54 protein-coding genes, 1 tRNA gene and 1 pseudogene (1 of these 56 only partly in view) are annotated in these 52,985 nt (G+C 71.6%); 25 read left to right on the top strand and 31 right to left on the bottom strand.

Going from position 1 to position 52,985, the window contains the following annotated elements:
• Positions 1–202 precede the first annotated feature (202 nt).
• Complete coding sequence (locus DEJ30_RS02670; RefSeq protein ID WP_110858912.1) at positions 203–2,626, top strand: excinuclease ABC subunit UvrA; 2,424 nt, start codon at positions 203–205, stop codon at positions 2,624–2,626.
• 64 nt (positions 2,627–2,690) lie between these two features.
• Here the strand turns inward: DEJ30_RS02670 and DEJ30_RS18030 are convergent, their stop codons facing one another.
• The 3 genes from DEJ30_RS18030 to DEJ30_RS02660 all read right to left on the bottom strand — a co-directional run bounded on the left by DEJ30_RS18030 (position 2,691) and on the right by DEJ30_RS02660 (position 4,746).
• Entirely contained in the window at positions 2,691–2,846 is a 156-nt protein-coding gene (locus tag DEJ30_RS18030; protein ID WP_181419963.1) for a hypothetical protein, read from the bottom strand.
• Between the two features lie 214 nt (positions 2,847–3,060).
• Positions 3,061–3,768, bottom strand: coding sequence for a 5'-methylthioadenosine/S-adenosylhomocysteine nucleosidase (gene mtnN, locus DEJ30_RS02665; RefSeq protein WP_110858911.1), 708 nt, complete (start codon positions 3,766–3,768; stop codon positions 3,061–3,063).
• Between the two features lie 57 nt (positions 3,769–3,825).
• The gene (locus DEJ30_RS02660; RefSeq protein ID WP_110858910.1) at positions 3,826–4,746 is read right to left on the bottom strand and encodes a serine hydrolase; all 921 of its coding nucleotides are present in this window, start codon (positions 4,744–4,746) and stop codon (positions 3,826–3,828) included.
• A 65-nt stretch (positions 4,747–4,811) separates the two neighbouring features.
• On the opposite strand from DEJ30_RS02660, the gene DEJ30_RS02655 reads away from it, so the two are divergent.
• Positions 4,812–5,144: a hypothetical protein gene (locus DEJ30_RS02655; RefSeq protein WP_110858909.1), complete on the top strand. Its 333-nt coding sequence runs from the start codon at positions 4,812–4,814 to the stop codon at positions 5,142–5,144.
• 144 nt (positions 5,145–5,288) lie between these two features.
• On the opposite strand, the gene DEJ30_RS02650 is transcribed toward DEJ30_RS02655, so the two are convergent.
• Both DEJ30_RS02650 and DEJ30_RS02645 read right to left on the bottom strand, forming a co-directional pair.
• The gene (locus tag DEJ30_RS02650; RefSeq protein WP_110858908.1) at positions 5,289–6,263 is read right to left on the bottom strand and encodes a hypothetical protein; all 975 of its coding nucleotides are present in this window, start codon (positions 6,261–6,263) and stop codon (positions 5,289–5,291) included.
• An 8-nt stretch (positions 6,264–6,271) separates the two neighbouring features.
• Positions 6,272–8,053: a molybdopterin-dependent oxidoreductase gene (locus tag DEJ30_RS02645; protein WP_110858907.1), complete on the bottom strand. Its 1,782-nt coding sequence runs from the start codon at positions 8,051–8,053 to the stop codon at positions 6,272–6,274.
• Between the two features lie 191 nt (positions 8,054–8,244).
• On the opposite strand from DEJ30_RS02645, the gene bsh reads away from it, so the two are divergent.
• Positions 8,245–9,216 carry a choloylglycine hydrolase gene (gene bsh / locus DEJ30_RS02640; RefSeq protein WP_110858906.1) on the top strand — a complete coding sequence of 324 codons (972 nt, stop codon included), beginning with the start codon at positions 8,245–8,247 and terminating at the stop codon, positions 9,214–9,216.
• 49 nt (positions 9,217–9,265) lie between these two features.
• Here the strand turns inward: bsh and DEJ30_RS02635 are convergent, their stop codons facing one another.
• Together DEJ30_RS02635 and DEJ30_RS02630 are read right to left on the bottom strand one after the other, a co-directional pair.
• Positions 9,266–9,559 carry a hypothetical protein gene (locus DEJ30_RS02635; protein WP_111091487.1) on the bottom strand — a complete coding sequence of 98 codons (294 nt, stop codon included), beginning with the start codon at positions 9,557–9,559 and terminating at the stop codon, positions 9,266–9,268.
• A gap of 154 nt (positions 9,560–9,713) precedes the next feature.
• The gene (locus DEJ30_RS02630; RefSeq protein WP_110858904.1) at positions 9,714–10,316 is read right to left on the bottom strand and encodes a TetR/AcrR family transcriptional regulator; all 603 of its coding nucleotides are present in this window, start codon (positions 10,314–10,316) and stop codon (positions 9,714–9,716) included.
• 154 nt (positions 10,317–10,470) lie between these two features.
• Between DEJ30_RS02630 and DEJ30_RS02625 the strand changes: the two genes are divergently transcribed.
• The 4 genes from DEJ30_RS02625 (at position 10,471) to DEJ30_RS02610 (ending at position 14,409) form a co-directional block, all read left to right on the top strand.
• Entirely contained in the window at positions 10,471–11,421 is a 951-nt protein-coding gene (locus tag DEJ30_RS02625; RefSeq protein ID WP_110858903.1) for a chlorophyllase, read from the top strand.
• Entirely contained in the window at positions 11,418–12,395 is a 978-nt protein-coding gene (locus tag DEJ30_RS02620; RefSeq protein WP_110858902.1) for an SDR family NAD(P)-dependent oxidoreductase, read from the top strand. Before DEJ30_RS02625 ends, DEJ30_RS02620 begins: the two co-directional genes overlap by 4 nt.
• A 61-nt stretch (positions 12,396–12,456) precedes the next feature.
• Positions 12,457–12,912: a GNAT family N-acetyltransferase gene (locus tag DEJ30_RS02615; RefSeq protein ID WP_258369779.1), complete on the top strand. Its 456-nt coding sequence runs from the start codon at positions 12,457–12,459 to the stop codon at positions 12,910–12,912.
• Positions 12,913–12,942: 30 nt separating this feature from the next.
• The gene (locus tag DEJ30_RS02610) at positions 12,943–14,409 is read left to right on the top strand and encodes an SDR family oxidoreductase (protein ID WP_110858900.1); all 1,467 of its coding nucleotides are present in this window, start codon (positions 12,943–12,945) and stop codon (positions 14,407–14,409) included.
• A 238-nt stretch (positions 14,410–14,647) separates the two neighbouring features.
• Here the strand turns inward: DEJ30_RS02610 and DEJ30_RS02605 are convergent, their stop codons facing one another.
• The 4 genes from DEJ30_RS02605 to DEJ30_RS02590 form a co-directional block, all read right to left on the bottom strand.
• A complete protein-coding gene (locus DEJ30_RS02605; RefSeq protein WP_110858899.1) occupies positions 14,648–15,484 on the bottom strand; it encodes an alpha/beta fold hydrolase in 837 nt (278 codons plus the stop codon).
• Positions 15,485–15,530: 46 nt separating this feature from the next.
• Positions 15,531–16,247: an alpha/beta fold hydrolase gene (locus DEJ30_RS02600; protein ID WP_110858898.1), complete on the bottom strand. Its 717-nt coding sequence runs from the start codon at positions 16,245–16,247 to the stop codon at positions 15,531–15,533.
• 159 nt (positions 16,248–16,406) lie between these two features.
• Positions 16,407–19,202 carry a LuxR family transcriptional regulator gene (locus DEJ30_RS02595; protein ID WP_258369787.1) on the bottom strand — a complete coding sequence of 932 codons (2,796 nt, stop codon included), beginning with the start codon at positions 19,200–19,202 and terminating at the stop codon, positions 16,407–16,409.
• 94 nt (positions 19,203–19,296) lie between these two features.
• Positions 19,297–19,368: transfer RNA gene (locus tag DEJ30_RS02590), tRNA-Gln, on the bottom strand.
• A gap of 79 nt (positions 19,369–19,447) precedes the next feature.
• On the opposite strand from DEJ30_RS02590, the gene DEJ30_RS02585 reads away from it, so the two are divergent.
• A complete protein-coding gene (locus DEJ30_RS02585; protein WP_110858896.1) occupies positions 19,448–19,942 on the top strand; it encodes a MarR family winged helix-turn-helix transcriptional regulator in 495 nt (164 codons plus the stop codon).
• A gap of 47 nt (positions 19,943–19,989) precedes the next feature.
• Complete coding sequence (locus DEJ30_RS02580; protein WP_146238484.1) at positions 19,990–20,466, top strand: VOC family protein; 477 nt, start codon at positions 19,990–19,992, stop codon at positions 20,464–20,466.
• Between the two features lie 6 nt (positions 20,467–20,472).
• Here DEJ30_RS02580 and DEJ30_RS02575 read toward each other — a convergent pair whose 3' ends face one another.
• From DEJ30_RS02575 to glp, 6 genes are all read right to left on the bottom strand, one after another.
• Positions 20,473–22,320 (bottom strand): ABC-F family ATP-binding cassette domain-containing protein, encoded by a 1,848-nt coding sequence (locus DEJ30_RS02575; protein ID WP_110858894.1) that lies wholly within the window; start codon positions 22,318–22,320, stop codon positions 20,473–20,475.
• A 167-nt stretch (positions 22,321–22,487) separates the two neighbouring features.
• A complete protein-coding gene (locus DEJ30_RS02570; protein WP_110858893.1) occupies positions 22,488–22,886 on the bottom strand; it encodes a PLDc N-terminal domain-containing protein in 399 nt (132 codons plus the stop codon).
• A 154-nt stretch (positions 22,887–23,040) separates the two neighbouring features.
• Positions 23,041–23,481 (bottom strand): molybdenum cofactor biosynthesis protein MoaE, encoded by a 441-nt coding sequence (locus DEJ30_RS02565; RefSeq protein ID WP_181419962.1) that lies wholly within the window; start codon positions 23,479–23,481, stop codon positions 23,041–23,043.
• Positions 23,478–23,993 carry a molybdenum cofactor biosynthesis protein B gene (locus tag DEJ30_RS02560; protein WP_110858892.1) on the bottom strand — a complete coding sequence of 172 codons (516 nt, stop codon included), beginning with the start codon at positions 23,991–23,993 and terminating at the stop codon, positions 23,478–23,480. The genes DEJ30_RS02565 and DEJ30_RS02560 overlap by 4 nt, the downstream gene beginning before the upstream one ends.
• Complete coding sequence (gene moaC, locus DEJ30_RS02555) at positions 23,990–24,508, bottom strand: cyclic pyranopterin monophosphate synthase MoaC (protein WP_110858891.1); 519 nt, start codon at positions 24,506–24,508, stop codon at positions 23,990–23,992. Before moaC ends, DEJ30_RS02560 begins: the two co-directional genes overlap by 4 nt.
• Complete coding sequence (gene glp, locus DEJ30_RS02550; RefSeq protein ID WP_258369778.1) at positions 24,505–25,749, bottom strand: gephyrin-like molybdotransferase Glp; 1,245 nt, start codon at positions 25,747–25,749, stop codon at positions 24,505–24,507. The genes moaC and glp overlap by 4 nt, the downstream gene beginning before the upstream one ends.
• A 106-nt stretch (positions 25,750–25,855) precedes the next feature.
• On the opposite strand from glp, the gene DEJ30_RS02545 reads away from it, so the two are divergent.
• The 8 genes from DEJ30_RS02545 to DEJ30_RS02510 all read left to right on the top strand — a co-directional run bounded on the left by DEJ30_RS02545 (position 25,856) and on the right by DEJ30_RS02510 (position 35,135).
• Complete coding sequence (locus DEJ30_RS02545; protein WP_110858890.1) at positions 25,856–26,752, top strand: MTAP family purine nucleoside phosphorylase; 897 nt, start codon at positions 25,856–25,858, stop codon at positions 26,750–26,752.
• Positions 26,749–27,819, top strand: a complete 1,071-nt coding sequence (locus tag DEJ30_RS02540; RefSeq protein WP_110858889.1) for an NAD(P)-dependent oxidoreductase — start codon at positions 26,749–26,751, stop codon at positions 27,817–27,819. The genes DEJ30_RS02545 and DEJ30_RS02540 overlap by 4 nt, the downstream gene beginning before the upstream one ends.
• A 386-nt stretch (positions 27,820–28,205) precedes the next feature.
• On the top strand, positions 28,206–28,955 hold the full coding sequence (locus DEJ30_RS02535; protein ID WP_110858888.1) for a glycosyltransferase family 2 protein: 750 nt from the start codon (positions 28,206–28,208) through the stop codon (positions 28,953–28,955).
• On the top strand, positions 28,952–29,629 hold the full coding sequence (locus DEJ30_RS02530) for a DUF2064 domain-containing protein (RefSeq protein ID WP_258369777.1): 678 nt from the start codon (positions 28,952–28,954) through the stop codon (positions 29,627–29,629). Before DEJ30_RS02535 ends, DEJ30_RS02530 begins: the two co-directional genes overlap by 4 nt.
• Positions 29,626–30,288 (top strand): bifunctional 2-polyprenyl-6-hydroxyphenol methylase/3-demethylubiquinol 3-O-methyltransferase UbiG, encoded by a 663-nt coding sequence (locus DEJ30_RS02525; RefSeq protein WP_110858887.1) that lies wholly within the window; start codon positions 29,626–29,628, stop codon positions 30,286–30,288. Before DEJ30_RS02530 ends, DEJ30_RS02525 begins: the two co-directional genes overlap by 4 nt.
• Positions 30,289–30,414: 126 nt before the next feature.
• Complete coding sequence (locus tag DEJ30_RS02520) at positions 30,415–30,660, top strand: hypothetical protein (RefSeq protein ID WP_110858886.1); 246 nt, start codon at positions 30,415–30,417, stop codon at positions 30,658–30,660.
• A 145-nt stretch (positions 30,661–30,805) separates the two neighbouring features.
• Positions 30,806–32,425, top strand: a complete 1,620-nt coding sequence (gene pgm / locus DEJ30_RS02515; protein ID WP_110858885.1) for a phosphoglucomutase (alpha-D-glucose-1,6-bisphosphate-dependent) — start codon at positions 30,806–30,808, stop codon at positions 32,423–32,425.
• Between the two features lie 223 nt (positions 32,426–32,648).
• The gene (locus tag DEJ30_RS02510) at positions 32,649–35,135 is read left to right on the top strand and encodes an MDR family MFS transporter (protein ID WP_110858884.1); all 2,487 of its coding nucleotides are present in this window, start codon (positions 32,649–32,651) and stop codon (positions 35,133–35,135) included.
• A 116-nt stretch (positions 35,136–35,251) separates the two neighbouring features.
• Here the strand turns inward: DEJ30_RS02510 and DEJ30_RS02505 are convergent, their stop codons facing one another.
• From DEJ30_RS02505 to DEJ30_RS02495, 3 genes are all read right to left on the bottom strand, one after another.
• Complete coding sequence (locus tag DEJ30_RS02505) at positions 35,252–35,758, bottom strand: hypothetical protein (protein WP_071248253.1); 507 nt, start codon at positions 35,756–35,758, stop codon at positions 35,252–35,254.
• Positions 35,759–35,798: 40 nt separating this feature from the next.
• Complete coding sequence (locus DEJ30_RS02500) at positions 35,799–37,607, bottom strand: alpha/beta hydrolase (RefSeq protein ID WP_110858883.1); 1,809 nt, start codon at positions 37,605–37,607, stop codon at positions 35,799–35,801.
• 101 nt (positions 37,608–37,708) lie between these two features.
• Positions 37,709–38,599 (bottom strand): site-specific DNA-methyltransferase, encoded by an 891-nt coding sequence (locus DEJ30_RS02495; protein ID WP_110858951.1) that lies wholly within the window; start codon positions 38,597–38,599, stop codon positions 37,709–37,711.
• Between the two features lie 127 nt (positions 38,600–38,726).
• On the opposite strand from DEJ30_RS02495, the gene DEJ30_RS02490 reads away from it, so the two are divergent.
• Positions 38,727–39,017, top strand: a complete 291-nt coding sequence (locus DEJ30_RS02490) for a GNAT family N-acetyltransferase (RefSeq protein WP_027465074.1) — start codon at positions 38,727–38,729, stop codon at positions 39,015–39,017.
• Positions 39,018–39,045: 28 nt separating this feature from the next.
• On the opposite strand, the gene DEJ30_RS02485 is transcribed toward DEJ30_RS02490, so the two are convergent.
• The 4 genes from DEJ30_RS02485 to DEJ30_RS18455 form a co-directional block, all read right to left on the bottom strand.
• Positions 39,046–39,375, bottom strand: a complete 330-nt coding sequence (locus DEJ30_RS02485) for a hypothetical protein (RefSeq protein ID WP_110858882.1) — start codon at positions 39,373–39,375, stop codon at positions 39,046–39,048.
• A 166-nt stretch (positions 39,376–39,541) separates the two neighbouring features.
• Positions 39,542–40,591 carry a biotin/lipoate A/B protein ligase family protein gene (locus tag DEJ30_RS02480; RefSeq protein ID WP_110858881.1) on the bottom strand — a complete coding sequence of 350 codons (1,050 nt, stop codon included), beginning with the start codon at positions 40,589–40,591 and terminating at the stop codon, positions 39,542–39,544.
• A 131-nt stretch (positions 40,592–40,722) separates the two neighbouring features.
• The gene (locus tag DEJ30_RS02475; RefSeq protein ID WP_110858950.1) at positions 40,723–41,592 is read right to left on the bottom strand and encodes an alpha/beta hydrolase; all 870 of its coding nucleotides are present in this window, start codon (positions 41,590–41,592) and stop codon (positions 40,723–40,725) included.
• Between the two features lie 38 nt (positions 41,593–41,630).
• Positions 41,631–41,786, bottom strand: a complete 156-nt coding sequence (locus tag DEJ30_RS18455) for a hypothetical protein (RefSeq protein WP_258369788.1) — start codon at positions 41,784–41,786, stop codon at positions 41,631–41,633.
• Between DEJ30_RS18455 and DEJ30_RS02470 the strand changes: the two are divergent.
• The 3 genes and pseudogenes from DEJ30_RS02470 (at position 41,716) to DEJ30_RS02460 (ending at position 44,210) form a co-directional block, all read left to right on the top strand.
• Positions 41,716–42,836 (top strand): annotated as a pseudogene (locus tag DEJ30_RS02470) (anion permease). The gene DEJ30_RS18455 and the pseudogene DEJ30_RS02470 sit on opposite strands and share 71 nt — an antisense overlap.
• An 11-nt stretch (positions 42,837–42,847) precedes the next feature.
• The gene (locus DEJ30_RS02465; protein WP_110858880.1) at positions 42,848–43,117 is read left to right on the top strand and encodes a hypothetical protein; all 270 of its coding nucleotides are present in this window, start codon (positions 42,848–42,850) and stop codon (positions 43,115–43,117) included.
• 130 nt (positions 43,118–43,247) lie between these two features.
• A complete protein-coding gene (locus DEJ30_RS02460) occupies positions 43,248–44,210 on the top strand; it encodes an acetamidase/formamidase family protein (RefSeq protein WP_110858949.1) in 963 nt (320 codons plus the stop codon).
• A gap of 178 nt (positions 44,211–44,388) precedes the next feature.
• Here DEJ30_RS02460 and DEJ30_RS02455 read toward each other — a convergent pair whose 3' ends face one another.
• Complete coding sequence (locus DEJ30_RS02455; protein ID WP_071406021.1) at positions 44,389–45,141, bottom strand: SDR family NAD(P)-dependent oxidoreductase; 753 nt, start codon at positions 45,139–45,141, stop codon at positions 44,389–44,391.
• A gap of 95 nt (positions 45,142–45,236) precedes the next feature.
• On the opposite strand from DEJ30_RS02455, the gene DEJ30_RS02450 reads away from it, so the two are divergent.
• Together DEJ30_RS02450 and DEJ30_RS02445 are read left to right on the top strand one after the other, a co-directional pair.
• Entirely contained in the window at positions 45,237–45,647 is a 411-nt protein-coding gene (locus tag DEJ30_RS02450; RefSeq protein WP_110858879.1) for a MarR family winged helix-turn-helix transcriptional regulator, read from the top strand.
• Positions 45,644–46,981 carry an MFS transporter gene (locus DEJ30_RS02445; RefSeq protein WP_181419961.1) on the top strand — a complete coding sequence of 446 codons (1,338 nt, stop codon included), beginning with the start codon at positions 45,644–45,646 and terminating at the stop codon, positions 46,979–46,981. Before DEJ30_RS02450 ends, DEJ30_RS02445 begins: the two co-directional genes overlap by 4 nt.
• A 168-nt stretch (positions 46,982–47,149) precedes the next feature.
• Here DEJ30_RS02445 and DEJ30_RS02440 read toward each other — a convergent pair whose 3' ends face one another.
• Complete coding sequence (locus DEJ30_RS02440) at positions 47,150–48,043, bottom strand: alpha-E domain-containing protein (protein WP_110858878.1); 894 nt, start codon at positions 48,041–48,043, stop codon at positions 47,150–47,152.
• A gap of 130 nt (positions 48,044–48,173) precedes the next feature.
• On the opposite strand from DEJ30_RS02440, the gene DEJ30_RS02435 reads away from it, so the two are divergent.
• Together DEJ30_RS02435 and DEJ30_RS02430 are read left to right on the top strand one after the other, a co-directional pair.
• Complete coding sequence (locus tag DEJ30_RS02435; protein ID WP_110858877.1) at positions 48,174–48,692, top strand: MarR family winged helix-turn-helix transcriptional regulator; 519 nt, start codon at positions 48,174–48,176, stop codon at positions 48,690–48,692.
• 10 nt (positions 48,693–48,702) lie between these two features.
• The gene (locus DEJ30_RS02430; protein WP_110858876.1) at positions 48,703–48,906 is read left to right on the top strand and encodes a hypothetical protein; all 204 of its coding nucleotides are present in this window, start codon (positions 48,703–48,705) and stop codon (positions 48,904–48,906) included.
• Between the two features lie 9 nt (positions 48,907–48,915).
• On the opposite strand, the gene DEJ30_RS02425 is transcribed toward DEJ30_RS02430, so the two are convergent.
• The 5 genes from DEJ30_RS02425 to recQ all read right to left on the bottom strand — a co-directional run.
• Positions 48,916–49,752: an NAD(P)-dependent oxidoreductase gene (locus DEJ30_RS02425; RefSeq protein WP_258369785.1), complete on the bottom strand. Its 837-nt coding sequence runs from the start codon at positions 49,750–49,752 to the stop codon at positions 48,916–48,918.
• Positions 49,753–49,825: 73 nt separating this feature from the next.
• Positions 49,826–50,440 (bottom strand): M23 family metallopeptidase, encoded by a 615-nt coding sequence (locus tag DEJ30_RS02420; RefSeq protein ID WP_220032914.1) that lies wholly within the window; start codon positions 50,438–50,440, stop codon positions 49,826–49,828.
• Between the two features lie 352 nt (positions 50,441–50,792).
• Entirely contained in the window at positions 50,793–51,137 is a 345-nt protein-coding gene (locus DEJ30_RS02415; protein WP_110858874.1) for a hypothetical protein, read from the bottom strand.
• 135 nt (positions 51,138–51,272) lie between these two features.
• Complete coding sequence (locus DEJ30_RS02410; protein WP_027465061.1) at positions 51,273–52,019, bottom strand: 1-acyl-sn-glycerol-3-phosphate acyltransferase; 747 nt, start codon at positions 52,017–52,019, stop codon at positions 51,273–51,275.
• 87 nt (positions 52,020–52,106) lie between these two features.
• Positions 52,107–52,985: the final stretch of a DNA helicase RecQ gene (gene recQ, locus DEJ30_RS02405; RefSeq protein ID WP_110858873.1), read on the bottom strand. It continues 990 nt past the right edge of the window; only the last 879 of its 1,869 coding nucleotides appear in the window; its start codon lies off the right edge, out of view; its stop codon occupies positions 52,107–52,109.

The following is a 52,985-nucleotide window of genomic DNA, read 5'->3' as shown; positions in this document are numbered from 1 at the left end:
ACCGACGCCGTCAAGCGCGGCCTCCTCGTCGGCACCGCCACCATCACCGCCCAGATCAAGTAACACCCCGCACCACCGCAACACGAGCACCACCGCACGACGCGAAGAGTCGCTCCGCCGATCAGGGCGGAGCGGCTCTTCGTCGTTCGCGGTTCCGCCGGCGGTCCTGCTCCTCCCAGTGGCCGAGCCTACGATCGAGCGAATGCCCGCTCCTCGCTCGACCCCCACCGACGACCGACCCGGGCCGGAGGACTTCATCCGCGTCCGAGGCGCCCGCGAGAACAACCTGCGTGACGTCGACGTGGACATCCCCCGCGACCGGATCGTCGCGTTCACCGGCGTCTCCGGCTCCGGCAAGTCCTCGCTCGCCTTCGGCACCGTCTTCGCCGAGGCCCAGCGCCGGTTCCTCGAGTCCGTCGCCCCGTACGCGCGGCGGCTGATCGCGCAGGGGTCCACCCCACACGTCGACTCGATCACCGGACTGCCGCCCGCCGTCGCCCTGCAGCAGCGTCGCGGCGCCCCGAGCTCCCGCTCCACCGTCGGCACCATGACCACGCTGTCGAACTCGATGCGCATGCTCTACTCGCGCGCCGGCACCTACCCGTCCGGCGCCGACCGGCTCGAGTCGGACTCCTTCTCTCCGAACACCGTCGCCGGCGCCTGCCCCCGGTGCCACGGCATCGGGACCGCGCACGAGGTCACCGAAGCATCGGCCGTGCACGATCCGTCGCTGAGCATCCGCGACGGCGCGATCACCGCCTGGCCCGGTGCGTGGCAGGGGAAGAACCTGCGCGACGTCACCGCCGTGCTCGGCTACGACATCGACCGCCCGTGGCGCGAGCTGTCGCGCAAGGACCGCGACTGGCTGCTCTTCACCGAGGAACAGCCCGTCGTGCAGGTGCAGCCGAAGCGTGACCGCGTGGCGAAGCCCTACAAGGGACGCTTCTGGAGCGCGCGCCAGTTCGTGCTGCACACCCTCGCCGACTCGCAGAGCGAGACCCAGCGCAAGAAGGTGCTGCAGTTCGTCGAGTCCGGCCCGTGCGGGCTCTGCGGCGGCACCGGCCTGACCCGAGCGGCACTCGCCGTCACGATCGGCGGTCACTCGATCGCCGAGCTGAACGCCCTGCCGCTGACCGGCCTGGCCGACGTCCTGCGCCCGATCGCGGCGATCACCGACGCGGCAGCGGCGACGTCGCGAGCATCGTCCGGTGAGCACACCGAGGTCGCCGTGGCGATCTCACGCGACCTGCTCACCCGCGTCGAGATCCTGGTCGGTCTGGGCCTCGGCTACCTCGCGCTCGACCGCGCCACCCCGACGCTCTCCCCCGGCGAGAGCCAGCGGCTGCGGATCGCGACGCAGCTGCGCTCCGGCCTGTTCGGCGTCGTCTACGTGCTCGACGAACCGAGCGCCGGGCTGCACCCCGCCGATGCCGAGTCACTCGTCGACGTCCTCGACGACCTGCGCGCCGGCGGCAACAGCGTCTTCGTCGTCGAGCACGACATGAGCATCGTGCGCCGAGCCGACTGGATCGTCGACGTCGGCCCCCGCGCGGGCACCGGCGGCGGCACCGTCCTGTACAGCGGCCCGGTCGCCGGCCTGGCCGAGGTCGAGGCCTCGGTCACCCGGCGCTTCCTGGAGCCCCGGCAGCCGACCGCCGACCGCGCGGTCCGGACCCCGATCGGCACGCTCGAGCTCCGCGACCTCACCCTGCACAACCTGCGGGGGCTCGACGTCGACCTGCCGCTCGGTGTCCTCACCGCGGTCACCGGAGTGAGCGGCTCCGGCAAGTCGTCGCTCGTCGGCGGCGTCCTGCCCGGGGTCGCCACGTCGCACCCGCTCATCGACCGCGTCGTGCAGGTCGACCAGAAGCCGATCGGCCGGACACCCCGCTCGAACCTCGCCACCTACACCGGCCTGTTCGACGCGGTCCGGGCCGCCTTCGCCCAGACCGACGACGCGAAGGCCCGGGGCTGGACCGCCGGACGGTTCTCGTTCAACGTCGCCGGCGGACGGTGCGAGGTCTGCCAGGGCGAGGGGTCGGTGTCCGTCGAACTCCTCTTCCTGCCGGGCAGCTGGGCTCCGTGCCCCGAGTGCCACGGCTCCCGCTACACGGCCGAGACGCTCGAGGTCCGCTGGAACGGGGCGTCCATCGCCGACGTCCTCGGCATGACCGTCGACGAAGCGGCGCCGTTCCTGGCGTCCCTGCCCGCGGCCGGGCGGGGACTCGAGACCCTCCGCGAGGTCGGCCTCGGCTACCTGCGGCTCGGTCAGCCCGCCCCGGAGCTGTCCGGCGGCGAGGCGCAGCGCATCAAGCTCGCGACCGAGCTGCAGCGCGCGCGGACCGGCCACACCCTGTACCTGCTCGACGAGCCCACCACCGGCCTGCACCCGGCCGACGTCGAGCTGCTGACCGCCCAGCTCGCCCGTCTGACCGACGCCGGCAACACCGTCGTCGTGGTCGAGCACGCGATGGACGTCGTCGCGAGCGCCGACCACGTCATCGACATGGGTCCCTCGGGCGGTGACGACGGCGGTCGGATCGTCGCCGCCGGTAGGCCCGCCGACGTCGCCGCCTCGACGACCAGCCGGACCGCGCCCTACCTGCGAGACCAGCTCGGAGGCTGAGCGCCACGAACGCAGAAGTGCCCGCCAGGATCACTCCTGACGGGCACTTCGTGGCTGCCGCTGGTTACCGCTGGACCGCTTCCGGGGCGTCGTCGCGGAAGAAGTCGCTGCCACTGTGCGTGTAGCCGACCTCACCCGTCCGGCGCCACTGCTTGCGGACGCGCTTGAAGGTGGTGATGCGTGCAGGTTCGACGTTGTCGTCGCTCGTGTAGGCGCTCATGGCTGATCTCCCTGTGTGATTGGCCGTGTTCCTTGGCCCCCCGAAATGGAGGCTAGCGAGAGGCTCCGTGCCGGGTTCGCGAATCGTCCCGGAACGTCCGTGGAACGCAATTCCGGCTCGCGCGTGACCAAGCAGGGACGGACGGGAGGCCCGGATCACCGCCGCCGGACCGGCGGCGGCGAGTCGCGCCTCCAAGCCGGTGCACGGGGCGGACTCAGGAACGCAGGCCGAGCACCAGGTCGTGGACCACGCGCGCTGCGCGCGCCGCGGCGTCGTCCAGGTGCTCGCGGAACTCGGCGCCGTCCGGCGCGCAGAGGTCGCTGATGCACCGGACCGAGACGAACGGCATGTCGTGCACGTGGGCGAACTGCGCGATCGCGGCCGACTCCATGTCGACCGCGGCCACGTCGGGGAACGCGACCCGGAGCGCACGAGCGCGGCCCTCGGTGACGAAGACCTCGCTCGAGCCGATCGTCGCCGACCGCAGGGGCCACGCGATGTCGGCCCCCATCGCGAGCTCGACGAGCCGGGCGTCCGGCGCGTAGCCGGTCGGCATACCGGGCACCTGGCCCAGGGCGTAGCCGAACGCCGTGGCGTCGGCGTTGAGGTTGACGTACCGGTCGCCGACCACGACGTCACCGATCGCGATGCCGTGCATGAGGCCACCGGCGGTCCCGACGCTGATGACAGGGATGCCCGGGCCGAAGTCGTGGAAGCCGTGGGCGACGGCGGCCGTGGCGTTCGTGAAGCCGATGCCGCTGCGGCGCACGACGACCGTGGCGCCGCCGATGTCGAGCAGCTGGTGCGGGTCGTGCCCACCGACGGGGCCGTCGAGGACGGGGACACCGCCGAAGAGGTCGGCGAAGGCCGAGACCTCTTCGCTCATGGCCGCGATGATGATCGCGACGGGTTGCTGCTGCACTGATCGATCCTCCCACGCCGGGCGCGCGCGGACGTGCAGGCCGGGTCGTCGCAGGTGCTACCGGCGGGGGTCCTGGCGGGCCAGCTCGTCGGCGACGAAGGCGGCGAGCGCGTCGGCGCCGAAGTGGTCGTCGGCGGTGATGGTGACGACGGTGCCGGTGTCGTCGTCGCCCTCGGTCTCGTCGAACAGCAGCATCTGACCGTACGCACCGTGCAGCCGCCAGAGTCGACCGGGGCCACCCCACCCGGCCATCGCGTACCGCTCGTAGCCGATGCCGGTGCCCTCGCGCTCCACCCACTCGGAGTGCATCGCGTCGCACCACGGTGCACTGACGATCCGCTGTCCGTCGACGACCCCGCCGTCGCGGATCAGGCGTCCGACGCGAGCGAGTTCCTCGGTGCGGAGCGACAGCCCCTCGCCCGCGGCGACGAACCCGTTCGGGCAGCGTTGCCACGCGACACCCTGGATGCCGAGCGGCGCGAACAACCGGTCCGCGACGAACGCGCCGACGTCGCCGATCCGGGTCTCGAGCACGCGCATGGCGGCGTAGGTGCTGGCGTTGGCGTACTGGAACACCCGGCCGCGGGACGGTCGCCGCAGGAACTCCGCCGCCAGGTCCGGCCAGTCCGTCAGCTCGGTCGCCGACCACGGCATGTCGATGCCACTCGTCATGGTGAGCAGGTGCCGGAGGGTGACGTGCTTCACGCCGTCGCCGAGCGCGAGGCCGGGCACGTACCGAGCGATCGGCTCGTCGACGTCGACCAGGCCGTCGTCGGCGGCGATACCCGTGGCCAGGACGCAGACGCCCTTGGCGGCGGAGTGGACCTCGCGTCGGACGTCGGGGGTCCAGTGGTGCTCGGCGACGTCGTCGGTACCGACCGCACCGGTCCGTGTCCGCACGTGGACGCCGTGCGCGTCGAAGCCGGTGGCGTCGACCTGACGCACGACGGCGTCGAGGATGCTCGCTGCGGTGTGCACGCCCCATCTTCTCGCGGTGGGGCGCCTGCGGGGACGGGCAGTCGCCACCGCGTACCGTCCGGCTCGTGTCCGACGAACAGCCCCGCCGCCCCGATCCCTACCGCGTCGGCGACCAGCCCGCACTCCGGACGGCGTCCGGCTCGAACTGGCTCGTGTGGGGAGCCGTCACGGCCGTGATCGTCGCCGCGGTGATGGTCCTCATGGCGATCCGTGCGCCAGCGATCGGCTGGCCGGCACTGGTGCTCGTGGTCGTGCTGTTCGCGGTGATGGTCGTGGTCCGCGCCGCCGTGCGGCCGCAACGCACGCGGCTCGTCACGCTGGCCGTGCTCGACCTCGGCATCGTGGTCGTCGGGCTGGTGGCGACCCTCGCGGTGCTGTACTCGACGCCAGCAGCCTGAGCCGATCCGGAGACGCGACCGGAGGACGCGGGAGACGCGACCCGGTGACGGACGGGAGGCCCGGTACCAGCTGGCACCGGGCCTCCCGTCCGACGTTCGGTCACGACCTCCGCCGTTCCTCGTCTCGTGGTGACGGGTGCGTCCTCACCCGCCACCGCGTGCGTCGCCCGGTCGGTCCCGGTCCGGCTGCAGTGCTCGGACCACGGCGACGACGGCGAGCGCTGCGACGACGGCCCAGGCGGCGACGGCGACCCAGCGGCTCGCGCTCCCGACCGTCACGAGGACGACGAGACCGGTCGTCCGCCCGAAGACCGTGCTGGCGGTCGAGTACATCCCGAGCGGGAAGACGATGCTCCAGAGGGCAGTGACGTACCGCACCGGCAGGCGGAGCACGATGACCTGCCGGATGCCGATGCCGACCAGGAACGGCAGGCACCACGTTCCCCAGGCCCACAGGACGAAGGACGCGCCGCCGACGAAGTGCGCCGCGGCCGGCAGACCGTTCTCGAGCAGGCGAGCGCCGGCGAGCGTCGTGATCGCCGTCGCGCCGGAGACGACCCACGCGGTGGGGGCGACCACGAGGGGTCCTCCCCGCGAGCCGACCATGCGGACGAGGACCACGGCGGCGAGCAGCAGGTACAGCACGAGGCCGACGCCCCAGAGCGCGAGCGCGACGACGTCGAAGTGCAGCGTCGAGGTGGTGATCGCGAGCGATTCGGTCCCGACCATCCAGAGGAACCACGCACCGTCGGCGTGCGCGCTCAGCGGCCGCGCGCCGGTCCGGAGGAGCAGCCAGAGCGGCCCGCCGACCACGAGCGCCACGACCGGAGCAGCGCCGACGCCGAGCGTGGCACCCAGGGTCCCGCAGACGCCGACGGCCGCGAGCAGGGTCCACCACCCGAAGGCGGCATCCGGGTCGACGAGCGTGCCGGTGAACCAGGACGGCTGGTGGACGCCCTGGCGGACCAGGAGGACGACGACCCCGACCAGCAGGGCCGTGGCGACGGTGAACGCGACGACGCCGACGGGACGCAGCCCGGTGGTGGCACAAGCCGTGCCGACGATCCCGGTCGCCATCACCGCAGCAGCGGCGTTCGTGGGGAGGACGGTCCAACGCATCGGCGAGGTCAGATCGGCTGCCGGTACCCGAAGAACTCGTGGTCGTTGTTGTACCCACCGAGCCCACTCCCGACGTCCTCGAACCGCTCGACGAACTCGATGCCCTGCAGCCACTTGACCATCTTGAACCCGAGCTGCAGTTCGTTCCGGAGGCGCAGGGGCGCCCCGTGCGCGAAGTTCAGCCGCTCGCCGTTCATGTCGTACGCGAGCATGACCATCTCCGAGCGCATCTGCTCGATGTCCTGCGCGTCGTAGTACAGGCCTCCGTCGGCCCCTTCAGCGAAGGAGTAGAAGACCACCCACCGTGCCTTCGGGTCGGGACGGACCAGGTCGAGGATCGCCGACATGGGGACGCCGCCCCACTTGGCGACCCCCGACCACCCCTGGATGCAGAAGTGCTGCGTGATCTGTTCGCGGTGCTCCAGACGGTGCAGGTCGTCGAGCGAGAGGGACGCCGGTTCCTCGACGAGCCCGCCGACCGCGAGCCGGTAGTCCCGGAACTCGTCCGACTGCAGGGCGCGGTACTCCTCGCTGTCCGGCGTCCGTCCGTTCGGCCAGAAGAACGGTGAGATGTCGTCCTCGCTGTAGGCCCCCGGCTTCGCGTCGACGTGCTCGAACCACCGTTGGACCGGCCCGAACAACGCCAAGGCGAACCGACGGACGGCTCTCGGGAACCGGTACGTGAACGGCGAACCGCCGACCCACACGACGGCGAGGACGACGGTGGTGGCGAGGAACACCCAGAAACCCGTCCACGCCTGCGTGTCGTTCCCCGCGTACATGTGGTTGAGGTTCCGCAACGCGCCGGTCATCAGGACCATGCTCACGTGGACCGTGACGAAGGCGACGTACCAGCAGAGGACCAGGAAGTGCAGGGACCGGGCGAACTGGATGCTGAAGACGCGGCTGATCCTCCGGAAGCGCGTGGACAGGGCCGGTGACATCCCGAGCCCGGTCAGGAGTGCGAGCGGGGCGGCGATGAAGACCGTGACGAAGTACGAGAGCAACTGCAGCGCGTTGTAGTTCACCCACCCGTCCTCGACCGGCCAGGAGAGTGAGAGGTACCTGATCGCCGTCGTCAGCGCGTTCGGGAACACGTCCCAGCTGGTCGGGACGATCCGGGCCCACTGTCCGGTGACGACGAGCAGGACGACGAACACGACGCCGTTGACCAGCCAGAGCACGTCGAAACCGAAGTGCCACCAACGAGCCAGCCCGATCGAGTGCCGTCTCCCCGGGAGTCCGACCTGGTCGGGAAGCGTGATCGAATCCCCCTTCGCGGTGTAGTTCGGGTCGTCCGGAACAGGTCGCTGGAAGCGCAGCCACTCGTGGCCCGGCGTCGAGTGTCGGGTCCAGTACAGGCGGGGATGGTCGGCCAGGATGCTCAGTCCTGCTCGCATGATCGAGAACATGAACAGCGCGTTGAGCCAGTGTTGCCACTGGAGCCAGGCGGGGAAGCCCTCCGGTGTGCCGGCCGGCAGACGCGACTCGCCGGGGTAGGTCCGCATGAAGTCCCGGACGGCCGGCACGTCGACGATCTCCCGTGCGACCGCGATGCCGACGACGAGCGCTGCGGCAGCGAGCGGTACCAGCCACAGCAGGTTGAACCACCGGTCACGCCCGAGTCGGAGTCGCGGCGCCACGCCGTACTGCGCCGGCAGGCCGCCGGCCCAGTCCGCGCCGACCCGGTCGTGTCGTCGGTCGTCGAGCTGTGCGCGGAAGCGCGGCGACACCTCCGCCAACTGCTCTGCACGCTGCTGCCGCGAAGATCGTCCCTGAGCCCCACTCATGGGCGGACCATACGCTCAGGAGCGGCCGGCGTCCAGGACGAAGGTCCCGTCACGGTGGGCCGGCGGTGCTCGGTGCTCGTCAGGGTCGTTCGCCTCTGTCGTCCGCCGCTGTCGCTCGCCACCATGAGGGACCAACCTGGTCCTGCGCGACCGACACCGCGCCGCGCGGTCCACACGAGAAAGGACTCGACATGTGCACTGCCATCAGGTTCTCGGACGAGAGCGGTCACCTCTTCCTGGCGCGCAACCTCGACTGGTCGACCGGGTACGGCGAGCAGGTGGTCGTCACCCCGACCGGCTTCGTTCCGCGCTCACCGTTCGGCGCCGTCGCCGGCATCCCGCACGCGGTCATCGGCATGGGGATCGTGGAGGACGACACGCCCCTCTACTTCGACTGCGGCAACGACGCCGGGGTCGCTGTCGCCGGCCTCAACTTCCCCGGGTACGCCCACTACCCCACAGTACCCGTCGAGGGTGCGACGAACGTCGCAGCGTTCGAGTTCCCGTTGTGGGTCGCTTCCCGGTTCGCCGACGTCGACGCGGTGGAGGCAGCGCTCGCAGACGTCGTCATCGTCGACCGGCCGATCAACGACGAGTACCCGAGTGCCTTCCTGCACTGGATCATCGGCGACCGCGACCGTGCGATCGTCGTGGAGCAGACCGAGGACGGCCTGCACGTGTTCGACGACGACGTGGACGTCCTCACGAACCAGCCCGGGTTCGCGTGGCACCACGAGAACCTGCGCAACTACCTCAACACCTCGCCCGAGGTCCCGGACGAGCGCGTGCTCGGCCGAGCCCACCTGGTGCCGTTCGGTGCGGGTGCGTCGATGCGTGGGATCCCCGGGGACTACTCGTCGCCGTCGCGGTTCGTGCGCGCGGCGTACGTCCACGGGCACCACCCGGTCAAGGCGGACGAAGCAGAGAACATCAGCCGCGCGTTCCACACCCTCCAGCAGGTGGCGATGGTGGACGGCAGCGCGGAGATGCAGTCGGGTGACTACGAGAAGACCATCTACACCGGACTGTTCTCGTCCCGTTCCACGAGCTACTCGTGGAACTCCTACGACGACATGACGATCCGGACCGCGAGGCTCGCTGACCATGCACCGAGCGGAACCGAACTGGTGGTCGTCGGCTCCGGGCGGGCGTCGTCGGTCTGACACCTGCCGGGGAGGAGCCGCAGCGTGAACCCTGCACGTCCGCGGGCGGTCAGCGCCGGATGAGCACCCCGGCGACGAGTCGGAGCAGCAGGGCGACCACGCCGACCGCCGCGATCGCGACCGAAACGATCGTCGCGATCAGCAGCCGCACGTCGACGGGCACCGCGGTCTCGTCGGCCGGAGGGATGGACGCGTTCACGACGAACACGCACACCGCGGCGATCAGGAACAGCACCCCGATGATCGTCACGGCCCGCAGCGCTGCCGGCACCGGTTCGTGGTCACCCGGCCGAGCCGGACGAGCCCTGGCCCCCTCGGTCTCCCAGTCCGCCAGTTCCGTCATGGTGGTCCCCCTTCGTCGGGACGATCGTAGGGGGCGGACCGCTCCGACGCCGCTGGTGCGGCCCGAGACGGTCGTGACGCCGGACGGGAGGCGCGTCACTGGCCCGCACCGCGCCTCCAGTCCGGTGCCGGTCGTGACCAGTGCGCGTGACCGGCTACGCGCTGTCGGTCACCGTCGGCTGCGCCTGCCGCAGCCCGGTGACCAGGAGGGTCACGATCGTCCGGACGTTGTAGTCGGGGTCCTGGGGACTCCACGCCACCAGGTCGCCGACGGCCCGGAGCAGCTGGTAGGGCGGGGTCGGTGCGGCCACCTCGCCGGACGCCCGCGCGGCGTCGAGCAGCCGGCCGAGCACGGGCACGAGCTCGTCGACGAACAGCGTGTGCAGCGCCGTGAAGCCGTCGGCGTCGCCCTCCCAGACACGCGCCAGGCCGTGCTTGGTGCTGAGGAAGTCGACGAACTGGTGCACCCAGTGCAGCAGGGCGGCGAACGGTGTCGGCTCGGAGTCGAGCAGCGCCGGCCCCGCGTCGACCAGGGCCTCGATCTGGTGCCGGTAGACGGCGACGACCAGGTCCGAACGGGTCGGGAAGTGCCGGTAGAGCGTGCCCACCCCGACACCGGCGGCGGCGGCGACCTCGCGCACGGGTGCGCCGACGCCCGAGGCCGTGAAGACCGCGGCAGCGGCGTCGAGGATCGTGCGCTCGTTGCGCTCGACGTCGCGACGGCGACGCGGCACGGGGTCGGTCGACGGGGTGCTCATGCGTCGATCATCGCACGACGCAGACGGAATGCGGAACAACGCTCCGCTTCCTCTTGCAATCCGGATCGTTGTTCCGTATCGTTCCGGAACGTCGCTCCGTTTCGGACGACGATCGCTCCGACCACGGGCGACACCGCATCCCGGAAAGGCCCACATGGCACCCACAGCACCTCGACCGCAGGTCATCAGCGTGCGCCCCGTCACGCTTCCCGCACCCTCGCGCGGTCAGGACCTCGAGGTCCGGATCACCGCACCGACGACCGGCACGGACCTGCCCGTCATCGTCTTCGCCCACGGCTTCGGCCAGTCCATGACCGGTGGCGACCCCCTGGTCGACCACTGGACCGCGAACGGCTTCGTCGTCGTCCAGCCGACGTTCCTCGACGCGAAGGCCTACGAGCTGACGCTCGAGGACCCGCGCTACCCGACCATCTGGCAGACGCGCGTCGACGACCTCGAGCGGGTGCTCGACGAGCTCGACCAGATCATCGACGCGGTCCCCGGCCTGAGCGGGCGCGTCGACACCGCGCGCATCGCCGCGGTCGGACACTCGTGGGGCGGACAGTCCGTGGGCATGCTGCTCGGGGCCCGCGTCCTGGACGCCAACGGGCGGCCGGGCGAGGACCGCACCGACCACCGCGTGCGCGCCGGGGTCCTGCTGTCCACCACCGGGATCGCGCGCGGCGACCTCGCGCCGTTCGCGCAGGAGCACTTCGCGTTCATGAGCCCCGACTTCAGCCGGCTGCACACCCCGTCACTGGTCGTCGCCGGCGACCACGACCAGTCTCAGCTCTCGACGCGAGGCCCGGACTGGTTCACCGACGTCTACCACCTGAGCCCCGGCGCGCGGCATCTGGTGACACTCCACGGCGGCGAGCACCTGCTCGGCGGGATCCAGGACTACGAGTCGACCGCCACCACGGACGAGAGCCCCGAGCGTGTGGACCTCGTCCGCCACACCACGACGGCGTTCCTCCGGACCGAGCTCGGCCTCGACCCCGACGCGTGGTCGGCGATCACCGACGCCGTCGGCCCTGACACCGCCGACGCGGCCGGCCCTGCTGCCGCCGTCGGCCACATCGAATCGAAGGAGCACCACTCGTGATCACCGACCAGCACCCCCTGCCCAGCGGCTTCACTGCCGCGTCCACCGCCGCCGACGTCCTGGACGGCGTCGACCTGACCGGCCGGAACGTCGTCGTGACCGGCGGACACAGCCGCCTCGGCCGTGAGACCAGCCGCGCCCTCGCGGCGGCCGGCGCCGACGTCACCGTCGCCTCACGTGACGTCAACCGGGCATCCGCAGCAGTCGCCGACATCCCGGGCATCCACGTCGAGGCCCTCGACCTCACCGACCCGTCGTCGGTCGATGCCTTCGCCGCGCGCTGGTCGGCCTCCGGCCGCCCGCTGCACATGCTCGTGAACAGTGCCGCGATGCTCTTCACCCCGGACCGCCGACTCGACGGCCGCGGCAACGAACTGGCGTTCTCGACGACACACCTCGGGCACTTCCAGCTCACGCGGGCGCTCCTGCCCGCCCTCCTGGAGGCCCGTGGTGCGCGGGTCCTGACCGTCACCTCCGGTGCGGCGCGGTTCGGGCAGATCCGGTGGGACGACCTGACGTTCGCGCACGGGTACGACCCGGTCACCGCGTACGGCCAGTCGAAGCGCGCCAACGTCCTGTTCACGGTGGAGCTCGACCGGCGGTACGCCGACCAGGGCATCCGAGCCTTCGCCGCGCACCCGGGCGTCATCATCGGACCCGGCCCGCACGACCAAACGGTGCTCGCGTCGTACCGCGAGCAGGGACTGGTCGACGACCACGGGGTGACCGTCATCGACCCCGAGGTCGGCAAGAAGACCGTCGAGCAGGGCGCAGCGACGCTCGTGTTCGGTGCCGCGAGCCCGCTGCTCGACGGCGTCGGCGGGGTCTACCTGAAGGACAGCGACGTCGCCGTGATCGACGACCGGGTCCTGCCCCTCACCGCGGACCGCATCCCGTCGGACGCGAACTCGGCGATGCTCGACGCCGACGATGCCCGGCGACTGTGGGAGGTCAGCGAGGGACTCCTGGCCTGATCGCCGTCGGCCGGGGGCCTCGTCTGCCCACTGTTCTCGTCGTCCTCGCTACTGTGTGACGGTGCTGACCGTGCAGATCGAGAGCCCCCGGCAAGACGACGTCCTGCACCTGCTGCAGCAGGGTGACGACTACGGACTGAGCCTCTACGCGGCCGAGAACTACCACGCCCTCGACGTCGACGACCTGGACCAGCCCGACGTCACGTTCCTGGTGGCGCGTGAGGACGGCACCGCCCTCGGCACGGTGGCGCTCGTCGACGCCGGCGACGGCACCGGCGAGGTCAAGCGCATGTTCGTGAGCGACGCCGCGCGTGGGCTCGGCGTGGGGACGCGGCTGCTCGACGCCCTGCACGACCGGGCCCGCGCGATCGGCATCGGGACCGTCCGGCTCGAGACCGGCCTGCCGCAGGCCGCGGCGATCGCGCTGTACCGGAAGGCCGGGTACGCGGACATCCCCCGGTTCGGCCCGTACGTCGACGACCCGACGAGCGTGTGCATGGAGCAGCAGCTCGTCTGATCGGTGCTCGGTCCCGACGTAGGATCGCGTGTGAGCTCCGAGCACCCCGAACCCAGCGGCATCGACCCCGACGACCTGAGCGTCGCGCTCCGGGTGCTCGAGCAGCTGACCGAGATCGACGAGACGCATCCGGACTTCATCCGGGTCCGCCGGGCCACCGCGAAGATGTTCAAGGCCGTCAAGCGTGCGCACCGTCTCGAGAAGCGCAGCGTCATCGCCGAGGCCGACCGCCGTGTGATCGCCGCCACCGCCACCGGGGCCGCCGACCGGATCGACGACGAGACCCGCGGCGTCCTGATCAGCGCCTCGACCGCGTCGACCACCGCGGGCACCCTGCTGAAGTCACGGCCCTGCTACATGTGCAAGCAGCACTACACGGTCGTCGACGCGTTCTACCACCAGCTCTGCCCGGCGTGCGCTCGCATGAGCCACGCGAAGCGCGAGGCCCGGACGGACCTGACCGGCAAGCGGGCGCTGCTCACCGGCGGCCGCGCGAAGATCGGCATGTACATCGCCCTCCGGCTGCTGCGCGACGGGGCCCACACCACCATCACCACGCGGTTCCCCCGCGACGCGGTGCGCCGCTTCGCGAGCCTGCCGGACTCCGCCGACTGGATGGACCGCCTGAAGGTCGTCGGCATCGACCTGCGCGACCCCGCCCAGGTGATCGGGCTCGCCGAGGACGTGGCCGCGGCCGGTCCCCTCGACATCCTGATCAACAACGCCACGCAGACCGTGCGCCGGTCGACCGGCGCCTACCAGCCGCTGGTCGACGCGGAACTCGCGCCGCTGCCCGACGGACCGCTGCCCGAACTCGTCACCTTCGGGCACACGAACGACCAGCACCCGCTGGCGCTCGCACGATCGGTGGCCGCGCACCCGATCCTCGCGGCCGCCGCAGCCCGAGCCGACGAGCTGACCGAGCAGGCGATGGCGCCGGGATCGAGCTCGCTCGAACGGCTCGCCCTGGGCACCGCGATCGACGCCGGCGGCCTGGTCCCCGACCTGCACGACGAGAACTCGTGGACCCAGCAGGTCGACGAGGTCGACCCACTCGAGATGCTCGAGGTCCAGCTGGCCAACACCACGGCCCCGTTCATCCTCATCTCGAAGCTCCGCCCTGCCATGGCCGCGAGCACGGGACGCCGCACCTACGTGGTGAACGTCAGCGCCATGGAAGGCGTGTTCGGCCGCGCCTACAAGGGGCCGGGTCACCCGCACACGAACATGGCGAAGGCCGCCGTGAACATGCTCACCCGCACGAGCGCGCAGGAGATGTTCGAGACCGACAACATCCTGATGACGAGCGTCGACACCGGCTGGATCACCGACGAACGGCCGCACCCCACGAAGGTCCGGCTCGCCGAAGAGGGCTTCCACGCACCGCTCGACCTGGTCGACGGGGCAGCCCGCGTCTACGACCCGATCGTCCGGGGCGAAGCCGGCGACGACCTGTTCGGGGTCTTCCTGAAGGACTACGCGCCCAGTTCGTGGTGACGAGGCGCTGACCGGACCGGTTCCGTCAGTGGTTCGACGGGGTCGTGTCCTGCGGCAGGACCGCGGCGAAGCGCACCAGGAAGTCGCGCACCACCGTCAGGGGTGACGACCCGGCGGTCGGTGCTCTCACGGCTGCGCACGATGACCGGAGGCGCGGTGCACGTGGGTCGACAGACCCGCGTGCACCGCGCCTCCGGTCAGGATCGCCGCGAACGCAGCGTCAGCGGGATCAGCGGCATCAGCCGCGGATGAACGCGAGGATGTCGGGGTTGATGACGTCCGCGTGGGTCGTCAGCATGCCGTGCGGGTAGCCCTCGTAGATCTTCAAGGTCGAGTCGCTCAGGAGTTCGGCCTGCTTCAGGGCGGCGTCCTGGTACGGCACGACCTGGTCGTCGTCACCCTGCAGGACGAGGACGGGCACGGTGATGGCTCGCAGGTCGTCGGTCTGGTCCGTCTCCGAGAACGCCTTGATGCCCTCGTAGTGCGCGACGGCGCTGCCGGTCATGCCCTGACGCCACCAGTTCGCGATGACCGGCTCCGACGGCGTCACGCCGTCACGGTTGAAGCCGTAGAACGGGCCGGACGCGACGGCCTGGAAGAACTCAGCACGGTTCGCCGCGAGTGCCTGTCGGAACCCGTCGAAGACCGAGATGTCGGTGCCCTCGGGGTTCGCGTCGGTCTTCACCATCAGCGGCGGGACGGCGGACACGAGGACCGCCTTCGCGACCCGGCCCTGGGGCTGGCCGTACTGGGCGACGTAGCGAGCGACCTGGCCGCCGCCGGTGGAGTGGCCGATGTGGACGGCGTCGTGCAGGTCGAGGTGCTCGACGACCGCGGACACGTCGCTCGCGTAGTGGTCCATGTCGTGGCCGGTGCCGATCTGCGACGAGCGGCCGTGACCGCGTCGGTCGGTCGCGATGACGCGGAAGCCCTCGGCCAGGAAGAACAACATCTGCGCGTCCCAGTCGTCCGAGGACAGCGGCCAGCCGTGGTGGAAGACGATCGGCTGCGCGTCGGCGTTGCCCCAGTCCTTGAAGTAGATCTCTGCACCGTCGTCGGTGGTCACGTAACCCATGGTTGCTCTCCTGTGCTGTTTTGCGGTTGTGGTGGTCGGTGGGTGGTCAGCCGAGTTCGGCGACGGCGTCGGTGATGAACGCCGCGACCTCGGTGGGGTGCGTCTGCATCACCAGGTGCGGTCCGTCGATCTCGATCACCTTGCGAACGCCGGCGCGCTGGTAGCCGAAGCGCTCGACGTCCGGGTTGATGGTGTGGTCGGCGCTGGAGACGATGCCCCAGGACGGCTTGGTCCTCCACGCCGCGACGGATGCGGGCTCACCGAACGCGACGGCGGACAGCGGACGCTGCGAGACCGCGAGGACCTCGGCCTTCTCGAGGTCGAGGCCACCCGCGAAGACGGCGGGGAAGGCGTCGATGGCCACGGAGACGTCGGTGCCGGGCTCGGCGCCGTCGACGGGGTAGGGCGCGTACACCAGGTTCGCGGCGAGGTCGCTGTCGGGGAAGCCGCCCTGCAGGGCGCCGAGGCTCTCGCCCTCCTCGAGGGCGTACGCGGCGACGAAGACGAGGCCGACGACGTTCTCGGCGACGCCGGCGACGGTGAGGATCGCGCCGCCGTAGGAGTGCCCGACGAGCAGGACCGGTCCGTCGATCTGCTCGACGAAGGACTTGATGTAGGCCGCGTCGCCGGACAGGCTGCGGTTGAACACGGGTGGGACGAGGACCTTGTGACCCTGGTCGAGGAGGAGCTTCGTGACGGGCGCCCAGCTGCCGGCATCGGCGAAGGCTCCGTGGACGAGGACGATGGTGGGGGATCCGGTCACGGTGCGGTCCTTCCTGGTCCGTAGCCGGTGCCACGAACCCGCGTCGGTGTGGAAGCGGTGCTCCCGTCCGAGACGCTAGGGGCGCGGACCGGCGGTGCACATCGGTCGCGATGACCGATATCTGCCGTCCTGTGACTTAGTCGGTCATGGGCCGGGGTGTCAGTCGGTCGTCGGCTGGTCCTGTGCCGCTGTCGCTGTCGTCGCTGTCGTCGCTGTCGTCGCTGTCGTCGCTGTCGTCGCTGTCGTCGTCTCGGGCGCCAGCGCCGACGGCAGCTGCTGCCGAGTCGAGACGCCGAGCTTCCGGAACGCCGCGTACAGGTGCGCACCCACCGTCCGGGGCGAGACGAAGAGGTGTTCACCGATGGCCCGGTTGCTCATCCCCTGGGCCGCGAGCGTGCAGACCCGGAGCTCCTGCGGGGTGAGCAGCTCGATGCGGCGCTGACCGGTCGTCGGCAGCCGCTCGCCCGTGGCACGGATGGCGTCCCGGGTCCGCTCTTCCCAGGTCGGGGCAGGCATCGCCTCGAAGAGGTCCAGCGCGGCGTGCAGGACGGCGCGGGCGGTGGTGGTGCGGTTCGTGCGACGCAGGCGGCGACCGAGTCGCAGGAACGCTCGGGCCTGCAGGTACGGGATCGGCCAACGCTCGTGCTGCAGGGTCGCCCACCCCGCCTCGAGGCCGTCGTCGTCGATCAGGGCGGTCCGGGCGTACTCGACGGCGGCCTGAACCATCGGGGCATGCCAGCGCGCGTGGAGCCGCTCGAGGTCCGCCAACCGCTGGTCGGCGTCCGGTCGGTTGCCGGACTCCAGCGCGGCGTCGACGTAGTCGTGGGAGGTCAGGACGGCGAAGGACGGGTTGAATGCGCCGTCGTCGGGGTCGAACAGGCGACGGAGGGGTTCGAGCGCATCCGCTGCTCGGCCCGAGTGCAGGTGCGCCAACCCCGTCGCGCCGAGGAGCGTTGCGCGCATCGCACTCGAGCGGAGTACCTGCGCGCCCGCCTCGGTCCCGCCGGCGATCCGTTCGGCGTCGGGGTACCTGCCCTCGAGCGCGTCGAACCACGCGAGCGCGCACCGCGCCGCTGCGGAGAAGCCCGCGTCACCCAGGTCACGGCCGAGCGATGCGGCCTGTTCCGCGAGGACTCGCGCCCTGGCGACGTCCCCGGCCAGGTAGGTGGTCATCGAGGTCCCCATGAGCGCCTGTGGGAACGTCCGCAGCTCACCACGCGCCTGCATGCTCGCGAGGGCACGGTCGAGCAGGACGCGAGCCGTGTCGATCTCGCCCACCAGGTTCAGCGCGTACCCCAGGAGCCAGGCCGACTCTTCGTCCTGAGCCGTCGGTGCCGCCGCCAGCGCGAGTTCTCGGACACGATCGCCACGCGCCACCGGCTCGGTCCGTGCGGCGAGCAGGAGCGACCGCGGGTCGTCCTCGGGCAGCGCGAGGGCTTCGACGACGACGAGCATCGGGTCGCCCGGGTCCGCCTCGGAGGTGTGGTCCCAGGCGATCGCGGCCAGGTGCAGCAGCGCGTCGGTGGCCTGCTCGACCCCACCGGCCGCCTGCATCTCGGAGACGGCGTGGAGCGCCGGTCCGAGGTCACCGACGGCCAGGCCGGTCCGACCGGTGGGCAGGGTCTCGGCGACCCACGCAGCGCGTGCTGCGAGCAGCCGACCGGGCGCCTCGTCGCGTGCTCGCTGCACCAGGAGTGACGCTTCCGAGATCCTGCCGGACAGTCCGGCGAGTTCCGCCGCGACGATGCGCCGCTCCACGCGTCTGGACACGTCGGAGGTCAGTTCGGCCGCACGCTCGTAGGCCCGGCTCGCGACGAACGGGTCGGACATCGCCGTCCGTCCGTCGCCGATCGCGGCTATCTCGTCTGCGAGGGACTCGTCGTGACCGGTGGCGAGTTCGGCGCGCCACCAGGTCGTCCGGGACGGATCGTCCTGGTGTTCGATCACGAGCGACCGCAGGACGGCGGTGCGCTCCGTCGGGGACGCAGCCGACAGGACGGCCGACTGCACGAGCGGGTGTCGGAACCGGATCGCACGCGGAGGGACCCACTCGAGGAGCGAGGACGCCGATGCCTGCTCCGTCCACGTCGGTGCCGGGAAGCGCCCGATCGCGCGTGCGGCAACCCGCGCTGCCTCCTCGGCACTGGTGCTGCCGGACAGCGCCACGGCGAGGATGGCCAACCTGACCGACTGGTCCAGCTCCGTGTACCGGGCGGTGAACTCCTGCTCGACCCGGCCCACGACAGGGCGTTCCCGAGTGCGGTCCACCGCCGCGACCGGCCGCCCGAGTTCGTGCAGCGCCAACGGGTTGCCCTCGGCGCGGATCACGAGGTCACGTCGAGCCTGACCCGTGGGCGCTCCGGAGATCCCGTCGAGCAGTTCACCGGCAGCCGATTCGTCGAGCGGACCGAGGTGCAGACGTCGGATGCCCGGGGTCTCCACCATGTCGGTGTTCCGCGTCGTCATGACGATGACGACCGGGTCCTCGCCGACACGGCGGGCCATCATGCGCAGCGCCCACTCGGACGGCGCATCCATCCAGTGCAGGTCCTCGGCGACGACCACGAGTGGACGTTCGCTGGCGGCGTCGGAGAGCAGCGTCAGCGCGGCGAGACCGGCGAGCAGCGGCGAGGGCTGGACTCCCGTCGCGACACCGAAGGCGACGTCCAGCGCGCGTCGCTGCGGTGCCGGCAGGTTCGCGATGCCGCCGCGCAGCGGGTACAGGAGCATGTGGAGCGCGGCGTACGGCTCAGCTGACTCGGCCAGGGTGCCGGTGGTCGTGATCGCTCGCACGCCATGGGTGTTCGCGTACTCGAGCAGATCGGTGACCAGCGATGATTTGCCGATTCCCGCTTCGCCGTCGACCACGAACGCAGAACCACCACGAACGACGTCGCGGACGGCATCTCGGAGGGCCGCGCTCTCCCGCTGACGCCCGATGACGGGCCGCACCATCGTCACCCCGTCAGTATGGCAGCGGTGCTGCCGATGCAGGGTCTGCGTCCTGTGGTGCCGAAGCGACTCTGCCGACCGGCCGATCAGCCCCCCGCTCCGCCTCCAGGATTCGAACCCGGACCTAACGGCACCAAAGGCCGTCGTGCTGCCATTACACCAAGGCGGAACGCACCCGGGGGTGCTCCTCCATCTTCCCACGACCGACGAGGCTGGCTGTCCGCTCCGGGTTCGGCCAAGATGGAGGGATGCCGCATGAGGACGAGGTCGATCGCATCGTCGCGGCGTGGGGTCGTGAACGTGCCGATCTCGACTTCGGCCCGCTCGAGGTCCTGTCCCGCGTGGACCGGCTCGCCCGGCACCTGGACCGCGCCCGGCGGACGGCGTTCGACGCGAGCGACATGGAGCCGTGGGAGTTCGACGTGCTGTCGGCCCTGCGGCGCGCGGGTGAGCCGTACGAGCTGAGCCCGAAGACCCTGCTGCAGCAGACCCTGGTGTCGAGCGGCACGATGACGAACCGGGTGGACCGGCTGGCGGCACGCGGCTTCGTGGGGCGCCGGACCGACCCGAAGGACGGCCGGGGCATCCTCGTGTCGCTGACGGGCCTGGGGCGGGTGGCGGTGGACGCCGCGATCGCGGACCTGCTGGCCGCCGAGCGGGACATCCTGTCGGGCGTCTCGGACGACGAGCAGGGGCAGTTGGCCGGGCTGCTCCGCCGACTCATCCTGGGCCTCGGGGACTGACCGACAGGGTGACACGGGCCGAGCGGCCCCGGCGTAGCGTGCGGCGCATGCACGCCATCACCCTCGCCGTCGCCGACGTCGCTCGATCGGCCGAGTTCTACCGCGCGCTGCTCGGCCTCGAGGGCAGCGGCGTCATCGGGACCGAGTACCCGGCCACCGAGACGCAGGCCGGCGGCACCACGGCGATGTTCACCCTCGACGACGGTCTGATCGTCAGTGTCTACGGCCGCGACGACATGGCGAAGGACTCCGGCGTGCAGCTGGCCACGGCACCGAGCAGCACGATCGGGCACTTCACGGGCAGTCAGGCCGAGGCGGAGGCGTTCCTCGAGCGGGCGCAGGCAGCGGGCGCAACGATGCTCGAACCGCCGTACACGCGCCCGTGGGGCATGTGGTCCGGCTTCTTCCAGGACCCGGACGGCCACCTGTGGGAGGTCGTGGCGAACCCCGGCGGCGGGGCGCCCGAGGACGCCACACCGGCGGACAGCGGCCAGGACGCGGTCGACCCCGCGTCCGTCGAGTAGTCCGCCTCAGACCCCGAGCAGCTCCGCGACCTCGAGCCAGCGTTCCTCGAGCTGCTCGATCTCGGCCTCGTGCTCCGCGAGCTTCGCTTGCAGCTCCCCCAGCCCGGAGTAGTCGGACTGGTCGTGCGTCGCGAACTGGTCGAGCAGCTTCTTGCGGTCCGCGCCGACCTTCGCGATCTTCCGGTCGAGCGCCGACATCTCCTTCTCGGCGGTCCGCCGGTCCGCTCCCGACAGGGCGGACGCACCGGCGGCCGTGGACCCGGCCACGGCACCGGCCGAGCCGGTCCCGCCGACGGTGTCGGGCCTCCCGGCAGACGCGGCGGCAGCCGCAGAGGCGGTCCCGCCACCGGTGCCGGCCTCGCGCAGACGCATGTACTCGTCGACGCCGCCGGGCAGGTGCCGCAGGTGCCCGCCGAGCACGGCGTACTGCTGGTCGGTGACGCGCTCGAGCAGGTACCGGTCGTGGCTGACGACCAGCAGGGTGCCCGGCCAGGTGTCGAGCAGGTCCTCCATGGCGGCGAGCATGTCGGTGTCGAGGTCGTTGGTGGGCTCGTCGAGGATCAGCACGTTCGGCTCGTCGAGCAGGATGAGCATGAGCTGCAGGCGCCGCTTCTGCCCACCGGACAGGTCCTTGACCGGCGTGGAGAGCTGCTCCGAGGTGAAGCCGAGCCGCTCGAGCAGCTGCGACGGCGTCATCTCCTTGCCGTCGGCGACGTAGCTCGTCTTCTTGCGCGCCACGACCTCGCGCACGCGGTCGTCGGCGAACTGCTGCAGGTCGGCGAGCTGCTGGTCGAGCACCGCGACCTGCACGGTCTTGCCGGTCTTCACCCGCCCGCTGGTCGGCTGCAGCCGACCGGAGACCAGGTTGAGCAGGGTCGACTTGCCGGCACCGTTCGGGCCGAGGATGCCGGTCCGCTCCCCCGGTGCGATGCGCCACTCGATGCGGTCGAGGATCTGCGTGCCGTCGAACGAGACGCTCACGTCGAGCAGGTCGACGACGTCCTTGCCGAGGCGCGCGGTCGCGGTCCGGGACAGCGCGACGGTGTCGCGGATCGGCGGGACGTCGTCGATCAGGGCGTTCGCCGCGTCGATGCGGAACTTGGGCTTGCTCGTGCGGGCCGGGGCACCGCGGCGGAGCCATGCGAGCTCCTTGCGGGCCAGGTTCTGGCGGCGCTGCTCGATCGTGGCCGCCTGCCGGTCACGCTCGACGCGCTGCAGGATGTACGCGGCGTAGCCACCTTCGAAGGGGTCGACGACGCCGTCGTGGACCTCCCACGTGTCGGTCGACACGGCGTCGAGGAACCACCGGTCGTGCGTCACGACGACCATGCCGCCCTGGTTCGACGACCAGCGGCGGTTGATGTGCCCGGCGAGCCACTCGATGCCCTCGACGTCCAGGTGGTTGGTCGGCTCGTCCAGGAACAGGACGTCCCAGTCGCCGACCAGCAGACGCGCGAGTGCCACACGGCGACGCTGCCCACCGGACAGCTCGTCGACGCTGACGTCCCACGGGATGTCCGAGACCAGACCGCCGATGATGTCGCGGATCTTCGGGTCACCGGCCCACTCGTGCTCCTCGAGGTCGCCGACGACGGTGCTGCCGACGGTCGCGCCCTCGGGGAGGATGTCGCGCTGGTCCAGGTAGCCGATGGTCAGCCCGCGGCGGTGCGTGACGCGGCCACCGTCCGGCTCGAGTCGCTGGGACAGCAGTGCGAGGAGGGTCGACTTGCCGTCGCCGTTCCGGCCGACGACGCCGATCCGGTCACCCTCGTCGATGCCGAGGGTGACGTTGTCGAAGACGACCTTGGTGGGGAACTCGAGATGCAGGTTCTCGGCGCCGAGGAGATGTGCCACCCGTCAAGGGTAGGTGGCGCGGCGGGGTGGTGGGTGCGGGTCGGGTGGTGCGGCTGGTGCGGCTGGCTCGTGCGCGTGGTGCGCGTGCAGGTGGTCGGCCCGTGCGCGTGGGCTCGCGCGGTGCGTCGGCGGCGCGGCGCGCCGGTGCGTCGGCCTGGAGGCCCGGGTCAGCTCGCGGGGGTGACGTCGCCTTCGCCCGCGGCCTCCTTGGCGCGCTTCAGGCGGGCCTGCGCCTCCCAGTACTCGATCTCGCGCTCGAGCTCGGCGAGCTCCTGCTCGGTACCGGTGACGCGCTTGGCGCCGTGGGCACTGCGGGCGTCGCCGAGGGTGGCGTACCGGTCCTCGTGGCGGGTGGGCTCGATGTAGCGACCGTGGTTGCGTTCGCCCGGAGCCCAGTCGTGGCCGATGGCGAACCAGACGATGCTGCCCACGACGGGGACCAGGATCACGAGGATCACCCACGCGATCTTCGGCAGGCCGCGGATCTGGTCATCCGTCTTCGTCAGGATGTCGATCAGGGCGAAGACCAGCAGGATGACGGTGATCCCGGGCAGCAAGACGCTCATGTTCGCGATTCTATGGATCCGCTTGGAGTCTCACCATGCCCCGAACGAGCGTCCCGGTTGCGAAGGTGCTCAGGGTGGGCGTCGAGCGGCCGGCGGGCGAGGCTGCAGGATCAGCGCGCCCGATGGCCGGCGGTCGCGGTCTGGGCGGAGGCGGTCACAGCGCCGCGACCCACTCGTCCGTCCCGTCGGTGAACCGCTGGTGCTTCCAGATCGGCACGCGCTCCTTCACCAGGTCGACCAGGGCACCGCACGCGGCGAACGCCTGCGCCCGGTGCGACGACGACACCGCTGCGGCGAGCGCGACGTCCCCGATCCCGAGCGCCCCGACCCGGTGCAGCACGGCGATCCGGACGTCGGGGTGGTCCTCGGCGATGGTGCGGGCGACCTCGGTGATGACGTCGCCGGCGCTGGGGTGCCGCTCGTAGTCGAGCGCGGTGACGCCCTTGCCACCGTCGTGGTCACGGACGATGCCGGCGAAGGTCACCAGAGCGCCGTCCTGCTCGGTGGCCACCGCGGCTGCGACCTCGTCGACGCTGATGTCGCGGTCGACGACGTCGGCGAGCACGACACGTACGGCGGCCTCGGTGGTGCTCACGAGGCGCTCCGCGGGGCGTGGCCCTCGCCGTGCACCTGTGCGACCACGTGGTCGAGCACACCGTCGAGCACAGCGAGCCCGTCGGACACCCCGCCACGCGACCCGGGCAGGGTGACGAGCAGGCAACCCGCGTTCGTGACTCCGGCGACGCCGCGGGTGAGCAGCGCGGTCGGGCCGGCACCCGCGAGTCCGCGCCGACGGATCTCCTCGGTGATGCCGGGCAGTTCGAGGTCGATCAGCCCCGCCACCGCCTCGGGGGTCCGGTCGGTCGGGGTGACCCCGGTGCCGCCGGTGGTGATGACGACACGTGCGTCGGCCAGGAGTTCGGCGGTGACGGTCTCGGTGATCGCGCCGCCGTCGGGGACGATGATCGGGTCGCTCGTGGAGAATCCGCGGTCGCGCAGCCAGTCGACGATGACGGGCCCGGTGCGGTCGAGTGCGGGGTCGGCGGCGGCCTGCGTGGACACCACGACGACGGCGGCCCGGCCCCTGGTCGGCTGCTCGGCGGTCATCGGTTGCTCCAGTCTCCGGAGCGCCCGCCGTGCTTCTCGAGCACGCGGACGTCCGTGATCACGGCCGCTCGGTCGACGGCCTTCACCATGTCGTACACCGTCAGGGCGGCGACACTCGCCCCGGTCAGGGCTTCCATCTCGACGCCGGTGCGCGAGGTCGTGCGGACCGACACCTCGATCAGCACGCGGTCGTCGGTGCCGGTGATGTCGACCTGCACACCGGCGATCGGCAGCGGGTGGCACAGCGGGATCAGGTCGGAGGTCTTCTTCACCGCCATGATCGCGGCGATGCGGGCGGTGCCGACGACCTCGCCCTTGGGCAGCGAGCCGTCCAGGATGCGTGCGACGACGTCGGGGCGGGTGACGACGGTGGCGGTGGCGGTGGCCGACCGGTCGGTGACGTCCTTCGCGGAGACGTCGACCATGTGTGCGCTGCCGTCGGCGCGGACGTGCGACAACTCGTCGGTCGGCGACGGTCCGGGCCGCACCTGGTCAGAGGCGGACGGGTCGGTCATCGGAGGCTCCAGACGGTCAGGGGGTCGCCGGGTTCGACGGTGTCGACGCCGACGGGGACGTGCACCAGGTGGGTGGCGGCGGCGTAGTGCACGAGCAGGTGTGAACTCGGCCCACCGACGAAGTGCACGGCCCCGTCCTGCACCCGGCCGCGACGGACCTGGTGCTTGCCGACGGGTGAGCCGGCAGCGGACGCCGCTGGCAGGACCTGGGTGGGACGGTCCGGCGTCAGCCCGACGGCGGTGGCGAGCAGCGGTCGCAGGAACACCTCGAACGAGACCAGCGCCGACACCGGGTTGCCCGGGAACGACACGACGGGCACGGAGCGACCGCCACCGGCGTCGCCACCGAACACGACGCTGCCGAACGCCTGCGGCCCACCGGGTTGCATCGCGACCGGCGTCACCGCGAGCCCGCGGGGTTCGAGCGCCTGTCGGACGACCTCGTACGCCCCGGCGCTGATGCCCCCGGTGGTCAGCACGAGGTCGGCCCAGTCCCCCACGGCCGCATCGAGCGCCCCGTCGAAAGCAGTGACCTCGTCGGGCACCCGGACGGTCCGCGATTCCGCACCGACCTGGGCCAGGGCCGCCCGAAGCGCGATGCCGTTCGCGTCGCCGATGGTCGCCGCCTTCGTGTCGGCGCCCTGCAGCTCCGAGCCGGTCGACACGACGAGGACCCGCAGCGGTCGACGCACCGACACGGTCGTCACCCCCGCAGCAGCCAGGGCCCCGAGCAGCGCCGGCGTGACCGCGGAACCGGCCGGAGCGAGCTCGGCACCGGCGGGCAGGTCGCTGCCGGTGACCCGCACGAACGTCCCGGCGGTCAGGTCAGCGGGCACCGTCACCCGCGGCAGCTCGAGCGCCGCCGGGAACGCACCGGGCTCGGTCGCCTCGACCGGGAACACCGCGTCGGCACCCTCCGGGATCCGTGCCCCGGTCATGATCGGCGCCGCCGTACCGGGCTCGAGCGGTTCGGGCACCACGCCGGCCGGGATCGGTTCGACGACCCGCACCTGCTGCCCGGCCTCGGCGACCCGCACTGCGAAGCCGTCCATCTGGCTGTTGTCGAAGGGCGGCAGCGGCACCGGCGACGCGACGGCCGCCGCGAGCACACGGTGTCCGAGCCCGGCGCCGAGCCCCGCGCCGACGAGTTCGTCGATCGGCAGTTCTTCTGCTCCGAGGCCCGCCACCACCGGCGCGAGCAACGCCGCCAGGTCGTCGCGGTGCTGACCGATCGTTCGCACAGGTGCCTCCGAACAGGGGGTTGGCGGCGCCGCTCCCGGTTCGCCCGGTGGCGCCGTCAGTAGCGTATCCAGCGCGCAGCCCGCGCCGACGACCAACGGAGGACCTGTGGAGAACGACGAAGCCGTGACGATCGGTGTCATCGGAGGCTCCGGCCTCTACCAGCTGTTCGAGGAGGGCACCGCCGACGAGCTCGACGTCCCGACCCCGTTCGGCCCGACGTCGAGCCCGATCAGCATCGGCACGATGGCCGGACGACGGGTCGCGTTCCTGACCCGCCACGGCCGTGAGCACTCCGTCGCCCCCCACCGCATCAACCACCGCGCGAACGTGTGGGCGCTCCGTTCCCTCGGTGTCCGCGCGATCGTGTCCTCGAGCGCCGTCGGCGGCCTGCACCCCGACTACGCACCCGGCACCTTCGTCGTGACCGACCAGCTCATCGACCGCACCTGGGGACGCGCCGACACGTTCTTCGAGGACGACGTGCAGCACCTGTCCTTCGCCGACCCGTTCGACCCCACGCTCCGTCGCGCGGCGATCGACGCCGTCGCCGGACTCGACGTGCCGTTCCGTCCGACCGGCACCTGCGTCGTCATCCAGGGTCCCCGGTTCTCCACCCGCGCCGAGTCCGTCTGGCTCCGCCAGGCCGGCGGCCACACGATCAACATGACGATGACGCCCGAGGTCCCCCTGGCCGCCGAACTCGGCATCGCCACCGTGAACCTGTCGTTCGTCACCGACGCCGACGCCGGCCTGGCCCCGACCGAGGACGAGGCCGCAGCCGCGGCCGCAGCCGCAGCCAGCGGCCCCGACGTCGACGACGCCGGAGCCGTCGTCACCCACGCCCTCGTCATGGAACGCCTCGCCCGCGCCAACGAGGTCATCGTCCGCGCCATCGGCCAGATCGTCGCCGCCATCCCCGCCGACTTCACCCCGCGCGAACTCGTCCCGACCAGCGCGAGCGCCAGCATCATGCAGGCCCAGCCCACCACCGCCACCGCATGAGCCGCCTCCTCGTCACCGGCGGCGCCGGCTTCATCGGCTCCGCGATCGTCCGCCGTGCCCTGGCCGACGGCCACGAGGTCCGCGTCCTCGACTCCCTGCGCGACGACGTGCACGGCGACCCCGCCGATGTCATCCGCGCCCACCAGCAGCAGGGCATCGCGTTCGTGCACGGCGACGTCCGCGACCGGGTCGCCCTCGACACCGCGCTCGACGGCATCGACGTCGTGTGCCACCAGGCCGCCAAGGTCGGCCTCGGCGTGGACTTCCAGGACGCCCCCGACTACGTCTCGTCGAACGACACCGGCACCGCCCACGTCCTCGCCGGCATGGACCGGCACGACATCGGCCGGCTCGTCGTGGCCAGCTCGATGGTCGTCTACGGCGAGGGCGCGTACACCACCGTCTCCGGGGAACCCACCCGTCCGCCGGCCCGCCGCCGCGAGGACCTCGACGCCGGCCGCTTCGACCCGATCGGCCCCGACGGTCAGCCCCTGCTGCCCGGCCTGATCGACGAGTCCGCAGCGCTCGACCCCCGCAACGTGTACGCGCAGACGAAGGTCGCGCAGGAGCACCTGGCTTCGAGCTGGGCCCGTGCCACGGGAGGCCGCGCGATCGCGCTCCGCTACCACAACGTCTACGGACCGGGCATGCCGGCGAACACCCCCTACGCCGGTGTCGCGTCCCTGTTCCGCTCGGCACTGGCTCGTGGCGAGGCACCCCGCGTCTTCGAGGACGGCGCCCAGCGACGCGACTTCGTGCACGTCGACGACGTCGCCGGCGCGAACGCCGCGTCCATCGCGGCGACGGCCGACCTGCCGTCGGACACGTTCCGCGCGTACAACGTCGGCTCCGGCACCGTGCACACCATCGGCGACATGGCCGCCGCGATCGCCGGACCCGACGGCCCGCAGCCGGTCGTCACGGGCGAGTACCGCCTGGGCGACGTCCGCCACGTCACGGCGAGTTCGGCACGCATCGCCGCCGAGCTCGGCTGGCACGCCGAGGTGGACTTCGAGCAGGGCATGCGCGACTTCGCGACGGCTCCGCTCCGCAGCGCCGTCCGCTAGCCGGAACGCGTGCGCGAGCGGTTCGCCGCTGGTCGCGCCTGAGAGCGCGACCAGCCACCGGACGGGAGGCCCGTGACGGCCCCGCCCCGCGCCTCCCGTCCGCTGTCCCCGCCCCGACGGCTCCGCAAGACGCCGTCGTGTCGGCACCACGCACCCTGGTGCGTGAGACGCCGCCGCCTTCGGCGGCGTGTCGACGACACGACGGCGTCTTGCGACACCCACTCGCGCGACCCACGCGCGCGCTCTGTCCCCCGTTCTGCGGACCGCGCTCCCACAGAACGCGCTGAACGAACAGGACCCGGCAGTTTCCTGTACCCCGCAGCGCGTCGTCGTGTTACGTCGAGTGCATGCCAGGACAGACCCGTCGATCCGACCGACCGCACCGAATGACGGACATGACTGTCGACGTGATCCTGCCGTGCCTCGACGAGGCGGATGCCCTGCCGAAGGTCATCGCGCGGCTCCCCACGGGCTACCGGGCCATCGTCGTCGACAACGGATCGACCGACGGATCAGCCGACGTCGCCCGCGCCCACGGTGCCCTCGTGGTGACGGAACCCGTCAAGGGCTTCGGTTCGGCCTGCGCCGCCGGGGTCGCCGCGGCGACCGCCGACTTCGTCGCGTTCTGCGACGCCGACGCCTCGATGGACCCCGCCGAGCTCCCGCCCCTGGTCGACCGCGTGGCCAGCGGCCGCGTCGACCTGGCACTCGGCCGCCGCGTCCCGACCGGCCGCGGTGCGTGGGCTCCGCACGCGCGCTTCGCGAACCGCGTCCTCGCCGTCCTCATGCACCGCGCGACCGGCTACCGACTGCGCGACCTCGGCCCGATGCGCGTGATGCGCCGCGAGGACCTCGTCTCCCTCGATCTGCGCGACCGCCGCAGCGGCTACCCGCTCGAGATGGTCCTGGCCGCCCACGCCGCCGGCTGGCGCGTCGACGAGTCCGACATCGGGTACGCGCAGCGCATCGGCGACAGCAAGGTCACCGGCACGCTCCGCGGCACGATCAACGCGGTGCGCGACATGTCCCGTCTGCTCCGTGCGTACCGCCGGGAGGCCCGTGCCCGGGTCGTCGCACCGGGGCCGCTCCGCCAGGCGGCCGAGTCCACCCCCGTGGTCGAGGAGGCCCGCTCGTGACCGTCGACCCCACCCACGTCAGCGACGCTGCAGCCGACGGCGTCTCCGTCCCGGTGACCGTCGCCGTCGTGGCGAAGGAGTGCCTGCCCGGCAAGGTGAAGACCCGGCTGACGCCGGCGCTCTCCCCCGAGGGCGCCGCGCGCGTCGCTTCCGCGAGCCTCGCCGACACCCTGGCGACCGTCCGCGCACTGCCCGCGGCCCGCCGGGTCCTGTTCTTCGACGGCGACGTCGTGCCGGCGTCGGCCGAGGGGTTCGAGGTGCTGCGCCAGCCCGGTGGCGGCCTGGACGAGCGCCTCGGGTTCCTGTTCGACGCCGTCGACGGTCCGCTGCTGCTCGTCGGCATGGACACCCCGCAGGTGTCCACCGCGGACCTCGCGCCGGTGTTCGACGACGCCGAGCGCGACGCCTGGTTCGGCCCGGCCGAGGACGGCGGCTTCTGGTCGCTGTACCTGCGACGGCCCACCGGCGACCTGCTGCGCGGCGTCCCGATGTCGCGTGACGACACCGGAGCCGTGCAGCTCGCACGCCTGACCGACGCCGGACTCGACGTGGGCGTGCTCGGGGAGCTGCTCGACGTCGACACGATTGCGGACGCCGAGCGGGTCGCCGACCTCGCACCCGACTCCGACTTCACCAGGGCACTCCGTGCCGAGACCGTGGGGAGCACCCGATGACCATGCACGCACCCGTCTCGTTCGGTGCCGGCGGCGGCGAGCCGTACGCCCGTGCCCTGCGCACCGACGGCCACCTGCGCCTGACCGACCCCGACCGGCCCGACGCCGTCACCACGATGGACGTCGGTCGCTGGAGCGCCGCCGCCGACCGCGTCGACCGCTCGCTGCTCGACGACGTCGACGGCGGGGTCATCGACATCGGCTGCGGTCCGGGCCGGATGCTCGTCGCCGCCCGGTCCCGGGGCATCCCGGCGCTCGGTGTCGACGTCTCCGCCGAGGCCGTGGCCATCGCGCAGCGCGCCGGCGGCACGGCCCTGCAGGGCTCCGTGTTCGACGCGGTGCCCGACGAGGGCCACTGGGACACCGCGCTGGTGATCGACGGCAACATCGGCATCGGTGGCGACCCCACGGCCCTGCTCACCCGTTGCCGCGAGATCGTGCGCGCCGGCGGCCGGGTCATCGTCGAGACGAACCCCGAAGCCGCGGCCGACCGCGTGTACACCGCGCGGGTGGTGGACGCCGACGGCAACGAGAGCGCCGGGTTCCCGTGGGCCGAGGTCGGCCTCGACGCCCTGCACCGGCACGCGGCGGACGCCGGGATGGTCCCGCGGCAGAGCTGGACGGCCGAGGGCCGGAACTTCTGCGAGCTGCTCGCCTGAGCCTCCGACACGCGCTTGTTTTGCACCATGCAAGACAAGCGCGTAGGGTGGTGGTCATCCAGCCGACGGCGTCGCGGTCGCCGGCTCGGTGACCCGCGGACCTCGGCACGACGACGAGGAGCACCCATGCAGAACCGTCAGAACCCCCTGGGCGGCGCCTACGTGACCGGCCTCGAGACCCGCGCCGAGCTCGGCAGCTACACGGGCGACGCGACCCGCAGCCCGATCGGCAGCTACACGGGCGCCGGCATCGGACGAGCACTCGGACGCTTCGTCGACACGCAGTTCCGCCGCCCCGGGACCGCGACGTCCTCGACGCGCACCGTGACCGGCTCGTTCCGCACGGCGACGGGATCGTTCCGCACCGCCTGAGGCACCCGCCTCCACAGACCGCGAGCGGTCGTCCACCCCGGGGGTCCCCCCTCAACCCGGGTGGGGCGGCCGCTCGCTCGCGTTCCCCCGACCTCCGGTGCACTTCCCCCGAACGCGCCAGGGCCGCCGATGCCAGGATGGACGCATGAACGACCGCGCCGGCACCCCAGCGACCGCAGACGACCTCGTCGACCTCGACGAGCTCCTCGCCGCCTACCACGACCGAGTGCCCGACGTCTCGATCCCGGAGCAGAAGGTCGTGTTCGGCACGTCCGGACACCGCGGGTCGTCGCTCGACACCGCCTTCAACGACATCCACATCGCCGCCATCACGCAGGCGATCGTGGAGTACCGCCGCGACCAGGGCACCGACGGGCCGCTCTTCATCGGCCGCGACACCCACGCGCTCTCGGCCCCCGCCGAGCAGACCGCTCTGCAGGTCCTCGCCGCCAACGGCGTGCGCGTGCTCGCCGACAGCCAGGACGGTTTCGTGCCGACGCCCGCGCTGAGCCACGCGATCATCCGCTACAACCGCGCCGGCAACCCGGACACGGCCGACGGCATCGTCATCACGCCGAGCCACAACCCGCCCCGCGACGGCGGCTTCAAGTACAACCCGCCGCACGGTGGCCCCGCCGACAGCGACGCCACGAGCTGGATCGCGAACCGGGCGAATGCGATCATCGAGGGCGGCAACGCCGAGGTGCAGCGCACCGAGGACTCCGAGCCCGAGCGCTACGACTTCCTGAACACGTACGTGGCCGACCTCGAGAACATCATCGACATCGCCGCGATCAAGCGTGCCGGCGTGAAGATCGGCGCCGACCCGCTCGGTGGCGCCTCGCTGCCGTACTGGAACGCCATCCGCGACCACTACGGCCTCGACCTGACCGTCGTGAACCCCGCGGTCGACCCCACGTGGGCGTTCATGACGCTCGACTGGGACGGCAAGATCCGGATGGACCCGTCGAGCCCCTCGGCGATGGCCTCGGTGCTTGCCCGCAAGGACGACTTCGACGTGCTCACCGGCAACGACGCCGACTCCGACCGGCACGGCATCGTCACGCCCGACGGCGGACTGATGAACCCGAACCACTACCTCGCGGTCGCGATCGAGTACCTCTACGCGCACCGGCCCGAGTGGCGCGACGACGCCGCGATCGGCAAGACCCTGGTGTCGTCGAGCATCATCGACCGCGTCGCCGAGTCCCTGGGCCGTCGCCTGTGGGAGGTCCCGGTCGGCTTCAAGTGGTTCGTCCCCGGCCTGATCGACGGCTCGGTGGCGTTCGGCGGCGAGGAATCCGCGGGTGCGTCGTTCCTGCGCACCGACGGCACCGCGTGGACCACCGACAAGGACGGCATCATCCTGGCGCTCCTGGCGTCCGAGATCGTCGCCGTCACCGGCAAGACCCCGTCGCAGCTCTACGCCGAGCTGACCGAGCGCTTCGGTGCCCCGGTCTACCAGCGCGTCGACGCCGCGGCCTCGAAGGAGCAGAAGGCCCGCCTCGGCAAGCTCGACGGCGACGCCATCACCGCGGACACCCTGGCCGGCGACCCGATCACCGCGAAGCTGTCGAAGGCGCCGGGCAACGACGCAGCCGTCGGCGGCGTGAAGGTCGTCACCGACAAGGCGTGGTTCGCCGCGCGCCCGTCGGGCACCGAGGACGTCTATAAGATCTACGCGGAGAGCTTCGTCGGGCAGGAGCACCTCGAGCAGGTGCAGCGCGAGGCCAAGGAGATCGTCGACGCAGCACTGGGCGCCTAGCGCCCTCGTCGGACGGGCTGCGGGTCTCGGACACCGCAGCCCGTCCGCCGGAACCGAGCCGGGCCTCCAGGCCGTGTGCCAGCGGGGCCCACTGGGCGTACCGTGACTGCCGATCCACTCAGGAAGCCGTCTCGGCGCGACCGAGCACTTGCGGCAGTTGTAACTTTGCAGGCAGCGCAAAAATCGTTCTGCCAGCGCATCGGTACCCCGGGAGACCCTGCTCATGACCCAGACGGCGACCGCACCCGCGGCCCCCACCACGGCGTCCAACGTCGTGATGAACCACCGACAGATCCTGTTGGTGATCTACGGCCTGATGGCCGGCATGTTCCTCGGTGCCCTCGACCAGACGATCGTCGGCACCGCGATCCGCACCATCGGCGACGACCTGCACGGACTCGACCAGCAGGCCTGGGTCACCACCGGGTACCTGATCGCGTCGACGGTGACGACCCCGATCTACGGCAAGCTCTCCGACATCTTCGGTCGCCGGCCGCTCTTCATCACCGCGATCGGCATCTTCATCGTCGGCTCGTTCGCGGCGTCGTTCTCCGACTCGATGCTCATGCTCGCCGGGTTCCGCGCACTGCAGGGCCTGGGTGCCGGTGGTCTGATGTCCCTGCCGCTGGCGATCATGGGCGACATGCTCGCTCCACGCGAGCGGGCGAAGTACCAGGGCTACTTCCTGGCGGTCTTCGGCATCTCGTCCGTCATCGGGCCGCTGGTCGGCGGCGTCTTCGCCGGTGCGGACCAGCTGCTGTTCATCGCCGGCTGGCGCTGGGTGTTCCTGATCAACGTGCCGATCGGCATCATCGCCCTGTTCATGGTGCTGACGTTCCTGCACCTGCCGAAGTTCGGCGACCGCGGCAAGCCCCGCATCGACTGGTGGGGCGCGACGCTCGTCATCGTCACGCTCGTGCCGCTGCTGCTCATCGCCGAGCAGGGCCGCGAGTGGGGCTGGGACTCCCCCGCCGCGTTCGCCTGCTACGCCATCGGCGCCCTCGGCCTGATCGCGTTCATCATCGTCGAGCGGGCCATGGGCGACGACGCGATCCTGCCGATGAAGCTGTTCGGATCGCGGGTGTTCTCGATGTCCGCGATCCTGTCCGTGCTCGTCGGCTTCGGCATGTTCGGAGCGATGCTGACGATCCCGCTCTACCTGCAGATCGTCAAGGGCGTGACCCCGACCGAGTCCGGGTTCGCCATGCTGCCGATGGTGCTCGGCCTGATGATCTCGTCGATCGCCTCCGGCCAGATCATCTCCCGCACCGGCAACTACCAGGTCTTCCCGATCACCGGAACGGCGTTCACGGCGATCGGCTTCACGGTCCTGACGTTCCTGACGGCCGACCGGCCCCTGTGGTTCCTGATGCTCGGCATGTTCGGCATCGGGCTCGGACTCGGACAGCTCATGCAGACGCTGACCCTCGCCGCGCAGAACTCGGTGTCACCGCGGGACATCGGTGTCGCCACGAGCGCCGCGACGTTCTTCCGCCAGATCGGCGGCACGATGGGCACCGCTGTCCTGCTCTCCGTGCTGTTCACCCTGATGCCGACGAACATCAGCGCCGCGATGCAGAACGAGTCCGACCTGAAGAGCGCGCTCAACGCCGCGATGACGCCCTCGGTCGCGAACGCGTCGAAGAACCAGGGCGTGATGGACGAGATCTGGACGAAGATCGTCGACCCGGTGCAGCAGAACGTGCAGGACGGTCTCGACCAGGGCACCGCGCAGGCGAAGCAGGCCGCCGATGCCGCCGTGACCAAGCAGGTGACGGCGGCGGTGCAGCAGCAGGTCGCCGCGGGGACCGTCCCGGCCGCAGCAGCGGACACGATCATCGCCCAGCAGATCGACGACGCCAAGCCCGCAGCCGAGCAGCAGGCGCTCGAGACCGCCGCCACGAAGGCGAACGCCTCGGTCGTCGACGGCAAGCTGCAGATCGACTACTCGGACAAGGCGCAGCGGGAGAACGTCGTCGACCAGGTCGCCCCGACGCTCATCAAGCAGCTCAAGAGCGGTGACTCGGCCGCGAGCTCCTCCACCGACTCGGCGACGAGCGACACGTCGTTCCTGAACGGGGCGGACCCCCGGCTCAGCCGTCCGTTCCTGGTCGGGTTCAGCGACTCGGCCGTCCGTGTCTACTACGTCGGCCTCGCGGTGATCCTGCTCGCGTTCGTGCTGACGTGGTTCTTCCGGGTGCCGCCGCTCCGCAAGACCTCGGCGCTGCAGGAGCAGGCCGATGCCGCACGCACGGCGGCCGGTGCGGGGTCGGACGGGAGCGCCGCTGCAGCTGCTGCCGCCGCCGCACCCGGCGCCGGGCCGGTGCCGCAGGGGTCGTCCTCCGCCGAAGTGCCGACGTCGCCCGAGGTGCCGACGTCGCCGGACGTGCAGCCTCGGGCCGCCCGGGCCGCCCGGGCCGCCCGGGCCGCCCGGGCCGCCGGAGCGTCGGACGTCTCGGTGCTGCCGCACGGGGTCGACGACACCCGCGCGCCGCTGCCGAACGCCACGACGCACGGTGCACACTCGGCGGCTGCGCCGGTCGACGAGCCCCCGACGACGACCGGTGCCATCCGGACCCGGGCTGCCCACGCCGCCCCGGTCGTGGAGCCGGACGCCCACGGGGCCGGAGCCGATGCGGCGGAGGCGAGCCGGGCCTCCCGGCCGGACGCTGACGAAGCGCACGGACACGGGCGGCACTCCGCGGAGTAGTCGGCGCGGGCGCTCGCTCGGTGCGTGTGCATGTTCCGACGATTCACGCGTCGAACGACTCGTGGATCGTCGCAGACCCCGCTCGCCTCAGCCCGCCTGACGATCCCGTGCGGAGGCTACGAGCGCTCTCGCTCGCGCATCTCGACGTAGTCCCCGGCAGCGCACGCCGAGGTACCACTGACCGTGTCGCCCCCGCCGAGGTCGGAGGACTGGAACCCGATGTTCGCCACGCCGTCCCCGCTGCCGTCGACGCCGCTGTAGGACGCGTCGGCATCGGAGAACCGCTTCGTGTCGAGTCCGCGCTCGCCCCACAGCTTCTCGAGCGTCCGGATCCCCTGCTCGACATCGCCGCGATCAGCGCGCGACTTGATGTACGTGTAGTTCACACCCTCGCCGACGCCGCGCTCGTCCTCGCACGTGCCGAGCCGCGGCCCTTCCTGGACCGTCCACGTCCCACCGAGCGCATCGGTCGTGTCGTCGACGAGCTGCTGGATGCTGCGCTTCGCATCGGCCGGCTCCTGGGTCGGTCGGTTCTCCATCTGTCCTCCAGAACAGCCGGCAGTCGTGCCGACGATCGCGATCGTGGTCACGGTGACTGCGATCCACTGCTTCAGGGCGGTCATCGGCGTCGGTTCTCCGTAGGGTTGTCGGGCGTCCAGCATGTCACCCTGCCGGCGTCACACGGTCGCCGTGACCGGTCGTCGTCTTTGCCACGTTCCTCAGCGAATCCGTGCCCGGGTCGAGGTAGCCGTTGCCGCTTGCGGTGTGCACGCCGTGGTCCTTCACCGGGTCGAAGCCGTCGGCGCCGTCCGCGCCGAAGGTCTCCGCGCCGAAGCTAGAGTTCGTCGGGTCGAGCCGGTACGGCACGCTGAACCCTCTGCCGATGTAGGCGTACTGGTCGCCCAGCCCGGGAATGCCGACGAAGGTGTCCTGGGCCTGCCCCGCGTAGACGTGGTCAGCCTGGATGTCCTGCGCTGTCGGGATGGTCTGCGGGATGCCGGCAGACGCGATCGACGTGAACGAGTCGACGTGGACGCCGGGTGCTGTCAGTCCGATCGACGCCGTCGTGGTGCCGTACGAGTGTGCCAGGACGTTCGTCCGGGGCATGTCGCCGGCACGAACGGCGTCGAGCCCACGGATCGATGCCGCCAGCTTCGCCCCACCGCTCTCGGCCGCGTCCTCGTTGAAGACACCGAGATCAGGCGGCGCTGGAGGCGCCTCGTAACCCATCCAGGCGATCACCGCACGGTTTCCCGGGCCGTCCACCTTGACCTGCTCGTCCGCGACGTTCTGCGCTGCTTGTACCCAACCGGTCATCGTCTTGGTACTGGATCCCATCCCCGGAACGGCCCACGTGACGTTGGTCGCGGTGTCCAGGTCTCCGATCGAGACGGCGGCCAAGGGCGGGACGTCTCCCGTCAACGAGATGAGGAACCGGTTGTCCCCCAAGCTGGCCCGGATGCTCCTCAGCGCTTCGCGCTCATCGGGATCGAGGTTCTCGCGCGCGAGACGGTCGTCGAGGACCTCTTGGTTCGCGGTGTTCCGTGCCCAGTACGGGATCCCCTCGAGGTTCCCGAGCATCGCGAGCACCTCGGGCGGCAACGCCAGGAGGTCCACCCCGTTCGCCTTCGTCAGGCCGAGACCCGCCCAGGTCGCCGCGACCTCGGCCGGCGTGGCCCCGGGTGCGAGCAGGGTTTGGAACGACGGGGGGATCGTCGCAGCAGCAGCGAAGTCGAGGACGGAGTTCGAGAGCGTGCTGATCGCGCCGGCGCGTTCGAACGCGGACGCTATCCGCTCGATCCAATCTGCATCGGAAGCGTTCTCCTGCAGGTACCGGTCGAACCCCGGGAGCAGGGTCGAACTGGACACCTCTGCCCAGGAGCAGTTGCTCGTGAAGCCGGACCATGCCGTCCGCAGCTTCACCGCATGCTCCGAGAACCCGCGATCCGAGGCCCGCGCCGACGCCACGAAGGTCCGGAGCCGCTCGGGGTCCGCCGAACTGCGACCCATGCTCGACCCGCCAGCCGTTCGCGGACGGTCCGATGCGGAGAACGACGCCGAGATCGGTGTTGGTCGGATCGGGATGTCCGAGGGCTTCGGGTCGAACATCGGAGTCGGCTTGACCTCGAAGATCCCCAGCGGTTCATCGTCGGCCTGCTGACGCGCGGTCTCGCGTCCCTGCCAGGCGTCGACGGCGGCCAGCCGTTCGCGCTCTCGCTGGGCCTCACCGGTGACGACCTGCACCGCGTCCGCAAGTCGACCGAGCGCACCGGCGAGGCGGACACGATCAGCGGCTTCGGCCACCGCAGCTTCGGCGAAGCGGTCAGCGTAGGCACCGGAGAAGTCAGTGGAAGCGTCCTCGGCAGCTGATCGACGGGCGGAAGCCGCGAACAGCAACGTGATGTCCGCTCCAGTCGCCGCCTTGATCAGGCGGTTCGCCGCGCTTTCGTCGAACGGTATGGTCCCCAACATCGCCCCCGTGATGCTCGCGTCCGCTCATCGACGGCCGAGGCCTCAACCCTACCCATCGACGACGATGTGCGGACACTCCCGTCCCGGACCCTGCCCACGCCTCAGACCGCCGGCGCCGCGTCCCCCGCCGCTGCCGCCGGTGCTCCGGCCACCTCGAACGACGCCCCCGGCAACCGCTTCCGCATCACGTCGATCGCCGCAGGGTTGTCGTCCACCAGCACGTACCGCCGCCCCAGCGCCTGTGCCACGGCGCCCGTGGTCCCACTGCCCGCGAAGAAGTCGAGCACCCAGTCCCCCTCGCGCGAGGACGCCTGCACGATCCGCCGCAACACTCCCTCAGGCTTCTGCGTGGGGTAGCCGGTCTTCTCGCGGCCCGTCGGCGAGACGATCGTGTGCCACCAGACGTCGGTGGGCAGCTTGCCGCGCTCGCGTTTCTCGGGGGTGACGAGCCCCGGCGCCATGTACGGCTCGCGGTCGACCGCCTCGGAGTCGAACCAGTACCGCGATGGGTCCTTCACGTAGACCAGGATCGTGTCGTGTTTCGTCGGCCAGCGCGTCTTGGACTTGGCACCGAAGTCGTAGGCCCACACGATCTCGTTCAGGAACGACTCGCGGCCGAAGAGCGCGTCGAGCAGCACCTTGGCGTAGTGCGACTCGCGGTAGTCGAGGTGCAGGTACAGCGTGCCGTCGGCGGCGAGCAGCCGCCAGGCCTCGATGAGTCGGGGTTCGAGGAACGACCAGTAGTCCTCGAACCGGTCGTCGAAGCGCATCAGGTCGCCGCGCACCCGCTCGTAGGTCCGGCCGTGGAACCCCATCACGGGACCGTCGGCCTTCGGCACGGCGGACGTCGCGTGCCGCCGCTGGTACCGGCCGGTGTTGAACGGCGGGTCGAGGTACACCAGCGTGAAGGAGCCGTCCGGGTACGCGGGGACCACGTCGAGGGCGTCGCCGAGGACGACGCGGTCCGGGCCTCGGTCGTCTCCCCTGCGCACGGACCCATTGTCGCGCACCGAGCGAGCACGCTCGACGCGCACCGCACCGCACCGAGCGGACGCGCAGCACACGAAGCAGGCGTGCAGCACAGAGCGCACGTCCAGGCCCCGGCGTACGGTCGAGTGCATGGCAGCAGCACCCGAGGTCCGCAACGACACCGACAAGCAGCAGTACTCCCTGATCGAGGACGGCGAGGTCATCGGCCTCGCGGCGTACGAGATCGACGGCGACGAGATCCGCTTCGTGCACACCGAGGTCGATCCCGAGCACCGCGGTGGTGGGCACGCGTCGATCCTGGTGCAGCACGCGCTCGACGACGTGCGCGCGAGTTCGTCACGCCGGGTCGTCGCGCAGTGCAGCTACGTGCACGCGTGGATCGAGCGGCACCCGGACTACCAGGAGCTCACGACGCGCTGAGCGAGCAGCAGGTCGCGCAGCAACCCCCTCAGTACGAGCGGTCGTGCGTCCCGGCGCGGGCCTCGTGCCGCCCGGCGCTCCGCACCGTCGGCACCCGGATGAGCACGCTGCCGCTGAGCAGGTCGTGGTCGTCGTCTGCCGGCGACGGGGCCTGTTTCGGCAGGCGTGCCTGCCGTTCGTACTCGGCTTGCGTCTCGTGCCGGGTCGGTGCGAACACCTCGTCCAGCATCCCGACCATGCCTCCGGATCCACCGCTCCGCTGGGACTTGTTCGACAGGTCGATCCACCCCATGCGATCGGCGATCCACACCACGACGGCCACGGCGGCCACCGCCCCCAGGAAGATCAACCAGTTCACGGCAGCGACGCTACGTGGGCCGCGCGGCGAGCGGATCAGCCGCGCGGGGGATTCTCATCATCCACACGTCTGGTTCATGAGGTCGAGGCGCACACTCGAGTCAGCGGCGGCCGGAACGTCCCCCTCAGGTCCGGCCGTCGCGTCCACCGTCGATCGGGAACGGGGCTCACGGCACCCGCTCGAGCCACTCCTTCGTCGCGAACTTCGTCCGCACCAGCTCCTGCGCCCGCTCCCGCTCGGCCTCGGTGACGTGCCCTTCGGTCGCTCCGTACAGGCGGGTGAAGGTGCCGATCAGCCGCTCGATGATCTCGGCGCGGGACAGCCCCGTCTGCGAGCGGAGCGGGTCGACGCGCTTCGCGGCGCTGGTGGTGCCCTTGTCGCTCATCTTCTCGCGCCCGATGCGCAGCACCTGCACCATCTTCTTGCCGTCCATGTCGTAGCTCATGGTGGCGTGATGCAGCAGCGAACCGGTGCCGAGGCGCTTCTGTGCGGCCCCGCCGATCTTGCCCTTGGTCGAGGTGATGTCGTTGAGGGGCTGGTAGTACGCCTCGATGCCGAGCGACTTGAGCGCCTCGATCACCCATTCGTCGAGGAACGCGTACGAGTCGGCGAAGGTCATGCCCTGCACCAGGTCGGACGGCACGTAGAGCGAGTACGAGATCACGGCGCCCGCGTCCATGAACATCGCGCCGCCGCCGGAGATGCGTCGGACCACCTGCACGCCGTACTTCTCGGCGCCGGCGGGATCGACCTCGTTCTTCAGCGACTGGAACGAGCCGATGACGACGGCCGGCTGGTCCCACTCCCAGATGCGCAGCGTGGGACCGCGACGGCCGGCACCGACCTCTTCGGTCAGCACCTGGTCGAGCGCGAGGTGCTCGTTCGGGCTGATCGGCCCCTCGTGCACGATCTGCCAGTCGTGGTCGCGCCAGGTCGAGGCCCGCGACAGCGCGCGGCGCACCGCGACGCCGACGGACTCGGGCGTGAAGCCGAGCAGCACCGCATCGGTCGGCAGGGCCGCGCGCACGGCTGCGGCGATGCCCGCGGCGTCGGTGGTGGCGGGGAGCCCGTTCACGGCCGCGTCGATGAGCGGCAGCGCGTCGTCGGGTTCCAGGAAGAAGTCACCCGCCAGGCGGAACTGCTGGATCGTGCCGTCGACGACCTCGAGGTCGACGACGACCAGCTTGCCTCCGGGGACCTTGTACTCACCGTGCATGCCGCAACCCTATTCCGGACAGCCGACTGCCCGGCAGTGGGCCGGCCTGGTGACGGACTGGAGACCCGTGGCGGCGTCGCGACGGGCCTCCAGTCCGCCACCGGTCGCGTCGCAGGACGCGGCGAGCGCCGTCAGCGCGTTGTCACCCGGTCGAGCCACGCGACCAGGTCGCCCACGACCTCGTCGCGGTTCGTCTCGTTGTAGACCTCGTGCCGCGCGCCCTCGTACACCTGCACGGTCACGTCGGACAGCCGGCCGCGTCGGCGGTACGCCTGCGCCAGTCGCTCGACGGAGCGCGGCCCGCCGAGGGCATCGTCGGAGCCGACCTGCAGCAGCATCGGCAGGTCGTGCGGGATGCCCCGTCGCGGGACCCCGAGCAGTCGGAGGGTGTCGGCGAGCCCGAACAGCCCGATGACGTCGGCCTCGACCGCCAGGGGGTCGACCGCGACGGCGTCGATGATCTTCCGGTCGCGGGTGAGCCACTCGTACTTGGTGGGCCCCGACCCCGCGTGCCGGGCGTTGAGGTCGCCGCTGTTCATCCAGCCGGGCAGCCGGTAGGCACTCGCGGACAGGACGACGCCGTCGTAGCGGTCCGACGAGGTGTTCACGATCCGCTGCGCCATGAGCGACCCCCACGAGTGCCCGAGCAGCACGAGCGGCAGCCCGGGTTCGTCGGCCCGCGCGACCGCGCTCATCTGCTCCACCGCAGCGATCGCCGCGCGCAGGCCGCCGGGGCCGAGCCGACCGAGCTTGGTGTGGTCGCCGTCCCACTGGGTCAGCCCGGTGCGTCCGTGCCCGCGGTGGTCGTTGGCGTGCACGGTGTAGCCGGCGCGCACCAGGTCCTGCGCGAGCGGTTCGTACCGGAGCCCGTGCTCCCCGACCCCGTGCGCGATCTGCACGACGCCCTTCGGCCGCGCCGCACGCCAGGTCGAGTAGACGATCTCGACGCCGTGGGCGTCGGTGAACGAGGCGTCGCCGCGAGCGGCGGAGAAGGTGGGCACACCCGCATCTTCGCAGACGCGCTCCATCCCGGACCTGTTCACCCGGCGTTCACGCAGGGGGTTCCGGGCGGGCCTACCGTCCTGCGCATGGACGTCATCGTCATCGTCACGCTGGTGATCGTCGTGGCCCTCGTGTTCGACTTCACGAACGGCTTCCACGACACCGCGAACGCCATGGCCACGTCGGTCGCCACGGGAGCACTCAAGCCCCGACCGCCGTGCTCATCTCCGCGGTGCTCAACGTGGTCGGCGCGTTCCTGTCGACCGAGGTCGCCAAGACCGTGTCGCAGGGCATCATCCGCGAGGGGCAGGACGGCATCCACATCTCCCCCACGATGATCTTCGCGGGGCTCGTCGGCGCGGTGCTCTGGAACCTGGCGACCTGGTACCTCGGGCTGCCGTCGTCGTCCACCCATGCGCTGTTCGGCGGGCTCATCGGCGCCTCGATCATCGGGGCGGGGCTGAACTCGATCAGCTGGGCGACGGTGGTGTCGAAGGTCGTGCTGCCGGCGCTGCTCTCCCCGGTCATCGCCGGGGTGATCGCCCTGGTAGCTACGTACCTGGCGTACGTGCTCACGAAGAACGCGACGACGCACGGTGCCGCGACCGGGTTCCGGCACGGGCAGACGATCTCGGCGTCGCTGGTGTCGCTCGCACACGGCACGAACGACGCGCAGAAGACGATGGGCGTCATCACGCTGACCCTCATCGCCGCGAACTACCAGGCCGCCGGCACCGGTCCGGCGCTCTGGGTGATCCTGGCCTGCGGACTCGCGATCGGCCTCGGCACGTACACGGGCGGCTGGCGGATCATGCAGACCGTCGGCAAGAAGATCTCCGACGTGCAGTCGCCGCAGGGCTTCGCCGCCGAGACGAGCTCCGCCGCGACGATCCTCATCTCGTCGCACCTGGGCTTCGCGCTCTCGACGACCCACGTGACGAGCGGCGCGGTCGTCGGCTCGGGCCTCGGCAAGAAGCTCGCCGACGTGCACTGGTCGGTCGTCGGCCGCATCGTCGTCGCGTGGGTGATCACGCTGCCCGCCGCTGCGGTGGTCGGGGCGCTCGCGACCTGGCTCGCGTCGACCTCCGCGTTCGGGCTGGTGCTCGTCGCGGTCCTCGCCCTGGCCGGCGGGCTCACCTTCTCCGTCCTCGCCAAGCGCAAGCCGATCTCGCACGAGGACATCACCACCGAGTCCGGGCCGTCCGAGCAGAGCGAGCCGCAGCCGACCGGCGTGACGAACTGAGGGGAACGACGATGGACATCGACTTCACCGCGATCGGCACCGTCGCCGGCGTCGGCTTCGTGGCCGCCGTGGGCCTGGTGCTCGTGTACACGCTCGGCCTGCGGCTGCTCGGGACGGGGCAGCCGGACGACGCGGGCGGCGAGCGCACCCAGTACTCCGACGAGAACCCGCGCTCCGGGCACACCCCGCCCGTCGCCCTGGCGGGTGCGGTGTTGTGCTTCGCCGTGTGTGTCGCCGCGGTCCTGGCGGGCGTCTGGTTGACGATCCCCCAGTTCCACTGAGGACGTTCCTTCCAAGAGCGCTCGCGCTGGGAAGCGGAATCGGGCGTACCTGGTCGAAACTCTCGACCAGGTACGCCCGTTCCGACCAGGTACGCCCGTTTCGACCAGGTACGCCCGGAATGATCGAGTGGTGACCGACCACACGAACGCGACCACCCACCACCACCTCGACACCGCGGTCGAGTCCGCCGTCGACGTCTTCACCGCCGAACGCCAGCCGGTCCTGACCGTGGAACCGGGCGACACGGTGACCGTCCGAACCCTGAGCGCCGCGGGCTACACGGAACGCCAGCCGGGCCCGGGCCTCGACGCCCCGACCCTGATCGACCCGCGCCGGGGGCACTGCCTGGTCGGGCCGATCGCCGTCGCGGGAGCACGTCCGGGGATGCTCCTGGCGGTGCACTTCGACGACCTCGTGCCCGACGACTGGGGCTACACGGCCTCGGGCGGGGTCGACTCACCGGTGAACCGCGCACTCGGCCTGACCGATCCGGCGTCGCGCGGCCCGCTGCTCTGGGACATCGACGTGTCCGCCGGAGTCGCCGTGAACCAGCTCGGCCTCGGGGTGCGGACGGCACCGTTCCTCGGCGTCGTCGGCGTCCCGCCCGAGCCCACCGGGGAGCACTCGACGATCCCGCCCCGCACGGTCGGCGGCGGCAACGTCGACTGCCGCGAGCTGATCGCCGGCTCGACCCTGTACCTGCCCGTGACGGTGCCGGACGCCCTGCTCCACGTCGGCGACGGGCACGCGGCCCAGGGCGACGGCGAGGTCTCCGGAACAGCGGTCGAGTGCGGCATGACCACGACGATGACCCTGACGCTCCTCGACCGGGCTCCGGTCGAGGGTGTGCACGCCGACACCCCCGCCGGACGCATCACCTTCGGCTTCGACGCGGACCTCAACGTCGCGACGGCCACGGCGCTCGACCGGATGGTCGACTGGATCGCCGGGCTGCACGGGATCGGCCGCGCCGAGGCCCTGGCGATGGCGAGCGTGGCGGTGAGCATGCGCATCACGCAGGTCGCGAACCGCACCTGGGGCGTGCACGCCCTGCTCCCGCACGACGCGATCCTGACGGACGCGCGGCACTGAGGCCGGGAGGCCCGCCCCACGCGAGCCGACCGGCGCACGCTGGGCGGGCCTCCCGTCCGACGTTCCTTCCCATCGCACCCGGCCTGGAAAGCGGAAACGGGCGTACCTGGTCGAAAGAATCGCCCAGGTACGCCCGTTTCCACCAGGTACGCCCGGAACGACCAGGTGCACCGAGCCGTCAGTGGGCGGAGTAGCCGCCGTCCACCAGGTGGTAGCTGCCCGTGATGAACGAGGCCTTGTCGCTCAGCAGGAACAGCACGAGCGCGGCGACCTCGGCGTCGGTGCCGAGCCGCTTCGAGGCGTGCTCGTCCTCGAGTGCCGCGATGGCCTCGGGCGAGAGCGACTTGCGGAGCAGCGGGGTGTCGATGAACCCGGGGCCCACGGCGTTCGTGCGGACGCCCTGCGACGAGTACTCCAGCGCGGCGACCTTGGTCAGCCCGGCGAGCGCGTGCTTCGAGGCGACGTAGGCCGCGTTCTGCGCCATGCCGACCGTGCCGAGCACCGACGCCATGTTCACGATCGCGCCACCGCCGGCAGCCACCATCGCGGGGATCTCGTAGCGCAGCCCGTAGAAGACGCCGTCCAGGTCGACCGCACGGACGCGGTCCCAGGCGGCGATGTCGTACTCGCCGATCGGCTGCGGTGCTGCGCCGATGCCGGCGTTGTTCACGGCCAGGTGCAGCGCGCCGAACGTGTCGACCGCGAACTGCACCATGCGCTCGTTGTCCGCGGCGACCGCGGAGTTCGCCTCGAACGCGCGGGCGGTGCCACCGGCCTCCACGATCGACGCGGCGACGCGCTCGGCGCCCGCCAGGTTGATGTCGGCGACGACCACCGTGGCGCCCGCCGCGGCGAGCTCCTTCGCGACGGATTCGCCGATGCCGCTGCCACCACCGGTGACGACGGCGACCTTGCCCTCGAACTCGGACATGTTCTCCTTCTCTCTCGGCAACACGTGTTGTCTAAGACCACGGTACACCCGAAATCAAGTTCGTTCGCTGAACTAATGAGATAGGCTAACGATCGATGACCGACGCCACCGACCTCCGCATCGCGGTGAACCGGCTGTCCCGCACACTCCGTGCCCAGAAGGCCGACACGAGCGTCACGGACGCGCAGTTCTCGGCCCTCGCCCGGCTGCACCGCGACGGCGCCATGACCCTGGCCGACCTGAGCCGACAGGACGGCGTGACCCCGCCCTCGATGACGAAGACCGTCGCGGTGCTGGTCGAGCGGGGCCTGGTGTCGAAGTGCGGGCACGGGGACGACCGCCGCAAGGTGCTGCTCGGTGCGACACCCGCCGGGGCCGCCTTCGTCGAGGAGACCCGACGCCGCCGCGACGGCTGGCTCACCCCCCGACTCGCAGCGCTCACCGCCGACGAGCGGAGCACCCTCGCCGACGCCACCGAGATCATGAGGAGGCTGGCCCAGCAGTGACCGCCATGTTCCGCTCCCTCGCCGGACGCAACTACCGGATCTGGTTCGCCGGGGCCCTGGTGTCGAACGTCGGCACCTGGATGCAGCGCACCGCCCAGGACTGGATCGTGCTGACCCAGCTCTCCGACGACGACGCCGTCGCGGTGGGCATCACGATGGCCCTGCAGTTCGGCCCCCAGCTGCTGCTCCTGCCGCTCACCGGGCTCGCCGCCGACCGGTTCGACCGCCGGAAGATGCTCATGCTCACCCAGGGCCTGATGGGGCTGCTCGGGCTGGGACTCGGCGTCATGGTCCTCACGCACACCGCCACCCTGCTCGCGCTGTACGGCTTCGCCCTGGCACTCGGCATCGTCGCCGCGTTCGACGCCCCGATCCGGCAGGCCTTCGTCTCCGACGTCGTGCAGGGCGAGGACGTCTCGAACGCCGTCGCCCTGAACTCCGCGTCGTTCAACGCCGCACGCCTGATCGGCCCCGCGGTCGCCGGGGTGCTCATCGCGGCGATCGGCTCCGGATGGGTGTTCGTCATCAATGCCGGGTCGTTCCTGGCGGTCCTGCTCGCACTCCGCTTCGTCGACCCCGCCCAGCTCGCCGAACGGGTCCGGGCGGGCCGCGGCAAGGGGCAGATCGTGGCCGGCTTCCGGTACGTCCGCACCCGGCCGGACATCGTCGTCGTGCTCTGCATGATCTTCGTCGTCGGCACGTTCGGCGTGAACTTCCCGATCTTCACCTCGACGATGGCGCGGGTCGAGTTCCACCAGGGCGCCGGCGAGTTCGGGCTGCTCAACTCGGTGATGGCGGTCGGCTCGGTGCTCGGCGCGCTGCTGTCCGCCCGCCGGGACAGGCCGCGGATGCGCACCCTCGTGCTCGCCGCCGGCGGGTTCGGGCTCGCGTGCACCGCCGCGGCCCTCGCCCCGACGTACTGGACCTTCGCGATCGTGCTGGTGTTCGTCGGGCTCGCGTCCCTGACCTTCATGACCACGGCGAACGCCCTGGTGCAGACCACGACGAAGCCCGCGATGCGCGGCCGCGTGATGGCGCTCTACATGGCGATCTTCGCGGGCGGCACCCCCATCGGCGCCCCGCTCGTCGGTGCCGTCGCCGACGCCTTCGGCCCACGCTGGGCGATCGTGGTCGGCGCGGCCTCGGGCTTCGTCGCACTCGGGATCGCGCTCGTCTGGCTCGTCCGGTACCAGCGGGTCCGGTTGCGCTACGACGCCGACTCACGGCTGCACCTGGCGATCACGCACGCCGTGCCGGTGGTCGGCTCACGCGCGGCGCTCCGCCGCGAGCTGGAACGCGACGAGACGCTCGCCGACCGCTCCAGCTCCGTCTGACGGACCGACGGGTCGACCTGTCCGTCGGCTGACGGCCCGTGACACACCGGCCGTCGGACGGGAGGCCCGCAACGGCGCCGCCACGGGCCTCCCGTCCGACGCCACCCCCGCCCACGGCCGCGGTCGCGAGGCACGGACCGACCCCGTTCCGGGCCCGCGCGCCGTCGGTCAGAGCACGGGTGCGGACGACGCGAAGACCCGCTCGTCGAGGGCCGCGGCGACGCGGTCGGCAGCCACCGCCAGCCGTTGCCCGACGTCGCCCGCCACGGCGAGCGCCGACTCCTCGGGGATGCCGTCGAGCAGGGCGCGGACCTCGTCGAACCCGGCGACCTCGTCCGCGACGCAGGACGGGGCGACGTCGGCCAGGCACTCGGCCGCGCGGTGCACGGTGAAGCGCAACGACCGTGGGCTGTGTGCGTCGAGGAGCAGGAAGGCGGCAGCGTCGGACGGCACCGGATGGTGGTCGCGTCCGCGCAGGAAGGCCTCGCCCGCGCCGCACGCCCGGAGCGCCGCCGTCCACGAGGTGACCGCGTCCGGCTCGAGCAGCCGCGACGCCAGCAGCCGTGCGGTGGAGGCACAGCGGGTGAGTGATCGTCCGAGGGTGAAGAACTCCCACACCTCGTCACGGCTGGCGTCCCCCTCGACCACCCCGATGGCGAGGGCACTGCGCTCCCGCACCCAGCCGAGGAACTCGTGCGCACGGTCGGGGGCGATCTTCCGGGGCATCCTCGACCGCGTCACGTCGAGGCAGTCCCAGAGCTCGCTCGAGACGACCTCGCGGGCACGGCGTGCGTGGTCGCGGGCGACGGCGACCGCTGCAGCGATGGACGCGGGCTCGTGCCGGTCGAGCGCGAGGGCGTCGACGGTGGCGGCGCGGTCCGGGTCGTTCGCGGGGCCGGTGGTCCCGATGACGCTGCGGAGCTCGGTGGACACGAGCCGGTCGTCGTCCAGGGTGCCTGGTTCTCGGCGAGCGACGTAGACGTCGAGCAACCGTGCGACGACGTCGGTGCGCTCCACCGCGCTCCCCACGTGGAAGACGTTCCCCGCGAGGCGGCTCAGCACGGCTGCTCCTGCATGTCGAGAACCTAACGAGCCGGCGTTGCCGGGGTGTTACAGAACCGCGTCACGGGTGTTGCAGTGTCCCGTCTCCGCGCTCGCTAGACAAACTAACTAGAGCATCTAGCATTGGGGCATGACGTCCGAGGTGATGACCAGCACCGCGGGGTACTGGTACGAGGACTCCGCGGTCTCCGCCGTGGACGTCCTCAACGCCCTGCGGCGGTACCGAACGGCCGAGAGCGCTGCCCAGCGCCGAGCGCGCGAGGCACTGGGGATCGGCGAGAACGCACTGCTGGCGCTCCGGTTCCTGATCGACGCCGAGCACGACGGCCGCACAGTCAACGCGAAGGACCTCGCCGAGCGGCTCGAGATCACGGCGGCGTCGACGTCGGCGCTCGTCGACCGGCTCGTCCGCAGCGGCCACGTCGAACGGCACGCCGACCCGAACGACCGCCGTGGCGTGATCCTCACCGCCACCGGCACCTCGATGCGGCACGCGCTCCGGGTCATCGAGGAGCTCGACGCCCGCGCGCTCGAGGTCACCGAGCACCTGCCGAGCAACGAGATGGCCGTGGTCGTGGACTTCCTGGACGAGATGGTCCGCGTCGTGGACGAACTCGACGCCGGGTCGGACCACTCCCGTCGCGCGTAGCCTGGACCGCATGGACCCTCGCGGCGAGCACCACCCCGAGGACGACATGCCGTTCGCCGAGCTCGACTCGCGGGCCCGTGCCGACGCCGCACTCCGACGCATCCAGGCCGGGTCCGATCCGGCCGGTGAGGCGTTCGACCTCGCCAACACCATGAACGACGAGGCCGTGGGGCGGCTCACGAAGCGCCTGCGGCGGCTGTTCCGCCGGGGCTGACCGCCCCCGTCAGAACGCGGTGCCGACCGCGGCGATGTCGTCGCCCCCGTGCCCGGCTGCGCTGGCATCGGCGTAGACGCGCCCGAGTGCCTCGAGCAGCGTGGTGGACACCCCTGCGGTCCCGGCGGCATCGGTGATGAGCCCGATGTCCTTCCGCAGGCCGTCGAGTGCGAACTGCGCGGGGAACTCGCGGGCGATCATCGCGGCACCCTTGGTGTGGGCGTAGGCGGAGTCGCTCGCACTGCCCTCGATGGCCTGCAGGAACAGCGCGGGGTCGAGCCCGAGCGCCGCCGCGAGAGCCAGGGACTGCCCGGTCGCCGCGGTGATCGACGCGATCCAGGCGTTGGCGGCGAGCTTGAGTGCGGTGCCGTCGCCGACCTGGTCGCCGGCGCGGACGGTCTTCGCGCCGATCGCGTCGAGCACGGGGTCGACACGGTCGAGCAGGTCTGCCGGGCCGGCCGCGAGCATCGTGAGCTTGCCCTGTTCGGCGGGGGCCTTCGTGCCGAGCATCATCGCCTCGACCAGGGTGATGCCGTACTTCTCGGCCAGTTGCACGACCGTCGCGGTGCCGTCGACGCCGATCGTCGAGGCCTGCACCCACACGGCGTCGGTCGGGGCGTCACCGGCGGCCTGCTCGAGGACGTCGACGACCGCATCGGTGTCGAACAGGGTGAGCAGGACGACCTCGGCGTGCTCGACGGCACTGCCCGGGTCGCTCGCCACCGTCGCGCCGCGGTCGCCCAGGGGTGCGGCCTTGTCGGCACTCCGGTTCCAGACCGTCACCTCGTGGCCGTCGCGGAGCAGTGATCCAGCCACGCCGGCGCCCATCGCACCCGTCCCCAACACCGTCACTCGCACGTGCGTCTCCGTCCTGGCGCGGCTCCGTGCCGCGACCGTCCCGACGCTACGCCCGACGCCGTCAGAGGAGCCCGCGAGCCCGCAGCCAGGCGGCCGGGTCGATCGGGGTGCCGGCCACGATGACCTCGAAGTGCAGGTGGGCGCCGGTCGAGACCCCTGTGTTGCCGACGGCCCCGAGCCACTCCCCCACGCGGAGGACCTGGCCGGGGCGGACGTCGATCGCCGACAGGTGCCCGTACCGCGTCGCGGTGCCGTCGGCGTGCCGCAGGAGGACCTGGTTGCCGTAGCCACCGAGCACACCCGCCGAGACGACCCGGCCGGGCAGCGCGGCGACGACCGGGGTCCCGATGGCCGTGGCGAAGTCGACCCCCTGGTGGTTCGACGAGCAGGCCGCGCAGCCGACGACCCAGCGGGAGCCGAAGGCTCCGGCGTCCGGGATCGCACCGGCCGTGGGGCGGACGGCTCCACCGGTCGGGCCCGAGCCACCGGGAACCCGGAGGGCTGCCGCAGCACGACCCACCGAGAAGTCGTCGCGGCCGGCGGTCGGCCCGGTCGAACCGTCGGCGACGAAGTGCTGCATGCCGGCGGATGCCGACGTGGGTTCCGGAGCGGCCGGAGCGGCGACGGCGGTCTGCGGGGAGCCGACCGCGATGAACAGGCACGTGACGGCGGTCACCGCCGCGGCGGGCAGTGTCCGCCGGGCGGGGATCCGGAAGGGCGGGAGGCGGCGGCGCGCGGGAGCGGCCGGCTGCGCGACCCGGGTCGGCTGCGCGGCCTGCGTGGGCCGAGTCGGCTGTGCGGCCCGCGTGGGCCGGATGGGCCGGATGGGCCGGATGGGCCGGGTGGAAGCCGGGGTGACGGGAGGGGGCACCGCCACCCCGGCGGCTCGGAGGGGCCGCGGCTGCGCAGCGTGCCGTGCACGGCGCAGCGGGGGCGCGGTCGGTCGGTCGGCGGTGCGGCGCTCGGCTCCGCGCGGGCGCCGGGGCAGACCGTCGTCGAGGGTCGTCATCGTGCGGTGACCGGCCCGGTCAGACGCGGACGACGCCGTCACGGGCGATCCGGTCCAGCTCGCACACGACGGCGTCGACGACCGCGCGGGTGATCGCGTCGGCGACGGTCTCGACCAGGACGAGGTGCTCGGGACGGATCGTGACCTCGGTCACGAGGGCCGATGCCACCCGCACCGGGATCTCGTCGATCGCGGCGACGAGGGCGGCCGGCACCAGCGTGGAGTCACCCGGGCGGACGGGCGCGGAAATCGGTGAGGTCGGTGCCGGGGTCACGACGGCGAGCGCCGGCGACGGGGTGGAGTGCGGCGCGTCGGCCTGATCGCGGCGCTGGGCGATGGAGTCGAAGAGCGGGGTGGAGGACATGCTGCGGATGGTCCGATCTGGATGTCGTGGCTGGTCGTTCTCGGGCGACCGGCGATGGCGGCGTGCCGAGCGGCACGTCCGCCATTCAACCATCGATATTTCAGATTTGCAATAGTGACCGGACAGTCGCGGTGGTCAGTCCGGGTCGACGGCAGCCGCGGTCGGGTCGTCCGGCTGCAGCGCACGACGGACCCGTTCCACGATCGTCGCCGGCGGGTTGTTGTAGGCGTTCGCCGGCTCCTGGCCGCTGAGCTCCTGGATCGCCGCCATCACCGCATCGGTCGCGTGGCGCCGAGCACGACCGGACGACGCCTCGCCGAAGGACGACAGGTCGATCGGCTGCCCGAACTCGATCGTCACGCGGGCGAGCTTCGGCAGCCGGGACCCGACCGGCTGCACGTCCTCGGTGCCCGTGAGCGCGACGGGCACCACGGGGGCGCCGCTCGTCAGCGCCAGCCATGCCACGCCCGTGCGGCCCTTGTAGATCCGGCCGTCGAGCGAGCGCGTGCCCTCCGGGTAGATCGCGAACGCCTCGCCCTCCTGCAGGCGTGCCAGCCCGAGGTCGAGGGCCTGCTGGGCCGCCGCACCCGCGCCACGCTCGACCCCGATGGCGCCGATGCCACCGAAGAACGCCCGCGAGACGGCTCCCTTGAGACCCGAACCCGTGAAGTACTCCTGCTTCGCCAGGAACGACACCTTGCGCGGCGCCATGAGCGTGATCGCGGGCGAGTCGATGAACGAGCGGTGGTTGCTCGCGAGGATCACCGGGCCGCGCTTCGGGACGTTCCGACGACCGATGATCTTCGGGCGCCACAGCAACCGGGCGAGCGGGGTCACCACCGCGCGACTGAGCACGGTGGCGAACTTCGTCGAACCGGACACCGGACCTCCTCGTGGTGACGAGCTACCGAGTGTAATGAGGCGCGCGGAGGGCACATGCCCGGAACGGCATGCAGTGGCGGCAGAGCGTCAGTCGGCCGCCGCGACGACGTCGAGGACCGCGCGCCCGTACCGCTCGAGCTTCGCTGCGCCGACGCCGGAGATCTCGCCGAGCTGGTCGACGTCGGCGGGGCGGACGGCGGAGATGCCCCGGAGTGTCGCGTCGTTGAACACCACGTACGCGGGGACGCCCTGCTCGCGAGCCTCGGCAGCACGCCAGGCACGAAGGGCCTCGAACAGGCCGACCGCTTCCTGCGGCATGTCGGTGACAACCGTCCGTCGACTGCTGCGGCCGGCGCGCGGCGCCTTGACCGGGTCGCGACGCATCCGCACCTGCACCTTGCCCGTCAGGACCTCGGCGCTCGTGGGACTGAGGACGACGGTGCCGAAGCCGTCGCCCGACACCGCCGCGTAGCCCTGGGCCAGCACCTGTCGGGCGACCGCCCGCCACTCGGCCTCGGACAGGTCGGCGCCGATGCCGAAGGTCGCCAGGGTGTCGTGCTGCAGCTCCTGCACGCGGGGCGACCGCTTGCCGATCAGGATGTCGACGAGGTGCGCCACGCCGTACCGCTGGCGACGCTCACGCTCGAGCCGCACGACGGTGGACAGCAGCTTCTGCGCGGGGACCGTGCCGTCCCACGACTCCGGCGGCGCGATGCACGTGTCGCAGTTGCCGCACGCCGTGCTCTCCTGCCCGAAGTACGCGAGCAGCCGCACCCGGCGGCACTCGATCGTCTCGCACAGGCTGAGCATGGCGTCGAGGTGGGCGCTGAGCTGTCGACGGTGTGCTGCGTCGCCCTCGGACTGGTCGATCATCCGCCGCTGCTGCACGACGTCGTTCAGGCCGTACGCGAGCCACGCGGTGGCCGGCAGCCCGTCACGACCCGCACGGCCCGTTTCCTGGTAGTA

Source organism: Curtobacterium sp. MCPF17_003, from assembly GCF_003224385.1.
In the GTDB taxonomy this organism is placed as follows: domain Bacteria; phylum Actinomycetota; class Actinomycetes; order Actinomycetales; family Microbacteriaceae; genus Curtobacterium; species Curtobacterium flaccumfaciens.
This window is presented reverse-complemented; position numbering and strand designations above follow the sequence as displayed.

Coding starts and splice junctions, on each gene's coding strand:
- DEJ30_RS02585 (WP_110858896.1), top strand. CDS start 19,448: ATGCCGCATGAGGACGAGGTCGATCGCATCGTCGCGGCGTGGGGTCGT.
- DEJ30_RS02435 (WP_110858877.1), top strand. CDS start 48,174: ATGACGTCCGAGGTGATGACCAGCACCGCGGGGTACTGGTACGAGGAC.
- DEJ30_RS02570 (WP_110858893.1), bottom strand. CDS start 22,886: ATGAGCGTCTTGCTGCCCGGGATCACCGTCATCCTGCTGGTCTTCGCC.
- DEJ30_RS02455 (WP_071406021.1), bottom strand. CDS start 45,141: ATGTCCGAGTTCGAGGGCAAGGTCGCCGTCGTCACCGGTGGTGGCAGC.
- DEJ30_RS02510 (WP_110858884.1), top strand. CDS start 32,649: ATGACCCAGACGGCGACCGCACCCGCGGCCCCCACCACGGCGTCCAAC.
- DEJ30_RS02540 (WP_110858889.1), top strand. CDS start 26,749: ATGAGCCGCCTCCTCGTCACCGGCGGCGCCGGCTTCATCGGCTCCGCG.
- DEJ30_RS02535 (WP_110858888.1), top strand. CDS start 28,206: ATGACGGACATGACTGTCGACGTGATCCTGCCGTGCCTCGACGAGGCG.
- DEJ30_RS02490 (WP_027465074.1), top strand. CDS start 38,727: ATGGCAGCAGCACCCGAGGTCCGCAACGACACCGACAAGCAGCAGTAC.
- DEJ30_RS02500 (WP_110858883.1), bottom strand. CDS start 37,607: ATGTTGGGGACCATACCGTTCGACGAAAGCGCGGCGAACCGCCTGATC.
- DEJ30_RS02520 (WP_110858886.1), top strand. CDS start 30,415: ATGCAGAACCGTCAGAACCCCCTGGGCGGCGCCTACGTGACCGGCCTC.
- DEJ30_RS02630 (WP_110858904.1), bottom strand. CDS start 10,316: ATGAGCACCCCGTCGACCGACCCCGTGCCGCGTCGCCGTCGCGACGTC.
- DEJ30_RS02525 (WP_110858887.1), top strand. CDS start 29,626: ATGACCATGCACGCACCCGTCTCGTTCGGTGCCGGCGGCGGCGAGCCG.
- DEJ30_RS02605 (WP_110858899.1), bottom strand. CDS start 15,484: ATGGGTTACGTGACCACCGACGACGGTGCAGAGATCTACTTCAAGGAC.
- DEJ30_RS02650 (WP_110858908.1), bottom strand. CDS start 6,263: ATGCGTTGGACCGTCCTCCCCACGAACGCCGCTGCTGCGGTGATGGCG.
- DEJ30_RS02480 (WP_110858881.1), bottom strand. CDS start 40,591: ATGCACGGTGAGTACAAGGTCCCCGGAGGCAAGCTGGTCGTCGTCGAC.
- DEJ30_RS02560 (WP_110858892.1), bottom strand. CDS start 23,993: ATGACCGCCGAGCAGCCGACCAGGGGCCGGGCCGCCGTCGTCGTGGTG.
- moaC (WP_110858891.1), bottom strand. CDS start 24,508: ATGACCGACCCGTCCGCCTCTGACCAGGTGCGGCCCGGACCGTCGCCG.
- DEJ30_RS02430 (WP_110858876.1), top strand. CDS start 48,703: ATGGACCCTCGCGGCGAGCACCACCCCGAGGACGACATGCCGTTCGCC.
- DEJ30_RS02465 (WP_110858880.1), top strand. CDS start 42,848: ATGGACATCGACTTCACCGCGATCGGCACCGTCGCCGGCGTCGGCTTC.
- DEJ30_RS02415 (WP_110858874.1), bottom strand. CDS start 51,137: ATGTCCTCCACCCCGCTCTTCGACTCCATCGCCCAGCGCCGCGATCAG.
- DEJ30_RS02635 (WP_111091487.1), bottom strand. CDS start 9,559: ATGACGGAACTGGCGGACTGGGAGACCGAGGGGGCCAGGGCTCGTCCG.
- DEJ30_RS18030 (WP_181419963.1), bottom strand. CDS start 2,846: ATGAGCGCCTACACGAGCGACGACAACGTCGAACCTGCACGCATCACC.
- DEJ30_RS02625 (WP_110858903.1), top strand. CDS start 10,471: ATGGCACCCACAGCACCTCGACCGCAGGTCATCAGCGTGCGCCCCGTC.
- DEJ30_RS02595 (WP_258369787.1), bottom strand. CDS start 19,202: ATGGTGCGGCCCGTCATCGGGCGTCAGCGGGAGAGCGCGGCCCTCCGA.
- bsh (WP_110858906.1), top strand. CDS start 8,245: ATGTGCACTGCCATCAGGTTCTCGGACGAGAGCGGTCACCTCTTCCTG.
- pgm (WP_110858885.1), top strand. CDS start 30,806: ATGAACGACCGCGCCGGCACCCCAGCGACCGCAGACGACCTCGTCGAC.
- DEJ30_RS02645 (WP_110858907.1), bottom strand. CDS start 8,053: ATGAGTGGGGCTCAGGGACGATCTTCGCGGCAGCAGCGTGCAGAGCAG.
- DEJ30_RS02505 (WP_071248253.1), bottom strand. CDS start 35,758: ATGACCGCCCTGAAGCAGTGGATCGCAGTCACCGTGACCACGATCGCG.
- DEJ30_RS02450 (WP_110858879.1), top strand. CDS start 45,237: ATGACCGACGCCACCGACCTCCGCATCGCGGTGAACCGGCTGTCCCGC.
- DEJ30_RS02580 (WP_146238484.1), top strand. CDS start 19,990: ATGCACGCCATCACCCTCGCCGTCGCCGACGTCGCTCGATCGGCCGAG.
- DEJ30_RS02670 (WP_110858912.1), top strand. CDS start 203: ATGCCCGCTCCTCGCTCGACCCCCACCGACGACCGACCCGGGCCGGAG.